The 57,482-nt window shown below is 53.8% G+C and carries 57 protein-coding genes and 1 tRNA gene (1 of these 58 running past the window's edge); 5 read left to right on the plus strand and 53 right to left on the minus strand.

Annotated features, from left to right (window positions below; genetic code table 11):
• Positions 1 to 365: 365 nt before the first annotated feature.
• The 13 genes from sufU to OCV58_RS06500 all read right to left on the minus strand — a co-directional run bounded on the left by sufU (position 366) and on the right by OCV58_RS06500 (position 11,825).
• Positions 366 to 806: a Fe-S cluster assembly sulfur transfer protein SufU gene (gene sufU / locus OCV58_RS06440; RefSeq protein ID WP_095630381.1), complete on the minus strand. Its 441-nt coding sequence runs from the start codon at positions 804 to 806 to the stop codon at positions 366 to 368.
• A 13-nt stretch (positions 807 to 819) separates the two neighbouring features.
• Positions 820 to 2,040, minus strand: a complete 1,221-nt coding sequence (locus OCV58_RS06445; RefSeq protein WP_154877317.1) for an aminotransferase class V-fold PLP-dependent enzyme — start codon at positions 2,038 to 2,040, stop codon at positions 820 to 822.
• Between the two features lie 13 nt (positions 2,041 to 2,053).
• Positions 2,054 to 3,064: a SufB/SufD family protein gene (locus OCV58_RS06450; RefSeq protein WP_233127993.1), complete on the minus strand. Its 1,011-nt coding sequence runs from the start codon at positions 3,062 to 3,064 to the stop codon at positions 2,054 to 2,056.
• Between the two features lie 96 nt (positions 3,065 to 3,160).
• Complete coding sequence (gene sufB, locus OCV58_RS06455; RefSeq protein ID WP_154877358.1) at positions 3,161 to 4,597, minus strand: Fe-S cluster assembly protein SufB; 1,437 nt, start codon at positions 4,595 to 4,597, stop codon at positions 3,161 to 3,163.
• A 31-nt stretch (positions 4,598 to 4,628) separates the two neighbouring features.
• Positions 4,629 to 5,363 carry a Fe-S cluster assembly ATPase SufC gene (sufC, locus tag OCV58_RS06460; RefSeq protein WP_087476976.1) on the minus strand — a complete coding sequence of 245 codons (735 nt, stop codon included), beginning with the start codon at positions 5,361 to 5,363 and terminating at the stop codon, positions 4,629 to 4,631.
• 243 nt (positions 5,364 to 5,606) lie between these two features.
• The gene (locus OCV58_RS06465; protein ID WP_154877318.1) at positions 5,607 to 5,798 is read right to left on the minus strand and encodes a hypothetical protein; all 192 of its coding nucleotides are present in this window, start codon (positions 5,796 to 5,798) and stop codon (positions 5,607 to 5,609) included.
• On the minus strand, positions 5,791 to 7,224 hold the full coding sequence (gene scfB / locus OCV58_RS06470) for a thioether cross-link-forming SCIFF peptide maturase (protein WP_154877319.1): 1,434 nt from the start codon (positions 7,222 to 7,224) through the stop codon (positions 5,791 to 5,793). The genes OCV58_RS06465 and scfB overlap by 8 nt, the downstream gene beginning before the upstream one ends.
• Positions 7,225 to 7,290: 66 nt before the next feature.
• Entirely contained in the window at positions 7,291 to 7,431 is a 141-nt protein-coding gene (gene scfA / locus OCV58_RS06475) for a six-cysteine ranthipeptide SCIFF (protein ID WP_087476973.1), read from the minus strand.
• Between the two features lie 64 nt (positions 7,432 to 7,495).
• Positions 7,496 to 7,891, minus strand: a complete 396-nt coding sequence (locus OCV58_RS06480; RefSeq protein ID WP_154877320.1) for a hypothetical protein — start codon at positions 7,889 to 7,891, stop codon at positions 7,496 to 7,498.
• Between the two features lie 55 nt (positions 7,892 to 7,946).
• Positions 7,947 to 8,600 carry an endonuclease III gene (gene nth, locus OCV58_RS06485; RefSeq protein WP_087476971.1) on the minus strand — a complete coding sequence of 218 codons (654 nt, stop codon included), beginning with the start codon at positions 8,598 to 8,600 and terminating at the stop codon, positions 7,947 to 7,949.
• The gene (gene larE / locus OCV58_RS06490; protein ID WP_154877321.1) at positions 8,601 to 9,431 is read right to left on the minus strand and encodes an ATP-dependent sacrificial sulfur transferase LarE; all 831 of its coding nucleotides are present in this window, start codon (positions 9,429 to 9,431) and stop codon (positions 8,601 to 8,603) included.
• Positions 9,432 to 9,442: 11 nt separating this feature from the next.
• Positions 9,443 to 10,237, minus strand: a complete 795-nt coding sequence (locus OCV58_RS06495) for an ADP-ribosylglycohydrolase family protein (protein ID WP_154877322.1) — start codon at positions 10,235 to 10,237, stop codon at positions 9,443 to 9,445.
• Between the two features lie 136 nt (positions 10,238 to 10,373).
• Positions 10,374 to 11,825: a nicotinate phosphoribosyltransferase gene (locus OCV58_RS06500; RefSeq protein ID WP_154877323.1), complete on the minus strand. Its 1,452-nt coding sequence runs from the start codon at positions 11,823 to 11,825 to the stop codon at positions 10,374 to 10,376.
• Between the two features lie 185 nt (positions 11,826 to 12,010).
• Between OCV58_RS06500 and OCV58_RS06505 the strand changes: the two genes are divergently transcribed.
• Entirely contained in the window at positions 12,011 to 12,913 is a 903-nt protein-coding gene (locus OCV58_RS06505; protein WP_154877324.1) for a DMT family transporter, read from the plus strand.
• 47 nt (positions 12,914 to 12,960) lie between these two features.
• Here the strand turns inward: OCV58_RS06505 and OCV58_RS06510 are convergent, their stop codons facing one another.
• The 19 genes from OCV58_RS06510 to OCV58_RS06600 all read right to left on the minus strand — a co-directional run bounded on the left by OCV58_RS06510 (position 12,961) and on the right by OCV58_RS06600 (position 30,131).
• Positions 12,961 to 13,896: a transketolase family protein gene (locus OCV58_RS06510; protein WP_087476967.1), complete on the minus strand. Its 936-nt coding sequence runs from the start codon at positions 13,894 to 13,896 to the stop codon at positions 12,961 to 12,963.
• Positions 13,896 to 14,714 (minus strand): transketolase, encoded by an 819-nt coding sequence (locus tag OCV58_RS06515; RefSeq protein ID WP_154877325.1) that lies wholly within the window; start codon positions 14,712 to 14,714, stop codon positions 13,896 to 13,898. Before OCV58_RS06515 ends, OCV58_RS06510 begins: the two co-directional genes overlap by 1 nt.
• A 354-nt stretch (positions 14,715 to 15,068) precedes the next feature.
• Positions 15,069 to 16,256: an aminotransferase-like domain-containing protein gene (locus tag OCV58_RS06520; RefSeq protein WP_087476965.1), complete on the minus strand. Its 1,188-nt coding sequence runs from the start codon at positions 16,254 to 16,256 to the stop codon at positions 15,069 to 15,071.
• 74 nt (positions 16,257 to 16,330) lie between these two features.
• The gene (locus OCV58_RS06525; protein ID WP_154877326.1) at positions 16,331 to 17,266 is read right to left on the minus strand and encodes a bifunctional riboflavin kinase/FAD synthetase; all 936 of its coding nucleotides are present in this window, start codon (positions 17,264 to 17,266) and stop codon (positions 16,331 to 16,333) included.
• A gap of 12 nt (positions 17,267 to 17,278) precedes the next feature.
• Positions 17,279 to 18,160 (minus strand): tRNA pseudouridine(55) synthase TruB, encoded by an 882-nt coding sequence (gene truB / locus OCV58_RS06530; protein ID WP_087476963.1) that lies wholly within the window; start codon positions 18,158 to 18,160, stop codon positions 17,279 to 17,281.
• Positions 18,157 to 19,101, minus strand: a complete 945-nt coding sequence (locus OCV58_RS06535) for a DHH family phosphoesterase (protein ID WP_154877327.1) — start codon at positions 19,099 to 19,101, stop codon at positions 18,157 to 18,159. The genes truB and OCV58_RS06535 overlap by 4 nt, the downstream gene beginning before the upstream one ends.
• A gap of 5 nt (positions 19,102 to 19,106) precedes the next feature.
• Positions 19,107 to 19,454: a 30S ribosome-binding factor RbfA gene (gene rbfA, locus OCV58_RS06540; protein WP_087476961.1), complete on the minus strand. Its 348-nt coding sequence runs from the start codon at positions 19,452 to 19,454 to the stop codon at positions 19,107 to 19,109.
• A gap of 18 nt (positions 19,455 to 19,472) precedes the next feature.
• Positions 19,473 to 21,965: a translation initiation factor IF-2 gene (gene infB, locus OCV58_RS06545; protein WP_107196648.1), complete on the minus strand. Its 2,493-nt coding sequence runs from the start codon at positions 21,963 to 21,965 to the stop codon at positions 19,473 to 19,475.
• Positions 21,962 to 22,291: a L7Ae/L30e/S12e/Gadd45 family ribosomal protein gene (locus OCV58_RS06550; RefSeq protein WP_154877328.1), complete on the minus strand. Its 330-nt coding sequence runs from the start codon at positions 22,289 to 22,291 to the stop codon at positions 21,962 to 21,964. The genes infB and OCV58_RS06550 overlap by 4 nt, the downstream gene beginning before the upstream one ends.
• On the minus strand, positions 22,288 to 22,548 hold the full coding sequence (gene rnpM / locus OCV58_RS06555; RefSeq protein WP_087476958.1) for an RNase P modulator RnpM: 261 nt from the start codon (positions 22,546 to 22,548) through the stop codon (positions 22,288 to 22,290). Before rnpM ends, OCV58_RS06550 begins: the two co-directional genes overlap by 4 nt.
• Positions 22,549 to 22,558: 10 nt before the next feature.
• The gene (gene nusA, locus OCV58_RS06560; protein ID WP_154877329.1) at positions 22,559 to 23,698 is read right to left on the minus strand and encodes a transcription termination factor NusA; all 1,140 of its coding nucleotides are present in this window, start codon (positions 23,696 to 23,698) and stop codon (positions 22,559 to 22,561) included.
• 14 nt (positions 23,699 to 23,712) lie between these two features.
• Positions 23,713 to 24,174: a ribosome maturation factor RimP gene (locus OCV58_RS06565; protein ID WP_087476998.1), complete on the minus strand. Its 462-nt coding sequence runs from the start codon at positions 24,172 to 24,174 to the stop codon at positions 23,713 to 23,715.
• Between the two features lie 138 nt (positions 24,175 to 24,312).
• Positions 24,313 to 24,912 (minus strand): hypothetical protein, encoded by a 600-nt coding sequence (locus OCV58_RS06570; protein WP_154877330.1) that lies wholly within the window; start codon positions 24,910 to 24,912, stop codon positions 24,313 to 24,315.
• Between the two features lie 92 nt (positions 24,913 to 25,004).
• Positions 25,005 to 25,090 (minus strand) — tRNA-Leu (locus OCV58_RS06575).
• An 8-nt stretch (positions 25,091 to 25,098) separates the two neighbouring features.
• A complete protein-coding gene (locus tag OCV58_RS06580) occupies positions 25,099 to 25,674 on the minus strand; it encodes a lytic transglycosylase domain-containing protein (protein WP_087476955.1) in 576 nt (191 codons plus the stop codon).
• 9 nt (positions 25,675 to 25,683) lie between these two features.
• Complete coding sequence (gene coaE, locus OCV58_RS06585; RefSeq protein WP_154877331.1) at positions 25,684 to 26,295, minus strand: dephospho-CoA kinase; 612 nt, start codon at positions 26,293 to 26,295, stop codon at positions 25,684 to 25,686.
• Positions 26,296 to 26,308: 13 nt separating this feature from the next.
• Positions 26,309 to 27,127 (minus strand): bifunctional DNA-formamidopyrimidine glycosylase/DNA-(apurinic or apyrimidinic site) lyase, encoded by an 819-nt coding sequence (mutM, locus tag OCV58_RS06590; protein WP_154877332.1) that lies wholly within the window; start codon positions 27,125 to 27,127, stop codon positions 26,309 to 26,311.
• Positions 27,128 to 27,137: 10 nt separating this feature from the next.
• Positions 27,138 to 29,714, minus strand: coding sequence for a DNA polymerase I (polA, locus tag OCV58_RS06595; RefSeq protein WP_154877333.1), 2,577 nt, complete (start codon positions 29,712 to 29,714; stop codon positions 27,138 to 27,140).
• Positions 29,715 to 29,726: 12 nt separating this feature from the next.
• Positions 29,727 to 30,131 (minus strand): signal peptidase complex subunit 2, encoded by a 405-nt coding sequence (locus OCV58_RS06600; protein ID WP_232818842.1) that lies wholly within the window; start codon positions 30,129 to 30,131, stop codon positions 29,727 to 29,729.
• A 193-nt stretch (positions 30,132 to 30,324) separates the two neighbouring features.
• Here OCV58_RS06600 and OCV58_RS06605 point away from each other — a divergent pair, with 193 nt between their 5' ends.
• Complete coding sequence (locus OCV58_RS06605) at positions 30,325 to 30,786, plus strand: nucleoside deaminase (RefSeq protein WP_267312824.1); 462 nt, start codon at positions 30,325 to 30,327, stop codon at positions 30,784 to 30,786.
• 75 nt (positions 30,787 to 30,861) lie between these two features.
• Here the strand turns inward: OCV58_RS06605 and OCV58_RS06610 are convergent, their stop codons facing one another.
• The 20 genes from OCV58_RS06610 to OCV58_RS06705 all read right to left on the minus strand — a co-directional run bounded on the left by OCV58_RS06610 (position 30,862) and on the right by OCV58_RS06705 (position 51,004).
• Complete coding sequence (locus OCV58_RS06610) at positions 30,862 to 31,992, minus strand: phosphonoacetaldehyde reductase (RefSeq protein ID WP_267312825.1); 1,131 nt, start codon at positions 31,990 to 31,992, stop codon at positions 30,862 to 30,864.
• 14 nt (positions 31,993 to 32,006) lie between these two features.
• The gene (locus OCV58_RS06615; RefSeq protein WP_267312826.1) at positions 32,007 to 32,846 is read right to left on the minus strand and encodes a PhnE/PtxC family ABC transporter permease; all 840 of its coding nucleotides are present in this window, start codon (positions 32,844 to 32,846) and stop codon (positions 32,007 to 32,009) included.
• Positions 32,843 to 33,616 carry a PhnE/PtxC family ABC transporter permease gene (locus OCV58_RS06620; protein WP_204246309.1) on the minus strand — a complete coding sequence of 258 codons (774 nt, stop codon included), beginning with the start codon at positions 33,614 to 33,616 and terminating at the stop codon, positions 32,843 to 32,845. The genes OCV58_RS06615 and OCV58_RS06620 overlap by 4 nt, the downstream gene beginning before the upstream one ends.
• Positions 33,613 to 34,407 (minus strand): phosphonate ABC transporter ATP-binding protein, encoded by a 795-nt coding sequence (gene phnC, locus OCV58_RS06625; RefSeq protein WP_154877337.1) that lies wholly within the window; start codon positions 34,405 to 34,407, stop codon positions 33,613 to 33,615. The genes OCV58_RS06620 and phnC overlap by 4 nt, the downstream gene beginning before the upstream one ends.
• A 14-nt stretch (positions 34,408 to 34,421) precedes the next feature.
• Entirely contained in the window at positions 34,422 to 35,348 is a 927-nt protein-coding gene (locus tag OCV58_RS06630) for a phosphate/phosphite/phosphonate ABC transporter substrate-binding protein (protein WP_267312827.1), read from the minus strand.
• Between the two features lie 244 nt (positions 35,349 to 35,592).
• Positions 35,593 to 36,060 carry an SsrA-binding protein SmpB gene (gene smpB, locus OCV58_RS06635; RefSeq protein ID WP_095629929.1) on the minus strand — a complete coding sequence of 156 codons (468 nt, stop codon included), beginning with the start codon at positions 36,058 to 36,060 and terminating at the stop codon, positions 35,593 to 35,595.
• Positions 36,061 to 36,072: 12 nt separating this feature from the next.
• On the minus strand, positions 36,073 to 38,397 hold the full coding sequence (gene rnr / locus OCV58_RS06640) for a ribonuclease R (RefSeq protein WP_154877338.1): 2,325 nt from the start codon (positions 38,395 to 38,397) through the stop codon (positions 36,073 to 36,075).
• 80 nt (positions 38,398 to 38,477) lie between these two features.
• Positions 38,478 to 38,714 (minus strand): preprotein translocase subunit SecG, encoded by a 237-nt coding sequence (gene secG / locus OCV58_RS06645; RefSeq protein ID WP_087476947.1) that lies wholly within the window; start codon positions 38,712 to 38,714, stop codon positions 38,478 to 38,480.
• 44 nt (positions 38,715 to 38,758) lie between these two features.
• On the minus strand, positions 38,759 to 39,448 hold the full coding sequence (gene sigH / locus OCV58_RS06650) for an RNA polymerase sporulation sigma factor SigH (protein WP_087476946.1): 690 nt from the start codon (positions 39,446 to 39,448) through the stop codon (positions 38,759 to 38,761).
• Between the two features lie 12 nt (positions 39,449 to 39,460).
• Positions 39,461 to 39,988, minus strand: coding sequence for an NYN domain-containing protein (locus OCV58_RS06655; protein ID WP_154877339.1), 528 nt, complete (start codon positions 39,986 to 39,988; stop codon positions 39,461 to 39,463).
• Positions 39,985 to 40,734 (minus strand): 23S rRNA (guanosine(2251)-2'-O)-methyltransferase RlmB, encoded by a 750-nt coding sequence (gene rlmB / locus OCV58_RS06660; RefSeq protein WP_154877340.1) that lies wholly within the window; start codon positions 40,732 to 40,734, stop codon positions 39,985 to 39,987. The genes OCV58_RS06655 and rlmB overlap by 4 nt, the downstream gene beginning before the upstream one ends.
• A gap of 2 nt (positions 40,735 to 40,736) precedes the next feature.
• Positions 40,737 to 41,222 (minus strand): Mini-ribonuclease 3, encoded by a 486-nt coding sequence (locus OCV58_RS06665; RefSeq protein ID WP_154877341.1) that lies wholly within the window; start codon positions 41,220 to 41,222, stop codon positions 40,737 to 40,739.
• Entirely contained in the window at positions 41,219 to 42,664 is a 1,446-nt protein-coding gene (cysS, locus tag OCV58_RS06670; RefSeq protein ID WP_087476943.1) for a cysteine--tRNA ligase, read from the minus strand. Before cysS ends, OCV58_RS06665 begins: the two co-directional genes overlap by 4 nt.
• Before the next feature lie 314 nt (positions 42,665 to 42,978).
• The gene (gltX, locus tag OCV58_RS06675; protein ID WP_154877342.1) at positions 42,979 to 44,442 is read right to left on the minus strand and encodes a glutamate--tRNA ligase; all 1,464 of its coding nucleotides are present in this window, start codon (positions 44,440 to 44,442) and stop codon (positions 42,979 to 42,981) included.
• 22 nt (positions 44,443 to 44,464) lie between these two features.
• Complete coding sequence (ispD, locus tag OCV58_RS06680) at positions 44,465 to 45,655, minus strand: 2-C-methyl-D-erythritol 4-phosphate cytidylyltransferase (protein WP_232818841.1); 1,191 nt, start codon at positions 45,653 to 45,655, stop codon at positions 44,465 to 44,467.
• Complete coding sequence (locus OCV58_RS06685) at positions 45,656 to 46,849, minus strand: PIN/TRAM domain-containing protein (RefSeq protein ID WP_154877343.1); 1,194 nt, start codon at positions 46,847 to 46,849, stop codon at positions 45,656 to 45,658.
• Between the two features lie 172 nt (positions 46,850 to 47,021).
• Positions 47,022 to 48,398 (minus strand): DNA repair protein RadA, encoded by a 1,377-nt coding sequence (radA, locus tag OCV58_RS06690; protein ID WP_154877344.1) that lies wholly within the window; start codon positions 48,396 to 48,398, stop codon positions 47,022 to 47,024.
• Between the two features lie 10 nt (positions 48,399 to 48,408).
• Complete coding sequence (locus tag OCV58_RS06695; RefSeq protein ID WP_107196636.1) at positions 48,409 to 49,098, minus strand: HAD family hydrolase; 690 nt, start codon at positions 49,096 to 49,098, stop codon at positions 48,409 to 48,411.
• A gap of 141 nt (positions 49,099 to 49,239) precedes the next feature.
• Positions 49,240 to 50,436 (minus strand): acetate/propionate family kinase, encoded by a 1,197-nt coding sequence (locus tag OCV58_RS06700; RefSeq protein ID WP_087476938.1) that lies wholly within the window; start codon positions 50,434 to 50,436, stop codon positions 49,240 to 49,242.
• 28 nt (positions 50,437 to 50,464) lie between these two features.
• Complete coding sequence (locus OCV58_RS06705; RefSeq protein WP_267312828.1) at positions 50,465 to 51,004, minus strand: hypothetical protein; 540 nt, start codon at positions 51,002 to 51,004, stop codon at positions 50,465 to 50,467.
• Between the two features lie 222 nt (positions 51,005 to 51,226).
• Here OCV58_RS06705 and OCV58_RS06710 point away from each other — a divergent pair, with 222 nt between their 5' ends.
• Both OCV58_RS06710 and gltS read left to right on the plus strand, forming a co-directional pair.
• Entirely contained in the window at positions 51,227 to 52,444 is a 1,218-nt protein-coding gene (locus tag OCV58_RS06710) for a tRNA(Met) cytidine acetate ligase (RefSeq protein WP_154877345.1), read from the plus strand.
• 137 nt (positions 52,445 to 52,581) lie between these two features.
• Positions 52,582 to 53,850 (plus strand): sodium/glutamate symporter, encoded by a 1,269-nt coding sequence (gltS, locus tag OCV58_RS06715; protein WP_239386275.1) that lies wholly within the window; start codon positions 52,582 to 52,584, stop codon positions 53,848 to 53,850.
• A 145-nt stretch (positions 53,851 to 53,995) separates the two neighbouring features.
• Here the strand turns inward: gltS and OCV58_RS06720 are convergent, their stop codons facing one another.
• Complete coding sequence (locus OCV58_RS06720) at positions 53,996 to 54,802, minus strand: tetratricopeptide repeat protein (RefSeq protein WP_154877346.1); 807 nt, start codon at positions 54,800 to 54,802, stop codon at positions 53,996 to 53,998.
• A 194-nt stretch (positions 54,803 to 54,996) separates the two neighbouring features.
• Here OCV58_RS06720 and clpB point away from each other — a divergent pair, with 194 nt between their 5' ends.
• Positions 54,997 to 57,482, plus strand: the 5' portion of a protein-coding gene (gene clpB, locus OCV58_RS06725; RefSeq protein WP_087476934.1) for an ATP-dependent chaperone ClpB. It continues 106 nt past the right edge of the window; the window shows 2,486 of its 2,592 coding nt (coding positions 1-2,486); the start codon lies at positions 54,997 to 54,999; the stop codon falls past the right edge of the window.

Below are 57,482 nucleotides of genomic sequence, written 5' to 3' on the forward strand. Positions count from 1 at the left end.
GAAGAGCTGATTGCTCGTTCTTACTTATTATTGGTATTACCTGTTTTGAAATCTTATTGCTAAGACCTCGCACTCTGGCGTATTGTTTCGTATCACACTGTTCAGTTTTCAAAGGCCATGCCGTCTCGCGACGACTTGTATATCTTACCAGACTCGTTCGGGCTTGTCAAGCACTTTTTTTGAAGTTCTTTTCAAGCAAACCGGCTATCCGGCCTGCCGCGGCGCCCTGCCGCAACAGCTTGTTTAGTATATCCTCTTTTCGTCCTGTTGTCAATACGTTTTTCAAAAAAAGTATGCCGCCTCCAATGCATTTTCTCATAACGCAATTGAAGGCGGCATGTATACTCAGTTTAAAAGGCCGGCAATTATTGTATCTCGCCGCGTTCGACGGCTTCTTTCAGCGTATGCCATGCTAAGACGGCGCATTTGACGCGGGCCGGCATATTAGAAATATTTTTAAGAGCTATGGCGTCTTCCAATTCCTCCAGCTGGTCTTCATCGGTAATATTCCGCTTAATCATTTCCAAGAATAAATCGACTAGGCGGAGAGCTTCCTTTACCGATTTCCCCTTGATGATATCTATCATAATATCTGCCGACGCCTGGCTGATAGCGCAGCCGTGGCCGGTGTAGGCCGCATCGACGATGACGCCGTCCCGGATATTGGCTTGCAGCGTAATGTCGTCGCCGCAGCTCGGGTTATGGCCTCGTTCTTCCATCGTATAGATCTTCAGCAAGCGCTTATTTTCCTGGTGCTGGTTATGTTCTAAAATAATATCAGAATATAACTCGTTCATTGCTTCCATATCGTCCGCCTCCTCAGTCCTTGTAGCCCATCTGCCTGCGCACTAAGGGCAGCGTTTCCAGGAAATAGTCTACTTCTTCTATCGTATTATAGATGTAGAAGCTGATGCGGTTCGACGCTTCCGCGCCGATATGAGCGCCGAAAGGCTGGGCGCAGTGATGGCCGGAACGGATAGCGATGCCGTAGCTGTCAAGAATTGTCGCCGCATCGTGGGGATGGACGCCGTCTATCATGAAGGCGATGACGCCGGTCTTTTCTTCCGGGTCCGTACTGCCGATAATGCGGATGTGCGGAATCTTCTTCATCCCCTCCAAAGCCCGGACGACTAAGGCATGTTCGTGTTCTTCAATAGCCTCCCAGCCCAAGCGTTCGAGATACTCAATGGCCGCATGGAGGGCCACGGCGCCTTCGACGTTTTCCGTGCCGGCTTCAAATTTAAAAGGCAATACGTTGAAGGTCGTCGTTTGTTCCTGTACATATTCGATCATGTCCCCGCCCAGCAGGAAGGGCTCCATGTCATTAAGAAGTTCTTTTTTGCCGTAGACGACGCCCGTACCGGCAGAGCCGAGCATCTTGTGTCCGGAAAAGACCATGAAATCACAGTCCAGCGCCTGTACGTCGACTTTCATATGCGGCACCGCCTGCGCGCCGTCATACACGACGACGGCTCCGACGGCGTGGGCTCGTTCAATGATTTTTTCAGCCGGCACCTTCATGCCCAACACATTGCTGACGCCGGCGAAGGCTACGATTTTAGCAGATCTATCAATCTTGGCCAAATCGTCTTCCGTAAAATGACCTGTTTCGTCGAGATACATGTATACCAGCTCTGCGCCGGTCACACGGCAGACCCGCTGCCATGTCACGAGGTTGGCATGGTGCTCTGAAATAGGGATGACAATTTTATCTCCCTTCTGCAAGTGCGTTTCGCCGTAGCTCCGAGCGATGAGATTCATCCCTTCCGTCGCATTGCGTACGAAAATGACTTCTTCGCCGCTGCGTGCGTTGATGAACCGGCGCACGGCCTCCCGCGCCTGATCATAGGCTTCCGACGCTTCGACGCTGAGGATATGAGCGCCGCGATGGGGGTTGCCGTTGTGGTTTTCTAAAAAATCGACGACGGCCTGAATGACCTGCCGCGGTTTCTGCGTCGTCGCCGCGTTGTCGAGATACACGAGCTGATGGCCGTTGTGCCGTTTCGTTAAAATGGGAAAATCATTGCGTACATTCAGCATAGCTATCACCTTTCTATCCTTGGGAATTCATCCGTTCTCGCACGGTTTGGAGCACCCGCTCCGCCAGCGCGCCGTCGCCTAAGGCGTCGACAACAGGACGGATATGGGACTCGACGATAATCGCCTGGGCGCCTTGATAGTCGAAGCCGCGGCTCATGAGATAAAACAGCGTGTCCTCGTCAATCTGCCCGGCGCTGGAAGCATGATTGCCGACGACGTCGTCCTCCTTGCACAGCAGTAGGGGCACGGAAATCGAATGGACTTTAGGACTCAGGAGAATGCACGTATCGGCTTCAGACCCGACGGCCTTTTTGCTTCCCCGCAGGAAATCGATAGTGCCGCGAAAAGCTTTTTTCGCTTCGTCCTGCAAAGCCCCCGCTATGGCGACGTCGGCTTTCGTCTTTTTGCCCTGCATGGGAATCCAGTAGGAAAAATCGACGATTTGCTTATCTTTGCCTAAATACAAGCTTTTGCTGTCAAAGGAGCTTTCATCGTACAGGAGATCCGTTTTGTAATATACGACGGCTTCCTTTGCCCCCAGCTCGGCGCTGACGTATTCGACGGAACTGCCTTCGGCAGTTTCGGCATACCGGTGCTCGATGTGGCGGACATTGCCTTCGTGAAGCTGTACCTTCACGATTTTGACATGAGCGCCTGCCTCTGCACGGATGTAATGCAGGAAGTTTACCTCGCCGCCAGCGGCGCCGCCTTCAAATACTAAATATACTGTTACGTCGCTGCCAGCTCCGGCCGTAATGCGAAGCTGCCGGTTCAACGTCGGATGGTCGTCGTTTACTTCATATACTAAGCGGGCCGTCCCCTTGGCTCCCGCTTCGGCTTCAATGGCGCATCCCTTATCGGCATGGCGCAGGGCCCGTTCCAGCGCTTCGGCATTGGCCCCTTGAAACTCTCCCAGGTCGGGCATGCCGTTTCCCTGATAAAAATATAGGGAAATGTCCCCTTCACGCTGATGCTGCGGCGTATATCTGCCCGATGGCCGTTCCGGCAGAGGTTCAAGCTCCAAGTTATTGACTTTTATTGTCCGAAATGTGGGCCGGGGAAGCTCATTATATAGTTGCATCACAGGTTTTGTCTTTACGTTCATGTATATCTCCCCTCCTTAGGTCAATGACCCTTTTAATTCGAGGTTAATCAGATTATTCATCTCTACGGCGTATTCCAGCGGAAGAGCTTTGGAAACAGGTTCTACGAAGCCCTTGACCAGCATCGCCCTAGCTTCATCTTCGCTGAGGCCGCGGCTCATGAGATAGAAAACGGCTTCGTCGGAAATGCGGCCGATAGACGCTTCATGGCCGAGATCGACGTTGTCGTTCTTGACGACAATGGCCGGAATCGTATCGGACTGCGACTGTTCATCCAGCATCAGCGATTCGCAGCTGACGTTGGCCTTCGCCCCCTCGGCGCGGGGATTGATGACGACGCTGCCGCGGTAAATGCAGACGCCGCCGTCCTTGCTGATGGACTTGGAATTGATATTGCTCGTCGTCTTCGGCGCGTTGTGGACTACCTTCGATCCCGTATCGAGATATTGCCCTTTCCCGGCAAAGGTAACGCCTGTAAATTCGCAGTGCGCTCCTTCTCCCTGCAGGATACTCATGGGGTACAGGCAGGATGTATGGGAACCAAAGGACCCTGTCACCCAGTTGATCGTGCCGTTTCGGCCGACAATCGCTCGTTTCGTATTTAAGTTATACATATTCTTCGACCAGTTTTCTATAGTCGAGTAGGTCAGCGACGCGCCATCGCCGACAAACAATTCGACGCAGCCGGCGTGGAGATTGGCTACGTTGTATTTCGGCGCTGAACAGCCTTCGATGAAATGCACCTTCGCGCCGTTTTCCACGATAATCAGCGTATGTTCAAACTGACCGGCTCCAGGCGCGTTCAGGCGGAAATAGCTCTGCAGCGGAATGGATACGTCTACGCCGGCCGGCACGTATACATAGGAACCGCCGGACCAGACGGCTCCGTGGAGAGCGGCAAACTTATGATCCGTCGGCGGCACGAGCTTCATAAAATGAGCCCGAATGATATCCTCATATTCCCGCAGTGCCGTTTCAAAGTCCGTGTAGATTACGCCCTGCTGCACCAGTTCTTCCTGAATGCTGTGATATACGACTTCCGAATCGTACTGGGCCCCTACGCCGGCCAGGGATGTTTTTTCCGCCTCGGGAATCCCCAGCCGGTCGAAGGTATCCTTGATGTCGTCAGGCACGTCGTCCCAGCTGGCTTTCATCTGCGTATTGGGCCGAACATAGGTAACGATGTCGTCCATATGGAGTTCGCTGATATCGGGACCCCAAACAGGATATTCCAGATGGTGAAAAATATCCAGCGATTTCAAACGGAAATCGAGCATCCATTTCGGTTCTTTTTTTTCTGCCGAAATAGTCCGGACGATGTCTTCCGTCAAGCCGGCCTGGGTTTTATAGGAATAGGTAAAGTCCTTTTTAAAGTTATATATATTGCTGAAATCAGAAAACGCTTCGATCGTCCTGCGTTCGTCTTTCCGCTTCTGTTCCGCCGCATTAGCCATAGTAGTCATGACATGGTACCTGCCTTTCTCTTTATCTAAAGCTGTCGTAGCCTTTTTCCTCGATGACTTGGATCAATTCCGGACCGCCGGACTTGACGATTTTTCCGTCGATAAGGACATGAACCACGTCCGGCTGAAGGCCCTGCAAAATTTCACTGTGATGCGTAATAACCATGAGAGCATTCCCCTCGTCGTGGTATTTCGCCACGGTCTGCGACACGACGCGGACGGCATCGACATCAAGACCCGAGTCGATTTCATCCAGCATGGCCAGCTTCGGTTCCAGCATGCACATTTGAAGGATTTCCGTCTTCTTTCGTTCGCCGCCGGAAAATCCGTCGTTGACGTAGCGGGAAGCATAAGAGCTGTCCATTTTCAGTTCTTCCATCTGCGCTTTCAGCTTTTTACGGAAAGGCATGATGCGCTGCGTTTCGCCGCTTATCGTGCTCTTAGCGCTGCGGGTAAAGTTCTCCACAGAAATTCCCTGCACGGCAATGGGCGCCTGGAAAGCCATGAAAATTCCCGCCTTAGCCCGTTCGTCTACGGGCATGCGCGTAATATCCTTTCCTTCGAAGAAAATACTGCCGCCTGTAACGGTATACTTCGGATGCCCCATGACGGCGTTGAACAACGTCGATTTCCCTGCGCCGTTCGTTCCCATGATGACGTGAACTTCGCCGGCACGAACGGTTAAATCCAATCCCTTTAAGATTTCCTTTCCTTCAACTTCTACTTTCAGCCCTTCTATGTTTAATAATTCTGCCATAATGCTTCACTCCTGCGCGTCTATAAATAATATACAATTACTCCAAATTAAAAGTACACCTTTACGATGCACTTTTGCTTACATCCATAGCATACTCCTGTTTTATCATAAAGTCAACAAAATCAGTAGACTTTTTTTATATTTTATTTTCTATATCCACTTTCAAGAAATGCGCCGTTCTTTCCGAATACAAAAACGCGCAGGAAAAATCGGCGTTCTTCCTGCGCGTCACATACGGACATCCTATGGTATGTTATCTTTTTGTTTTTCTTTCATTCGCCTGCGAAGGTCGCTCTTCATCCACCACTGCATGACAAAGACAAAAGCCAGCAGCAAGAGCAGTCCGACCAATTCCGTCGTCGGCCCCTCTTTCGCAATCGCATACAGGAGATAGAGAAATACGACGAACACCAGACCTCGTTTCAGATTATTCACAGGCGCCGCATCCTTCGCAGTCATCCCGGTCGTCGCCGAATAAGCGGGCCTTTTGGCCGCGCATGGCTAATACGGCCTGGATGTACATGGCGCATTCAATGCGCTTCTTCTGAATCTTGCAGCTCAGGGCATACGGCATTTTGATATCTCCGCCGTATTTGATATTGTTGGCATGGCAGCCGCCGCTGCAGAAGAATTTTGCCCAGCAGTCGCAGCAAATCGGCTTGTTGAGGACGTGCATATCGCGGAACAAGGGCGGCAGTTTTGTATCCGTAACGCCGTCATATACATTGCCGATGACGTACTCGTCCTGGCCTACGAACTGGTGGCAGGGATATATGTCGCCGTTCGGCACGACGCACATATACTCATGGCCGGCGCCGCAGCCTCGGAGACGCTTGGCAATACAGGGCCCGCGGTACAAGTCCATGATGAAGTGGTAGTAGATAAAAGGGCGGCCTTCATCCATGCGCTGCAAATATAAATCTGTCAGGCGATCGTATTCTTCATAAATGCGGGGCAAATCATCTTCCGTAATGGCATAGGACAAATCGTCGCCTACGACAGGTTCCATAGACAGGCCTTCAAAGCCTAAATCGGCCATGTGTTCCACGTCTTTGGCAAAGTCCAGGTTGTATTTCGTATAGGTGCCGCGGACGTAGTATTCTTCGCCGTCGCGGTGCTCCGCCGCGTAGACGAGATTTTTAGCGCACGAATCATAGGAGCCGCGGCCGCCGGCGTCGGGACGCATGCGGTTGTGCACTTCCGGACGGCCGTCGAGGCTCAGGATCAGGCTGATGTGATTTTCCGTCAGGTATTTGACCTTGGCCGGGTCTAGCAGCATGCCGTTCGTCGTCAGAGACAGCTTAAAGACTTTATCGTGGATTTTTTCCTGCTCGCGGATGTATTCGATCGTCTGCTTGACGACGTCGAAATTCATGAGCGGTTCTCCGCCGAAAAAGTCGATTTCACAGTGCTGCCGCTTCCCTTCGGTACTGCGGATAAGCAGGTCGACGGCCCGTTTCGCGACGTCGAAGCTCATGAGCTCCCGCTTATGCGTGTCGTAGTCGCCCTGCGACGCGAAGCAATATTTGCAGCGCAGGTTGCAGTCGTGAGCAATATTTAAGCACAGGGATTTCACGATAGGTTCCTCTTCGGCGACGACCTTGAAGTCTTCGGCCATAGGCGCAAAGAGCAGCTCCTTTTCGATGAGCTCGTCCAGCTCGCCCAGCGTTTCCTCTATGTCTTCTTTGGCATACGTGCCGGCGAAGGCCGCGTACACCGCATCTTTATTCGTTCCGTCGTATACGTCGAGAATATCATATGTCATCTTATCTATTACGTTGATAATGCCGCTGTTGACGTCCAGCAACATGTACGTGCCGTTTTGACAATACTTGTGAATCATCGGTTTTATCGTAGTCATTATTCCTCCATACAACAAGAATACCCTTTACCTGACGGTAAAGGGCGTCCTCATAAACAATGTTGATTATTTCGTGCAGACCTGATTGCCTACGGTGCAGGACGTTTTGCAAGCGGACTGACAAGAAGTCTGACATTCGCTGCAGCCAGCATGCTGCGTCGTTTTCTGAATCGATTCCGTATTAATCGTAATGATATGTTTTGCCATTATCTTTCACCTCACTGTCAAGACTGTTTTTATTGTATCACATCACTCGTATTTCGACAATATATTAAAGAAGCTTAACGCCTTTAAAGACGAAGTTTTTGCCCATAGAAACGACGATAGACCGTTCCTCAAAGACGTTGTGCGTATCGAAGAAGATATCAAAGCCGCCGTTATAAGTTACATATACAGAATTGATGCGCTGCAGGTAGCCGCAGATTTCTTCTGCCGACACTTCGGGCTCTCCGTCAGCCCGCCATTTTTTATTTTTAAAATTAGCGATGAGGGGCGCGTGGGCCATAACGCGGGAGCGGTGCGCCAAAATCCATTCCCATACGTGTTCGCCATAGCGGCGAGCTTCTTCGTCCCGGCCTTCTTCCAACCCTTCCAGCATGAACAAGACCGGCTTGCCTTCACACATGATTTCATCCATATAGCTGCCCTTTACGTATTTTAAATCCATATTGAATGAACCCTCCCCCATTATTAAAATGGCTGTAGCCTAAGCATGTTCTATCTTACCGAGTTTTAGCTTTTTTGTCAATTGACGAGGCAGGACACAGGTCGGCCAGGAAACAGTCGTCGCAGGCCGGCTTGCGGGCCTTACATACGCGGCGGCCATGCCAGATGAGCCAGTGATGAGCCCGGCTCCACCATTCTTCGGGAATAGCTTTCTGCAAGCCCTTTTCGACTTCCAGAGGCGTCTTTCCCTCGGCCAGCTGCAAGCGGTTGGACACACGGAATACGTGCGTGTCCACGGCGATGGCCGGCGTGTCGAATAAGATGCTGACCAGCACGTTCGCCGTCTTGCGACCTACGCCGGGCAGCTTGACCAGTTCGTCAAAGGTCTGAGGCACTTCGCCGCCGTACTGTTCGCACAAGATAGCGCAGTTGGCTAAGATGTTCTTGGCCTTGCTGTGATACAGGCCGCAGGTACGTATTTTTTCTTCCAGACCTTCCAGGCCCAGGGTCAGCATCTTTTCCGGCGTGTTATATTCCGGAAACATGCCGGCCGTGACGATGTTTACCCGTTCGTCCGTACACTGGGCCGATAAGATGACGGCTATCATGAGCTCGAAAGGCGTCGTATAATGCAGAGCCGGCTTCATGATGCCGTACTGATCCTGAAACCGCTGCAGCATTTCCTGCTTTATTTTCTTCGTAATTGCCATTTATGTTTCCTCCCTCGTCTCGATTCCTTCGTTTAAGCTTCCCATGGCATATCCGCCCAAATCGACGGTCACGTAAGTAAATCCATAGCCGCGCAGGGCCTGAACGATCTCAGCTCTATGCTGCAGCACGGCGGAGATTTCGCCTTGTCCTACTTCGATACGGGCGACGTCACCGTGGTGGCGCACGCGCAATGAACCCTTCACAAAGGGAGCGATGTACGCCTCGGCTTGGTCGACCTGGCGCAGACGCTGGGGCGATAAGGGCACGCCATAGGGAATCCGGCTGGCCAGGCAGGCCGCGCTCTGCTTGTTCCACGTCGGCAGTCCAAGCATTTTTGAAAGCTCCCGTATGTCCCCTTTCGTCAGCCCCGCCTCCACCATGGGACTGCGCACGACGGCGGACAATTCTTTCAGCGCCTTCATGCCGGGACGGTAATCGCCTAAATCGTCGACGTTGCTGCCGTCGGCGACCCACCGGTACTGGCGCTCCTTCGCCAAGGCCGCTAACGCAGTAAAACGTATTTTCTTGCAGATATAGCAGCGGTCCGGCTGATTCTTGACAAATTCCTCATTTTCAAACTCCTGCGACGGCATGACGACATGGGGGACTCCCATCTGCGCCGCCATCTGGCAGGCCGCGCGTTCCTCTCCTTCAGGCAAAGTCGGCGACACAGCCGTTACGGCCAAAACCTTATCGCCTAATACGTCCCAGGCGACAGAAGTCAAAAAGGTGCTGTCTACGCCGCCGGAAAAACCGACGACGACGCTTTCCATATCGGCGACGATAGAGCGCAGCCTTTCATATTTCGTTAACAGTTCTGTATTGTTCATGGTATCGATCCTTACTTCATATATTGCCCTTCAAAAGCTATGACGACAGACTGCATATCCTTCGGCAAGTAGGACCAGGCCTTCTGCCACAGCCGGTCGGGCACGCCGTAAAACGCCTCGGCAATGGATCCGGCTATAGCCGCCTGCGTATCCGTATCGCCTCCGAGGGATACGGCGTTGCTAATCGCCTCTTGCAGGCTGCCGCTTTCCAAAAACGCTTCTATTGCTTCCGGCACGCTGTCCGCCGTCCGGCAGGTAAAGGTATACCCGGGCCGTATTTCATCAAGAGAAGCCGTCAAGGGATAGAAATACTGCCGCATGTAGGCGCGGATATCGTCTTTACTGCTTCCAGTGCGGGCTAAATATATGGCAGACGCCACGGCGACGGCTCCCTGAACGGCTTCGGGATGGTCGTGCGTGACGAGGGCCGTAATTTCCGCCAGGGCCTGCACCTCGTCCAACGAACGGCCGACCCAAGCGGCAGGCGCTACGCGCATGGCCGCACCGTTGCCATAACTTCCGTACGGCGCGCTGTCGTCCGACGAAAACCAGCAGGCAAACTGCCGGCCAAATCCAGCGTTTGGGTATCGGCGGCACCAGTATTTCAGCTGCCGCCGCAGCGGCCCGATATACCCGCAGCGCGATTCCTTTCCTTCAGCTAAGGCCGCCGCGACGGCTACAGTCGTCACCGTATCGTCCGTAAACCGCGAACCCTCGGCAAACCAGACAAAATCCTTTGTCTTAACCGGACTTGCGCAAAATTCATAAGGCGAACCGACAATATCGCCCAAAATCGTCCCTTTCATTCGTCCACCTTCTTATTTCAACTACAAGAAACGCATATATGATGTATTATATCATAGTACGCAAGAGTCCGCCTATGCCATAAAAAAACACTGCACATCCCGTTGGCCGGAATATGCAGTGTCCTATTCATGCTGCTTAAAAGAAATGCAGCGATTCTTCTTTCAAAACCTTTTCCCGCAATGCCGAAACCTTAGCGCTGCGCTGTACCCACATTTCTTCCGGGTTGACGAGGCGCTGGTATTCAGGCCACAGGCTGTCCATCTGTTCGTCCGCATAGGCGATGATATCCGACAAGGACGGCAGGTCGTAGACCAGCTTCCCTTTCAGGAAAATCGGCCGGAGCATCGTCTTGACTTCAAAGGAATTGGCCGGAATCAGCCGCGACCGCCACGGCGCTTTGTCGCTGGTCAAATGCAGGTCCTGCGTCGGATCGATCGTTTCTCCTTCCAACGCGATGATGTCCGCCTTCATCTTGCCCGTCTTTTTATCGTAAATGCGCAGGACGTTTTTGATCCCTGGATTCGAAATTTTTTCGGCGTTGTCGCTCATCTTGATTTTCGGCACGAAGGCATCGCCGTCGTATTGGCCGACGAGCTTGAATACGCCGCCCAGGGACGGGCTGCCCTTCGCCGTAATCAGATTGGTGCCGACGCCCCACGAATTGATAGCGCAGCCCTGAATCTTCAATTCGGAAATAAGCGTTTCATCCAGGTCGTTCGACGCAGCGATCACGGCGTCGCCGAAACCGGCTTCCTCAAACATCCGGCGGGCTTCCTTCGACAAGTAGGCCAAGTCGCCGCTGTCCAAGCGGATGCCGTAAGACTTAGGCAGCGTACCGGCTTCCTTCATTTCCTGGAAAACCGTAATGGCGTCGGGCACGCCCTGCTTGAGAGTATTGTACGTATCGACCAGCAGGATGAGGTTGTTCGGATACTGCCGGGCGTAGGCGCGGAACGCTTCCAGCTCCGTCGGAAAGCTCATAACCCAGCTGTGGGCCATCGTCCCCAGAATAGGGATGTGGAACAATGCGCCGGCCAGCACGTTGCTCGTGCCGTTGAAGCCGCCGATCATTGCCGAACGGGCGCCGTACACGCCGGCCGATTCTCCCTGCGCCCGGCGCAGGCCGAATTCCATCAGCGCATCTTTGCCGGCGACGGTACGGACGCGGCGGGCCTTCGTGGCGATGAGGCTTTCATGGTTCATGATCATGGACATGCACGTTTCTAAGAGCAGGCATTCGTCTTTTTTGGCATGAACGCGCAGGAGTACTTCCTGCGGAAAAGCCACGGTGCCTTCCGGCATGGCGTAGATGTCACCGGTAAAGGACCAGGTCCGCAGATATTCGAGAAATTCATCGCAGAAAATCCCCGTCTGTTTCAAGTAGTCTATGTCGTCATCGCTGAAATGGATGCGGGAAACATAGTCGATCAAGTGTTCCAACCCGGCGACAACAGTATAGCCGCCGTTGAACGGATTGCTCCGGTAATACCGGTCAAACACGCAGTACTGCTCGTGTTTGCCTTCTAAAAACAGCCCCTGCATCATCGTCAGCTGATACAGGTCCGTCAGCAATGCATTAGTATACAATACACTCGCCTCCAAATTAATTCTACGTATATTATACATCATATGAATGAATAGGAGCAATGAAATTTTGCCATTCCGTTGCCCGGCCAGTTCTGCCGGCGCTGCGGCGGCCCCTGTATTCGCCGCAGGTTTCATGGTATAATAAATTCGTTCTGCATATTTTTATACGAAAGGAGCATCAGCACGTGAAATATCGACTTATGCTTTTACTCACAGCCCTCGTCTGGGGCTGCGCCTTCGTAGCCCAGCGCACGGGCATGGAAACGATCGGCCCCTTCGCCTTCAACGGACTTCGGTTCTGGCTGGGCGCGCTGTCCCTCTTTCCCGTACTGTATATGAATCGCCGCAAGGACAAGGAAACCTACGCGGCTCCGCCTAAGGGGCTGACCCTCGTAACGGCCAGCGCGATTCTGGGATTTTTCCTGTTTTCCGGCTCTTCCCTTCAGCAGGTTGGACTCATTTATACTACGGCCGGCAAAGCGGGATTTATCACGTCCCTGTATATCGTAGCCGTCCCCCTGATCGGCCTCTTGATGAAAAATACACTGCGCCTGGCCCATATCCTCGGCTGCCTCATTGCCGTGTCGGGACTATATCTGCTGGCTTTTCACGGCAGCGGCGATGCCGTCAACTTCGGCGACCTGCTGAATCTCATCGGCGTCGTCTTCTGGTCCCTGCACATTTTATTCATCGACCGGTTCGTACCGTATTTTTCCGGCATCAAGCTGGCTGTCGGCCAATTTATCGCCTGCGGCTGCTACAACTTTATCGCTATGCCCTTTTACGGAGAAACGCTGACCCTCGCCATGATCGTCGCCTCGGCGGTACCCATCCTCTACTGCGGCATTTTATCCAGCGGCGTCGGCTATACCCTGCAAATCGTCGCCCAGCGCAAGGTCCCGCCGACGGAGGCATCGCTCCTCTGCAGTTTCGAAATGATTTTCGGCGCGTTGGCCGGCGTGCTTCTGCTCGGCGAATGGATGAGCATGCGCGAGTTCATGGGCTGCGTCCTCATGACCATCGGCATCTTCTCCGCGCAAATCCCCAGCCGGGCGATTCTGCAGTTCAGAAAAAATCTATCCTATTAATAAAAAGCTGTCATGATGCAGAACCTCTCCTTCATGACAGCTTTTTTCTATTTTCGTTTCAATACAGCCCTGACAGCCTCTGCCACGTGGCTGGGACCTAAGCCGTAAGCTTCCAGCAATTCGTTTGGCCGGCCCGACTCGCCGAACCGGTCGCGAATGCCGACCAATTCGACAGGCACGCAGCAGCGCTGAGCCAGGCATTCGCATACAGCGCTTCCCAGCCCGCCGATGCGCTGGTGCTCTTCGCATACGACGACGGCTCCCGTCGCGGCGGCGCAGGATACGATGCCGTCTTCATCCAAGGGCTTGACCGTATGGACGTTGACGACTTGTACGGAAACGCCTTCACGGGCCAAGGCCTTCGCCGCTTCCAGGCTTTGATACACCATGATGCCATTGGCAAAAATTGTAACGTCCGTCCCCTTCCGGAATACAGAGACCTTTCCAATCGTAAAGGGCGTGTCGTCATCGGTGACGACGGGCACGGGATTACGGCTGAAGCGGATATACGAAGGCCCTGTCATATCGTATACGGCCATCGTCGCCTTATACGTTTCCTTATAATCGCAGGGAACGACGACCATAATATTGGGGATCGTCCGCATGAGCGCCACGTCTTCCAGGGCCTGATGGGTCCCGCCGTCGGGTCCTACGGAAATGCCGGCATGAGCGCCGCCCAATTTGACGTTCAGGCGATTATACCCGACCGTATTGCGGATCTGTTCCCACGCCCGGCCAGTCAGAAACACGCCGTACGTAGACACGAATGGGACGAACCCCGTCAGGGACATGCCGGCAGCCGTGCCGACTAAATCCTGTTCCGAAATGCCTACATTCAGATATTTTTGCGGATAGGCTGTACGCACCCAGTCGGTTCGCGTCGATTTTGCCACGTCGGCATCCATGACGATGACGTTATCGTGAAGGCGGCATAATTCCAGCAGCGCCTTTCCGTAACCGTCGCGCATAGGTATACACTCCATTACAGCACCTCCTGAGATAATTCCTTCATGGCGGCCGCATACTGCGCTTCATTCGGCGCCGTGCCATGCCAGTCGGCCTTGTTCTCCATGTATGACACGCCCTTTCCCTTTATAGTCTGGGCCAGGACGACAGTCGGACATCCTGTATGGGCCTTCGCTTCCGACAATACTTGATAGAGTTTATCTATATCATGTCCATCAACAGTCATGACATTCCAGCCAAAGCTCTTCCACTTGGCGTCAAAGGGCTGTAAATCCTTGATTGTTTTCAGCGAATCGACAAGCTGCATGCCGTTGCAATCTACGATAAGGCAGACATTATCCAGATGATGATGGGCCGCAAAGGCCGCCGCTTCCCAAATCTGCCCTTCCTGCTGTTCGCCGTCGCCGATAAGGCAGAACACATGAGGCGTTTCATGACGGTATTTCAAAGCCCAGGCAATGCCGTTGGCAATGGACAATCCCTGTCCCAAGGACCCGACGGCGCAATCGAGACAAGGCAGCTTGACCATATTCGGATGTCCCTGCAGCGGGCTGCCTAAAGAACGCAGCGTCGGCAGCCAGTCTAAGGGGAAAAATCCCTTATGGGCTAATACGCTGTAATATGCCGGAGCCGCATGGCCTTTCGATAAGATAAACCGATCTCTCCCCTCATATTTCGGCTGCTGCGGAATACACCGAAGCAAGTCGGTGAAATACAGCGTTACCAGAATCTCCACAGCCGACAGAGAGCTTCCGGGATGGCCGGAGCCGGCTAAATAAATAGCCTCGACGACGTCCTTTCGAACTTGTCTGCATAACTGCTGAAGCTGATCCATTATCAATAAGGCCTCCAAACTATACACGTAGTGTCGCCGTTGCACCGCAACGAGGCGATACTCGTCTTTCATATAAAAAACGCACCGTATCGCTTATTCAGCTCACTATGATACGAATGCGCCTGCAACAAAAAAATGCAGATTCAGCTTGAGCCAAATCAATATACGTGCATTATCATTTTACAATGATTATACAAACAAGTCAAACAAAATATGCGCATACCGTATACATGCCCACGTCCCATACTGCAAAACATCAAAAAGGCTTACAAGACCTGCATACGTGCAGGCCCTATAAGCCTTTTGTCAGTCTACACGCTTTCGTGACGCGTCGCGTTTCTTTCAGGGTGCAACTTATTTGCCCATTTCTTCTTTCAATACTGCGCCTAAGCGTTTAATGCCTTCTACAATGCGGTCTTCCGGCATATTGGAATAGTTGAGGCGGAAGTGGTTTGCATTGCCGCCGTTCGGATAGAACGGGCCGCCCGGAACGTACGCAACGTTCTTTTCCAATACCTTCGGCATAATTTCTTTTGCATCCATGTTTTCAGGCAAGGTTACCCAAGTGAATAAGCCACCTTCCGGATACGTAAAGGTAACGCCTTCGGGGAAATATTCCTTCATGGAATCATACATGAGGGTACGGCGTTTGCCATAGAGAGCTTTGATCTTTTCAACGTGAGCATCCAAATCGAACATATCGATGAAGTACGACGCCTGACGCTGTGCAAAGGACGAAGACTGGAGATCGACGGCCTGTTTCAATTTGACAACCTTGTCAATGATAACGGGATCGGCAACCATCCAGGCTACGCGCAGACCAGGCATGAAAATCTTCGAGAAGGAACCCAGGAAGATGATATTGCCTTTCGTATCCATGGATTTCAAGGATGGCACGACGTCGCCGTCATAACGGAGTTCGCCGTACGGATCGTCTTCAATGACGGGGAAATCGTACTTGTTGACGATATCCATAAAGGCTTTGCGGCGTTCCATCGGCCACGTAATGCCCGTCGGGTTCTGGAATTCAGGAATAACGTACATCAAGCGGACACGGTCGCCGTATTCGGCCAAAATCTTTTCCAATTCTTCCGGAATGATGCCTTTTTCATCCGTCGGAACTTCGACGAATTTCGGATCGCACAGCTTAAAGGCGTTGATAGCGCCTAAATACGTCGGGCTTTCTACTAAAATGACGTCGTCTTTATTGAGGAAAATCTGCGCCAATAAGGACAGGCCCTGCTGAGAACCTGAAGTAATGACGATTTCTTCGGGCGTGCAGTCGACTTGGAAAGCCTTTTTCATGCGAGCGGCAATTTTTTCGCGGAGAGGCAGGTAGCCTTCCGTCGTTCCGTACTGTACAGCCAGCTGGCCTTCTTTGCTCAAAATTTCTACGTCGACTTTCTTTAATTCTTCCAGCGGGAATAATTCCGGCGCAGGCAAGCCGCCGGCGAAGGAAATTACTTCCGGCATAGTCGTCAACTTAAGCAATTCACGGATTTCCGAAGCCTTTAAGCCCATAGCGAGGTCTGAAAATTTCATTACCAATCACTCCTTAATGATTAAATGTCCCCTGTTTCCCTATGTCATTATTATATCATTAATATGAGTTTCTTTCAATTATCGTTAGATGAGAAATAGATTAAAGTTTTACGTTTATCTTCTTCCATCTGCTCTATGAGCTCTTCTTTGCTGTCAAAGCGGATTTCCGGGCGCAGCCGCTTCCGGAAGCGAACGACGATGTCCTCGTCGTACATATCGCCGCTCCATTGCAGGATGTGCGTTTCTATGCGGCGGTATTGGTGGGCAAAGGTCGGATTGGCGCCGATATTCGTCATGGCCGGCAGCAGCTGGCCCTGCCATTCTACTTCCGTTATATATACGCCGTCAGGCGGCACGGCCATCTGCGGCGGTATCAGCATATTAGCCGTTGGAAACCCGATCAGCCGTCCCCGGCGGTCGCCCTGTACGACCTTCCCCTGCAGGGCGAAGGGATGCCCCAGCAGGGCTTCTGCCGTTTCCATGTGCCCCATCGTGACCAGGCGGCGGATGACCGTGCTGCTGATCGGCGTGGACCGGCCCGGCCGTTCCAGCAGCGTCAGGGCCATGACGGGAATATGATGTCCCGCCATGAACTCGCGCAGCGTCTGCGTATTCCCCGCGGCTTTTGCGCCGTACGTAAAGTTCTCCCCTACGACGATAGCCGCCGGGCAGAGATATTCCAGCAGCTGCCGGCAAAATTCCTCCGGCGTTTCGTCGAGAAGATGCCGGGTCATAGGCAGCAGCACCAGGGCGTCGATGCCGACTCCGGCAATATATTGGATTTTCTGCTCGACCGTAGCCAGCCGTATCGGCTCTTTTTCCGGGCACAACACGGAAAGAGGATGGGCTGCGAAGGTGACGACAACAGATTTGCCGCCCGTTTCCGCCGCCTTGTCGATAGCCGTACGCATGACCTTCTGATGGCCCAGATGCACGCCGTCAAAGGTCCCCAGCGCAACGACGGCGCCTTGGCAATTCGTTACTTCCTGAAAAGAATGGAATAGTTGCATCGTATAATTACCTCACAGTACGTCGGCAAACATCTTATGCGGACGTATGACATGATGTTCTTTATCGAAATGAGCAATGCCGGCCAATTTTCGTTCCGGCGTATAGACCCGCAGCACGTCGCCATGGGCGAGCCCCTTGCCGGCAAAGGGCACCGCGCGGCCCTGCAGGAGGCGGGCACACTTTTCCGCCGTACAAACCGCCTTAGGAAGGTCTTGAATCGCCATGTCGGCAGGCAGGATATAGGCCTGCGGATCGGCTTCCAATTCTTCCAGCGAAGCTGCCTGTGCAATATCAAAAACGCCGGCCCGGACGCGGACAAGATAAGTCATGCAGGCATAAGTCCCCAGCGCTTCGCCGACATCGCGGATGAGCGAGCGGATATAGGTCCCCTTAGAGCATGTCACGGCAATGACGCCCCGTCCGTTTTGATACGACAAAAGGCGGATCTCATATATCGTGACCCGCCTGCCCGGCAATGTAAAATCAGCGTTTTGTCTGGCCAGCTTATACGCTTTGACGCCATTAACATTGATGGCGGAATAACGGGACGGAGTCTGCTCGATATCGCCGCAGAACGACGCCAGCACGGAGGATATATCCTCAGCAGACAAATCGGGGACAGCAGCGCTGGCGACGACTTCGCCGGTGCTGTCCTCCGTATCCGTAGCAAAGCCTAAAGCAAACTCTGCATGATATGTCTTTATCCCGTTGTCTCCATATTCAATCAGCCGCGTCGCCTGACCCAGATACACGGGAAGCACGCCGGCAGCCAAAGGGTCCAGCGTTCCGGCGTGGCCAATCTTCTTCATCCCGTATATGCGGCGCATCTGGCCGATTACGTCATGGCTCGACATTCCTGTCGCTTTTAATACATTGACGATTCCATTTATCATTTTACTTTTAAAAGTTCCTTCACTATCATTTTTTTTGCTTCTTCCAGCGGCGCCGCCACGGTGCAGCCTGCTGCCCGCACGTGGCCGCCGCCGCCGAACATGGAAGCGACAGCGTTGACATCGGCTCGCTTAGACCGCAGGCTGACCCGCGTTTCTTCCGCCCCGACGTACTTTACCGTAAAAGCCACGTCGACGCCCTGAATCGTGCGGATGTAGTCAATATAGCTTCCCGTATGCTCGCCCGTATACTGCAGCAAGTCCGGCGTAAACGAAAGACAGGCAACCTGTCCCTCACCGAACAATTCAATATGGCGCAGCACCTCCGACAAGGCCTGAAGCTTTGCCAAAGACCGGGCTTCCAAATGCTCGGAAACGACGTTCGGCTGCGCACCGGCTTCGACCAGCAACGCCGCCATCCGCAAGGTATGGCCCGTCGTATTGCTGAATTTAAAGAACCCGCAGTCCGTCGCGATGGCCATGTACAAGGCGTTTGCCATAGACGGCGAAAATTCGGCCTGCCAGTCCGCCAACAGTTCGGTTAAAATCTCGCCCGTTGCAGCGCAGTCCGGCCGCACATATTCCCAATCGGCAAAATGGAGGTTGGAAATATGATGGTCAATATTCAGGACCTTCCCCTTCGCCAAGGCATCAGCCGCGCCGATGCGATCCATGCCGGTCGCATCGAGCACGACGGTCAGCCAGGAGGCGTCGGTCTGCACCTGGTCGGGACGCCGTATCTGTTCCGCCAGCGGCAGAAAGAAAAACTTGTCGTCTATGTCGTCGTCCACGGCCACGACAACCTCCTTGCCCAGGCCTTCCAGCCATTCCTGCATCGCCAGCAGGCTGCCTATAGCGTCGCCATCGGGGCTGACGTGAGCAGTCAGCACGATGCGGTCATGCTGTTCCAGAATACGGCGTACTTCCTGAGATGAACAATTCATGAAACTCAGTCCTTTTTTTCTATATCACGAAGTATTTTATCGATTTTCATGCCGTAATCGAGAGACGTATCTTCTTTAAATTCAATAGTCGGCGAATAGCGTATGCCCAAGCGGCGGCCCACTTCCGTGCGGATATAGCCCGTCGCGTTTTTCAGCGCTTTCAGGGTATTTTCTTTTTCCTCAGCCTTGCCAAAGAGGCTGACGTATACCGTCGCTTCGCGCAAATCGCCGGTAATCCGCGCGTCCGTCACAGTGACGAAGCCGAGGCGCGGATCTTTTAATTCTCGAAGCAGGATGTTGGAAACTTCCTGCTTGATGAATTCTTGTATTTTGCGGACTCGCAATTCTCCCATATGTATTTCCTCACTTTATTATTCCGGCGCGACTTCCACCATTTCATAGGCTTCGATTTCGTCGCCTTCCTTGATGTCGCGGTATTTTTCAAGGGTAATGCCGCATTCGTATCCGGAAGCCACTTCCTTGACGTCGTCTTTAAAGCGGCGCAGTCCGTCGATTTCGCCGTCATGAATGACGATGCCGTTGCGGATCAGGCGGATCTTAGCGTTGTTCGTAATCTTGCCTTCCTTGACGTAGGAACCGCCGACGATGACCTTCGGCGTCGTAATGACCTTGCGGACTTCGGCGCGGCCGATAATGTGTTCTTCATATTTCTTTTCCAGCATCCCTTTGATAGCCGCTTCCACGTCGTTGATGGCGTCGTAAATAACGCGGTACATGCGCATGTCGACGTTGTCGTGTTCCGCCGCCTTGCGGGCCGCCGCGTCCGGGCGGACGTTGAAGCCGATGATGATGGCGTTGGATGCCGAGGCCAGCATGATATCCGATTCGGAAATAGCGCCGACGCCGGCATGGACGATGGCGATGCGCACTTCGTCGCTCTTAATGTTGAGCAGGGACTGGCTCAGGGCTTCGACAGAACCCTGTACGTCCCCCTTAATGATGAGGGGCAGTTCTTTCAATTCGCCCTGCTGAATCTGGTTGAACAAATCGTCGAGAGTTACCTTCGCATTGACGTGGAGGGCCGACGAACGTTTCTTTTCCATTCGTTTTTCCGCTACGCTGCGGGCCGTCTTTTCATCGGTCACGTCGAGGATATCGCCGGCTTCGGGCACGTCGTTGAGGCCGAGGATTTCCACAGGGATAGACGGTTCGGCTTTCTTAACCCGTTCGCCCCGTTCGTTGTTCATGGCGCGGACCTTGCCGAAGCAGGGACCGACGATAATCGTGTCGCCGACGTGGAGCGTGCCCTTCTGGATCAGGACGGACGCGACGGGGCCGCGGCCCTTGTCGAGCTTCGCTTCGATGACGACGCCCTGGGCCGGACGGTTCGGGTTGGCCTTCAATTCGGAAACTTCCGCCAGGACGAGGATGTTTTCCAGCAAGTCGTCGAGGCCGATTTTCTTATGAGCCGACACGGGAACCATAATCGTGTCGCCGCCCCATTCTTCACTGATCAAGCCGTATTCCGTCAGCTGCTGCATGACGTGTTCCGGATTGGCGCTTTCCTTATCGATTTTGTTGATGGCGACGATGATGGGAACGCCGGCCGATTTGGCGTGGTTAATGGATTCGACCGTCTGCGGCATAACGCCGTCGTCCGCCGCGACGACGAGGACGGCGATATCCGTAACCTGGGCGCCGCGGGCGCGCATAGCCGTAAAGGCTTCGTGACCCGGCGTATCCATGAAGGTAATCTTCTTGCCGTTGTAGCGTACCTGGTAAGCACCGATATGCTGCGTAATGCCGCCAGCTTCGTGGCTCGTCACGTTCGTCTGGCGAATCGCGTCGAGGAGGCTCGTCTTGCCGTGGTCGACGTGGCCCATAATCGTAACGACAGGCGGACGGACCTTCAGCGTTTCCGGCGCGTCGACGATTTCTTCGATTTCCGTCGGATCTTCCGGAGGCGCTTCCTGCGTAACGGTTACGCCGAATTCGTCGGCAATCAAAGAAGCCGTTTCAAAGTCGATTTCCTGATTGATCGTCGCCATAATGCCGCCCATGAGCAGCTTTTTAATGACTTCGCCGACTTCGCGGCCCAGCTTTTCCGCGAAATCCTTGACGATAATCGTTTCCGGCAGCTCGATAGACGTGGGGTAATTCTTTTTCTTCGCCGGTTCGCCGCCGCCCATATCGTGATGGCCGCCCTGCTTCTTGTTGTTCTTGTTATTTTTATTTTTGCCTTTGTTCAACACGTTAGATAAAAGTGTGTGAGGTCTGTTGTTTTTGCCGTTGGGGTTATTGTTATTCTGGTTGCGCTTATTTTTCTTATTGTCGCTGCGGCCGGCATTCTGCCCTTCGTCGCCGTTTTGCGAAGAACGGCCGAAGAACTTCGTCCGCTTGCCGCCGTTGTTCTGCTGGTTCTGCTTATTTTGCTGATTCCCATTCTGACGGTTGTTCTGATTGCCGGACGACTTTGCGTTCTGCTGTCCGGCGTTTTTCTTGTTGTCCTGGCCGCGATTGTTCTGATGATTCTGGCCGGATGAACCGCTCTGCTGATTTTTATTGCCGTTCCGCGCCGGCTGAGCCTGCTTTTTGGCGTTGTTTCCCTGTTCAGGACGATTTTGCTTATGGGAATTTCCTTGTTTTTGTCCTTCCTGCGGTTTCGCTTGCTTAGCGCGGTTGTTATCGTTCACTTTGCGGCCAGTTCCTTCCATTCCTTTTTTTTGTTCTGCCGGCTTTTCAGCCTTCTTGGGTTCCTTAAAGGATTTATCTAATATGGCTCTCATCGAATCGTCGATGCCCGTAAAATTACCAGCTTTGATATTATGATCGCCTAACACTTTGATGACGTTTTTGGCGGATACGCCATATTCTTTTGCAACTTCGTATACACGTTTTGTCATCTAGTTACCCCCTTTTCAGTCGTTCTCAACACTTTATCTACAGCCTTGGCAAAACCGGCGTCCGTCAGCAGAACGACGACGTTCTGCATCTTTCCGACGGCCCTGCCCAGCTCTTCCTTCGTCAATATATCTACAACGGCAATCCCCTTGCGCGCTGCCAGGCGGCGGTACTTTTCCACGTTGTCGGCTCCGCCGTCTGCTGCCAAAAACAGCATGGGAACTGTATGGTTCTTCAAATGCTTCTCCGCCGCGAAATCGCCGCAAATCGTCTTGCGGGCCCGGCAGGCAAGGCCAAGCAGATTGCCGATCCGTTCCTGCGCGGTCATGACAATTCCTGCCGCAGGCTTTCATAAATTTCGTCGGACACCTTCGTCTTTAAAGACCGTTCCAGACGATGTTCTTTATACGCTTTTTCCAGGCAGGCCGAATTCTGACAGATATACACGCCCCGCCCGGATTTCTTGCCGGTCTTGTCGATTTCCACGGCGCCTTCCGGCGTGCGGACGACGCGGATCATTTCCTTCTTGCTCTTCTGTTCCTGACAGCCTGCACAGACTCGCAGAGGTATTTTTTTCTTTTTCATCTATACCTCCTCAGGCTTCGCCTTGTCCGTCTTCAGCCGCCGGCATATCCAATTCGCTCAGGATGTCTTCCTGTTCCACTTCTTCATCAGCCGAAGAAGATTCTTCGCTGGCAAGGGCAGCGGCCTGGCTTTCACTCTTAATATCGATTTTCCAATTCGTCAGCTTGGCCGCCAAGCGGGCGTTCTGGCCGGCCTTGCCGATGGCCAGGGACAGCTGATAATCGGGAACGACGACGCTCGACGCCTTTTCTCCTTCGTCGACGGTAACGGAAACGACCTGAGCCGGGCTCAGGGCATTGGCGATGTACACGGCCGGGTCTTCGTCCCATTTGACGATATCAATTTTTTCGTTCTGCAGTTCCGTCACGATATTCTGTACGCGGCTCCCTTTCGGGCCGACGCAGGCGCCGACGGAATCGACATTTTCATCGCGGGAATACACGGCGATCTTGGAACGGCGGCCTGGTTCGCGGGCTACGGATTTCAGTTCCACCACGCCTTCGTAAATTTCCGGCACTTCCAGCTCGAAGAGCCGCTTCAATAAGCCAGGATGGGTACGCGATACGAGGATCTGCGCGCCTTTCGTCGTCTTGCGCACTTCTACGACATAGCATTTGATGCGCTGGCCGACCGTGTAGGTTTCCGTCGGAATCTGTTCCGACGCCGGCAGAATCGCTTCGGCCTTGCCCAAGTCGACATAGACGTTCTTGTTTTCAATCCGCTGAATCAAGCCGGTAATGATGTCGTCCGTACGATTGTAAAATTCGTCGTAGACGATGCTCCGTTCCGCTTCGCGGAGGCGCTGGATCATGACCTGCTTGGCCGCCTGGGCGGCGATGCGGCCGAAGTTGGACGGCGTTACGTCGACGTTGACTACGTCTCCGACTTCGTATTCCGGGTTCAGCTTGCGGGCGTCTGCCAGGGAGATTTCCCCATGGTCGTTGACGACGTCTTCCACGACGGTTTTCGCCGCTACGATGCGGTAATCGCCCGTTTCCCGATTCAGCTCTACGTCGGCCAGGGGGTTGGCTTCCGGCTCCTTCTTATAGGCCGTAATCAGCACGGCTTCCAGGGAGTCGCAGATGACGTCTGTCGAAACCCCTTTTTCTTTAGACAAAAACGCAATAGCATTGAGCAATTCCTTATTCACGGTTACACCCTCCATTAAAAATCAATATGCAGACGAACCTGCGATATAGTTTTCATATCTAATATCTCTTCATTTCCATCGACCCGGACGGTCAGCTTGCCGTCTTCGCCTTTCCCTACCAAATCGGCTACCAGGTCTTTTTTGCCGTTGTAGGGCTGGAAAAAGTGAATATCCACGGTTCTGCCGGCGTAGCGGACAAAGTCCTTATCCTTTTTCAAGATGCGGTCCAGTCCCGGAGACGATACTTCCAGCAGATAATTTTCTTGTATAGGGTCCTTTTCATCGAGGACTTTGCTCAGCTTTTCGCTGACAGCCTGACAGTCCTCCAGATCGACGCCCCCTTCTTTGTCGATAAATACGCGGAGGTACCAGTTTTTTTCGCGGACATATTCGACGTCGACCAATTCCAAATCCGTGCCGCTGATAATCCGTTCTACTTCCTGAGAAATCATTGTTTCAATATGTTCACGCTTCATGCCATTCACCAGCTATCCTTCTAAAAATTCATACAGGTAAAAGTTAAGAGTGGGCTCGCACCCACTCTCACATAAAAGAATCTAAATTACGTTTAGTATACCACTTCAGCCGCCTTATGACAACGCCGCAAGGGCAAATCAGGATATATCGGCCGAAATAGAGTCCAGCACCGGCAGCAGACGCTGCTGCAGCGCCCGTTTCAGTCCCTCCAGGGACGAGCCGTCAAAATCATGAACCAAATTTGGAAAGTTATGAATCCGCCGCTCTGCAAAAAAATCGTCGCGGAGGACGTTGTACATGACGGACAAGCCGCTTCGCGACTCTTTCTGGTAATAGGAAAGAATCATGTAGGAGCCGTTAATAATCCGCACGGCCTGATTCGGCCGGATGAGGCAGCGGAATCCGCCGTATTCTGCCGGAAGGAACTCATCCCAGTCTACGTCGGGCAGGCCCTTGTTCTTCAGTATGACGCTGAAATTACGGCTCGGCTCTACATAGTAGTCGCGGATGATCCGGGCCAGCCGGTCTTCCACCATCGCCCGGAACATGGCGAAATCACTGGTAATAAACTCGATCAGGGCAAACTCCAGCATGCCGATGTCCGTGCGGACGGAAAACTCTTCCGAATCGGGATTGAATATCGCCCGTACAGACCAGTTATTGTCGACGTTGCAATAGGCAAACAGCAGGTACTCCTTATCGCCGCCGTTTTCCTGCACCATGCGATATTCCGTCAATAACTGAAAATCTCCCACCTGAAGTGGGAGAATAGATGCAATATTCCATTGTTTGAATGTTTCAATCAATGCTTCATCCATAAGAGAAAAAATGGTGCGGTTGGTGGGAGTTGAACCCACACAATCGAAAGATTACTGCCGCCTGAAGACAGCGCGTCTGCCATTCCGCCACAACCGCATAGTCAATTAAAACTTGTAAAGATGTTTGTATTGCTGTTCATTCAACAAAACTATCTTAACATACTCTCGCGTTTCTGTAAAGGGTATTTTTTCAATTTCTGAAAAATTTTTTTCCCAACCATATTCTTCCATCCAAGAGTCGACGTGTCCGCGGCCGGCGTTATACGCAGCCAGGGCCAATACCTTATTGCCGTCATACTCATGCAGAAGATAGGCCAGATACCACGTACCCATTTTAATATTTGTCTGCACATTTGTCAATTGGTCCGGCGTAAAATTTTCGATTCCCATTTCTCCGGCAATCCATTCGCCCGTTTCCGGCATGATCTGCATCAGCCCCGAAGCGCCGCGATGGGAAAAGGCGTCTTCGTTGAACTTGCTCTCCACGAGAATCACCGCCGCGACCAAGGCGGGGCTGACACCGTCTTCATACGAATACTGGCGCACCATGTAGTCGTATTGAAGAGGATAGACGAATTTCCGCAGCACGTCGTCTTTCCACGAGCAGAAATAGGTCGCTGAAAAACACGCCAGCACTACTGCTATGATAATTTTATCTTTTGTCTGGGTCTTCCGTCTCAACGCCGTCTCCTATCCTCTTTGAATTCTATCCATCAGCAGCGCCCACTGCGCCCGCACCTGTTCTTCCGTTTGAGCTAAGGCGCCGTTGTTGTCGATAACGACCTGCGACAGGGCGCGTTTTTTCTCGGCAGGCATCTGCGCACGAATGCGGGCCTCCGCTTCTTCCCGTGAAAAATGATTCCGGGCCATGAGCCGTTCCAGCTGCGTCGGCCCGTCTACGCATACGAGCCATACTTCATCGACATACGCTTGATATTCTATCTCAAATAATAAGGGCATGTCAAGAAAAACGAAGGATTTCTTCTCCCCTTCATCTATGCGCCGGAGTTCTTCGTCGATTCGCTCGTAAATCAAGGGAAATAAAATGCCTTCCAGTTCCGCCTTGCGTTCAGCGTCGTTGAACACGACGCCGCCGATATAGGCCCGGTCCATCGTCCCGTCTTCTCCTATCGCTTTCGGGCCGAAGGCCGCCGCTACGGCAGCCAGCCCCTTCGTGCCGGGCCGCACGACATCGCGCGCCAGGACGTCGCAGTCCACGACGGACGCGCCGAGCTCCCTCAGCATCGATACGACCGTACTTTTTCCCGACGCAATCCCGCCGGTCAATCCAATGCGATACATGACAAGTTCCTCCTTACACCTGGCAGTGAGGGCAATAATGCGTTCCCCTGCCGGCAAACTTCGTATAGATAATCGTATGGCCGCAGCGCGGGCACGGCGTCCCTTCTTTGCCGTATACCTGCAAAAAGGCCTGGTTCGACCCTTCCTGGCCATTGCCGCTGATAAAGTCGCGTATCGTCGTGCCGCCATGGGCCAATCCCTGCCGCAGCACGACCCCAATGGCCTCGTGGAGTCTGCGGCATTCGTCGGGGCTTATATCACAGCAGCGGCGCTGGGGCCTGACGCCGGCAAGGAACAGCGCCTCGTCGGCGTAAATATTGCCCAAGCCGGCTACGCAGGTCTGATCGAGCAAAAAGGATTTGACGGAACGCTTCGACGATTGGAGGGACTCCTGCAAATAGGAAAGAGTAAATTCGTTGCTGTTGCCGTCAGGTCCCAGCGAATCGTAGCCGGAAATACCCGTCGGCCCCTCCGGCGGCACGAGCCACAGGCACCCGAGGGTGCGGACGTCGCGATACAGGATATATCCTTCATTTAATGCGAAAATAATGCGCTGCCCTCGTATTTCTTCGTACTCCTCCTGATAGATGAGGCTGCCGGTCATGCGCAAGTGCACGAGCAGAGACGGACCGCCGCTGCAGCGAAGGAGCAAATATTTTCCCTTACGGCTGACAGCTGATATCGTCTGTCCCGTCAATAGGCGGCAAAATTCTTCAGGCGTCGTGTTTTTCACCAGGCGCGGCAGCAAGAGCCGTACGTCTTCAATCCGTTTTCCCACTGCGTGCGCTTCAATATAGGCGCGCACCGATTCTACTTCCGGCAATTCAGGCATATAACTCCTCCTATTTTGCTTCTTCCCAGTTCCGGCCGCAGTGAATATCGACGACCAGGGGCACCGACAAGGTCACGATGTGTTCCATCGTATCCTTCAGCAGCGTTTCCACTTCTTCCCGCTCGTCAGCCGGCACTTCCAGGACGAGCTCGTCGTGAACCTGCACGAGAAGGCGGCTTCGCAAGCTGCGGCGTTCCAATTCGTCCTGAACGGCGTTCATGGCCAGCTTGATGATATCGGCGGCGCTGCCCTGGATAGGCGTGTTCATCGCCGTCCGCTCGGCAAAGGAACGGCGCGTAAAGTTCTTGCTGTTAATATCTGTCAGCGTGCGGATGCGTCCGAACATGGTCTTGGCCATCCCCGTTTCGCGGGCTTCCGCCACGAGCTTGTCCATGTAAGCGTGAATCGTGCTGTAGCGGGCGAAATAGGAATCGATGTATTCCTTAGCCTGCTGACGGGAAATCGAAATATTGCGGGCCAGTCCGAAGTCGCTGATGCCATAAATAATGCCGAAATTGACGGCTTTGGCATGGGAGCGCTGCTCCGGCGTGACCTCGTCCCAGGGAATGCCGAAGACTTCCGACGCCGTCCGGCGATGGATGTCCTGATTTTTCTTGAAGCCGTCGATCATCGTCGGGTCCTGAGACAAATGAGCCAGAAGGCGCAGCTCGATCTGCGAGTAGTCGCCGGATACGATGTAGTCGTATCCTTCGCCCGGCACGAATAAGGAGCGGATTTTGCGTCCCTGCTCGGTTCGGATAGGAATGTTCTGCAAGTTCGGGTCCGAGCTGCTCAGGCGGCCCGTCGCCGTAACCATCTGGTTAAAGGACGTGTAAATGCGGCCCGTTTCCCGGGAAATCAAGGGTTCCAAGCCGTCCAGATAGGTGGAAATCAGCTTTTTCAAAGCCCGGAACTGCAGTATTTTCGGGATCATAGGATGCTGGTCCATGAGGGCTTCCAATACGGCCGAATCTGTCGAATAGCCTGTCTTCGTCTTCTTGATAACCGGCAATCCCAGCTTTTCAAATAAGATGACGCCGAGCTGCTTCGTCGAATTGATGTTGAAGGTCTCGCCGGCATCGTCGTAAATTTCCTCTTCCAGCTTGTCCGCTTCCAGCGACAACTCCCGTTCCATATCCATGAGCCGTTCCGTATCGACGGTAAAGCCGTTCATTTCCATGACGGCCAGCGTATGAATCAAGGGAATTTCAATCGTATCGTACAAGGTCGTCAAGCCAGCCAGCTCCAGGGCTTCTGCCGCCTTGGGCCAGACGTCGAAGGAAAATTGCGCGTCGCCGGCCAGGCGCAGGGCTTCGTCGCCGCCTTCCTGCAGCGGCACGGCAAATTTTTCCGATAAATACGCCAGGCCATAGGCGGTCCGCGTCGGATCCAGCAAATACGCCGCCAGTATGATATCCGCCAAGGGCAGGCGCTTGTCCGTATAGGGCGACGCCGCCTTGACGAGCTGCTTGCCCTGCGACGTGACGACTAAGGCCGCATCTGCCAAAGCACAGAGATACTCTCCTTCCCGTCCTGCCGGCACGATGAAGACGCCCTGATTTCCCGCAATGGCTAAGGCCTTCAGCACAGGCAGGGGCGCGGCCGGTTCATACACGCCTTCTACGGCGACGACCTGGCCGGCCAAGTCCTGGGGCTGCAAGTCGTCCAGCAGCTGCAGGGATACGTCCTGTGCCGGTTCCTCATCAGCTAAGGATGCAAAGCGGTCGAAGGCAGCGAACCGGGACAGCATGTTTTTAAAGCCCAGGCTGCGGAACAAGGCGGATACGTCTTCCTTGCGCGGCTGCGGCAGGAACATATCCAGACTATACTCGACGGGCACGCTGCAGCAGATCGTCGCCAGTTCCTTGGACAAAAAAGCTTTGTCCTTGTTGTCGGCCAGCTTTTCCTGCAGTTTCTTGCCCTTCACTTCGCCGATACGGTCGTACAGTGTCTCTACATGCTGAAATTGAGCGATGAGCTTCGCCGCCGTCTTTTCTCCGACGCCGGGAACGCCGGGAATATTGTCGGCCGTATCACCCATGAGGGCCTTCATGTCGACGACCTGGGACGGCGCGTAGCCGTATTCCGCCGCCATGACGTCAGGCGTAACGGCCAGCATATTCGTAATACCCTTTTTCGTCAAATGGACCGTGACGTTTTCATCGACGAGCTGCAGCGCGTCGCGGTCTCCCGTCACGATGTCGATATGAAAATCCTTCGCTTCCATCTGCCGGGCAACGGTGCCGATAATGTCGTCGCCTTCATAGCCTTCCAGCTCCAGGACATGAATGCCCAGGCATTCCAGTACTTCCCGTATCAAGGGGAACTGGGGCCGCAGATCGTCGGGCGCCGGCTTGCGCGTCGCCTTATAGCCGTCGTACAAGTCGTTTCGGAAGGTATGCTTGTCCTTGTCAAAGGCTACGGCTACGTAATGGGGCTCCAGCTGCTCGTACAATTTAAGCAGCATGTTTAAAAAGCCGTACACGGCGTTCGTCGGCCGGCCCTGGCTGTCCGTCAGGGAAGGGATGGCGTAAAAGGCCCGGTATAACAGGCTGCTTCCATCTATAATCAACAATGTTTCCTTCATGTCAGCCTCCTCTTACCGATGCAGAAACGCCTTGACGATGTTATATACAAAATAAATGACCAGCGCGCCCAGCAAATAGGGCATCGCCATGATGATAAAGCCAAGGGCGCTGATGATGACGGCGACGATGCAGAATACGATAAAGCCCAGGGCCAGCTTGACGCGCCAGGACAATCCCGACGTGATGATGCGCACGCCTGAACGGCGGCGCTGCTGTTCGCGCATCTGTTCCTCATAGGCTTTCTGTTCGTCCCGTACCGTACCATCTTCCTCAATCGTCTGCCCGCGGAAGCTGTCCCGTTCGTGATCCGACATAACCTTGGCTTCGGCCTGCTCGTACTGCTGGTACAAGCGATGGCACGATTCGCACATGCCGTCGTCATAGACGGCTTCTCTATCGCAATAGCGGCACTTCATAGTAGTCCTCCTAAATTTCTGTAGCACACATAATACAAAATATCTCTCTTATTATATCATTTATCGTTTTGATTATCTATTCATTCATACAAAACAAGGCCGGCAGCCCAAACCATTTCGTTTTCCCGCCTGCCTATGGTATAATATGCGAGGCGTAAAAAGAAATCTGCAAATCACGGAGGAATGATATACGATGAATTTCATGGACGAAGCCATTAGCGAATCGGCAAAAAACTTAGAAACAGGCCACGGCGGACCTTTCGGCACCGTCGTCGTCAAGGACGGTGTCATCGTCGGACGCGGCCATAACGAAGTATTGAAAAACAACGACCCGACCTGTCACGGCGAAATACAGGCCATCCGCGACGCCTGCCGCAATCTCGGCACGTACGACTTATCGGGCTGCGAGCTCTACACGTCGGCCGAACCCTGCCCCATGTGCCTTTCGGCCATCATCTGGGCGAATATTAAAACAGTGTATTACGGCAACAGCGCCAAAGACGCCGCCGCCATCGGCTTCCGCGACGACTTCATTTACGATTTCATCAAGCGGGGCTGCGCCGACGAAGATACGCTGGCCTTGCGGCAGATGGGCCGCGAAGAGGCCATCAAGATCTTTGAACAGTACAAAGAAAAGAATATGACCATATATTAATCGCTGCAAACGAAAAAGCTTGAAACATGGGACTCTAAAAAGTCCCTTTGTTTCAAGCTTTTTTCATCGTCACGATTAAAAAATACGTTCCAGTACAGCCTGCACATCTTCGGGCTGTACGGCGACGGGATTGTTGTCCGCCCGGCCCTTGGTGAAAGCGTGACCGACGATGTAAGGAATATCGCCGCTGCCGATGCCGTAGTCCCGCAGGCGAAGGGCAAAGCCGCCGAGAGATAGCATATGGAATACCCAGTCTTTGACCTCTGCCGCCGAAGCGCATTGGTATGCTTCCAACAGCTCAGCATAGCGAGGAATCGCCGCCTTATTGAAATCCATGAAATCGCCCAGCGTCAAAGCCGCCGCCGTGCCATGAGGCACGCCGAACTTTTCCGTCATGGGGTACGATACGGAATGGCAGACTGTCGTCTTCGTATTGCTGAAAGCTAGTCCGGCATATAAGCTGGCCTTACCGATGAGCAGGCGCAGCGCCGCGTCGTCCGGATGAGCCGCCAAGTCCTCTAAATGGCGGCGAATGAGGCCGATAGACAATAAGGCAAAGGTCTGGGATACTTCATTCGACCGACGGGCCCAGAAGGACTCCGTACTGTGGCACAAGGCGTCCAGCGCCGATGATATCGTCAGCGCTGCGGGACATGTCGCCGTGCATACGGGGTCGACGACGGCCAGGGCCGCAAAGTTATGACTATAGCTGCAGGACATCTTGCATTCCCGTTCCCGGTCCCATACTGTCGCCCACGGCGTCACTTCCGAGCCCGTGCCGGACGTCGTCGGCACGCCGATCCAGGGAATAGGCTGCACCGCTTCATACGCCTCTGCGGCGATAAAAGCCCGCAGCCCTTCGGTCCCCCGAATGCCAGCAGGAATCGCCAGGGCCAGGGTCTTCGCCGTATCCATGACGCTGCCGCCGCCGACGGCGAGGATGAGGCCGTACGGTTCGCCGCCAACCCGTTCCAGCATCGCGGCCATATCGGCCACGTCGGGATTGGAAAGAGTCAGCTCCTCTTCCCGGACATCGCGCCCCGCTAAGGCCTTCCGCAAAGCCTGTCCGGCAGGACTTTGAGAGAAATCCATGCCGCGGGTCAGCAGGAGAATCTTCTTCTCCCGGCTCGTTTCCTCCAAGTAAAGAGCCAGCTTTTCCAAGCCGTCATGTCCGGCAAGGATGCGTACAGGATTATAAAATTCCAACGTTACCACTCCTTTTACTGCATGGACCGCTTGACGAGCAAAAAGCCGCGTTCTAAGCAAAAAGCGAAGGCGAATACCAGAAAAACGGCGAGTCCCGCTTGTCCATACTGATAGTTTTGTATGCTCGTAGAAATAGCGAAGCTGATGCCGCCGGCTCCCACCATCCCCAGAATCGCGCATTCGGCAAAATTGATTTCAAACCGCAGGGCAATCCAGGCGACGAGCTGCGTGACGGCACTGGGCAGCAGGCCGCAGCAGATAATCTGCCAGCGCGTCGCGCCTAAAGCCGCCAAGCCGTCTATCGTATCCTGCGGCACGTCTTCGAAGGCCTGGGAAAAGGCCCGCGTAAAAAAAGCCACCGTGTGAATCGACAAACCCGTAACGCCTGCTACGGGGCCGAATCCAAAGCAGACCAGCATCAGCAGAACCCATACGGGCGTCGGCACAGCCCGCAGAAAGGTAAAGAAGGCCTTGACCGCCCCGGCGGCAATCCTGCTGCCGACGACGTTTTCCGCAGCCAGCAGTCCGAAGACGAGGCCGAGGAATATGCTGTACACCGTAGCCAGCACCATAATGGAAAAGGTATCGGCGAAGGAAAGAAGGGTAAAGTCGACGCTGTCCGTCGTCATATGAGCCATTTTCCAAAAAATTTCAACGATGCCGGAGGAACGTTCCGCCAGCTGCAGCCAGTCAATGTGCAGCATGTACAGAGACGCCGCGGCGGCTGCCGCCGTACCGGCCAGGAACAAGGCGATGAAATGATCTCCCCCGCGGACGCCGACATCTATCTTTTTCTTCCCATTCTTCTCGGGCCTCACGGCCGAATCTACAGCCGTAACTTCTTCTATATTCATGGATTCATCACTCTCTTTCGCAAGCATCCCGTCATGATATCTACCAAGATGACAATAGCCGCAATCATCAAGATGATGCCGGCGGCCTGCGGATATTTAAAGGCTTTCAGATACGACAGCAGGACCATGCCGCTGCCGCCACCTCCCACCATGCCGACGATGGTCGAGGCGCGGATATTGACTTCCAGACAATAGAGAAACCATGAAATAAAGCCGGCTATGCAGCAGGGAATCACGCACTGGAACATGCGCTGCCAGAAATCAGCACCTACGGCTTCCATACATTCTAACGTGTCCTGAGGAATTTCGTCAATAACCTCGATAAACGTGCGGGTCATAAAGGCGAAGCTGGTAATGACCAGGGCGATAAACCCTACGCTCGTGCCGACGCCCAGGGAGGAAAAGAGGATAAAGGCCCAGACAAGGGTCGGAATGTTGCGCAGGAAGGTAGCTGCGCCGCGGATGACGCCGGCAACGTACCGGGACGGCGACGTCTTTTCACTGCCGAATACGGCGGCCACGACGGCCAGCACTGCCGCGACAAAGGCTGACGATATGGCCAGGGAAATCGTCACGGCAATACATTCCATGACGGCTTCGCTGAACGATACCTGCGGCGGCAGAAAGTCTTCCGTAAAGAACTTCCATCCTTCGCCCAGCTGCGGTATGATTTCTGCCGGGTTAAAGCCGGTATAGGCCGTGGCGGCGATAAAGGCCGCCGCCATGAGCCCGGTCATCGTATAGATTACATGAGATTCGTTCTGTTTCATAGGTTTCGTTCCTTTATCGCAAGTTCGTCGGCCGATACGCCGTAAATAGCCTGAATCACGTCGTCACCCATATCGCCCGGCGGGCCGTCAAAGACGATTCTTCCCTTCCGCAGACCGATGACGCGGGTCGCATAGGCCTTAGCCACGTCGATCTGATGCAGGTTGACCAGACAGGCGATGCGGCGGCGCGAGGCCATGGAATAAATCATATCCATGATGATTTTAGCGCTCGACGGATCCAGGGAAGCAATGGGTTCGTCGCAGAGAAGAATCTGCGGCTCCTGCATAAACGCCCGGGCAATGCCGACGCGCTGCTTCTGGCCGCCCGACAGGTCGGCGGCCCGCGTATTGAGGAAATCGCCCATGTCGATTTCTTTCAGTAATTCTACGGCCTTTTCCTTATCTTCTTCCCGGTACCGTCCTATCATCCCCTGCAAGGAGCCCATGTAGCCCAGACGGCCGTGGAGCACGTTCTGCAGTACCGACAAACGGTACACCAGGTTGTAATTCTGAAAAATCATGCCGATTTGCCGCCGCAGCGTCCGCAAATGGCTGCCCCGGGCTTGGGAAATATCCTCGCCGCCGATGAGTATGCGCCCTTCCGTCACGTCGTGGAGCTTGTTGACGGAGCGGAGGAGCGTCGACTTTCCGGCGCCGGATGGGCCGATGACGGCAATAAATTCTCCCGGATATACGGAAAAGCTGACATCGTTTAATCCCAGCGTTCCGTTTCCATACCGCTTGCCTACATGTTCAAATACGACGACTGGCTGCTCTTCTGTCCAATTCATGCGAGCCGGCCTCCTTACTTGCTGAGGAGCTGATTCAGCTCGATAATGGGCTGGTAATCGGCTTTAGAAGCTTCTACAAAGCGAGCGCCTTTTACTTTAATAACCTTTGTGAAATAATCTTCGTTGTTATACTGCAGGAGAAAATCCGTCAGTGTCTTGCGCAGATTTTGATCCATATCAGCACGAATGATCATGCCTTCTGAAGGAATCGGATCTGAAGTGGCAATGACCTTGATGTCTCCAGCCTGAACATTGCCGCTGTTAATTTCAGCCTGCAAAATCTGATCTGACACAGCAGCCACATCTACGTCACCTTTAGCAACGGCCTGAATGCTGGCTTGATGCTTACCGGAGAACATAGCCGACGAGAAAAACTTTTCGTTCATGTGTAGCGTTTCGCTGTCGAGATTTTCATTGGCAAAGGCCTTCATGAGCATGCTCGTCGGAATGAGATTGCCCGACGTGGAGCCCGGGTCGACAAAGGCCATCTTCTTGCCCTTTACGTCCTGAAGGGAATTGATATCCGAACGGTCTGCCCTCGTAATGAAGACGGAATGATACAGGGCCTTCGCCTTGTCTCCGTCAGGGGCCTTCATGACGATGACGTCTACATTACCGTCTAAGCGCTGGTTTGCCAGAGAGATGCCCTCTGCTCCCAAATAAGCCATGTCGGCCTTTTTCGTCCGCAAGGCTTCAATGATGCCGTTGTAGTCGGACGCGCTGATTTCCTTTACTTCCCGTCCCAATGCTTTGCCTAAATCTGCCGATAAGGCACTGCGGGCATCGGCGCTCTGCTCCGTCGATTCGTTCGGCGCGTAGGCGATCGTAAAGGGCTGCTGCCCGCTGCCGCCTCCGGCGCTTCCGCAGCCGCCGAAGCTTGCGGCTGCAGCTACCAGCATTAAAGATACGCTTATGCCTTTCATCCACCGTTTCATATTCATGTCCATTTCCTCCTGTGTGTACGACAATATGATGCTTTCCATATAATGTCTTGCTATACCTATATCCTACGGCATCTATATGTAGTTCTAGAAAATATATTGCAAATTCTCTGTAAATAATTGCATTTAGCAGCATTTATTTGCATGTTTTAGAAACACATAGCTGAAATCGTAAACCTAAAAAGAAATGGAAAAACCTCTGAACGGCATCCATTGCCATTCAGAGGTTTCGTTTGATTTCATATCAGCGGCGTTCTTTCATACGCCGTTCAATATCCCGCTTCGCTTCCTTTTCGGCCAGAGCCTGCCGTTTGTCATACAGCTTCTTCCCTGTCGTCAAGGCGATCGTCGCTTTGACCTTGCCCTTTTTGAAATATAAGTTCAGGGGAATCAAGGTATATCCCTTTTCTTTAATACGCCCTAACAGCTTGAGTATTTCATACTTATGAAGCAGGAGCTTCCGCGTCCGCAGCGGGTCGTGGTTGAAGCGGTTTCCCTGGTCGTAGGGGCTGATGTGCATGCCGACCAGAAACACCTCGCCGTTTTCAATGCGGCAGAAGCTGTCCTTCAGGTTGACCTTCCCCTGCCGCAGGGATTTCACTTCCGTCCCCGTCAAGGCGATTCCCGCTTCGTAGGTTTCATGAATAAAATAATCGTGGCGTGCTTTGCGGTTGTCCGTAATATATTTTACGCCACTCGGTGATTGTGCCACTGGCAGTTCCTCCTATTTTTTCCTGGACTTCTTGCCCTTGCGTTTTTTATCCTTCTTGTCTTTTTTCTTGCCTTTTTTGTCCTTCTTCTTTTTCTTCCCTTTCTGGGAATCTGCAGCGTCGGCAAACCAGTTTCGCTTCGTCACTTCCTGCTTGCCGCTCCGGCTGCCGTTCTTCCTGTGCCGCCGTTCGGCGCCGGCCGCCATGAGCTGCCGCAAATCCTCCAGCGATTCTACCTTGCCGGGAACAAAATCGATTTCACATTTTTCGACGTTGACCTTCGCCAGCGTCACTTCCATCATGTCGCCCAGATGATATACGCGCCCGCCGCGCTGTCCCCGCATCGTATACGTCCCTTCGTCGAACTCGTAAATATCGTCGGTCAGCAGGGAAATGTGAACCAATCCTTCAATGCCGTTTTCCAGACCGACGAACAGGCCGAAGGACGTAATCCCCGTAATATGAGCCTCATAGGGCTGGCCGATAAAGGGAACCATGTACTGGGCCTTCTTTAAATCGTCCGTTTCCCGTTCGGCCTCGACGGCAATGCGTTCGCGGGAGCTGGCCTGATCGGCGGCGATCGTATGGTACGCCAGGGACTGCTGGGCCTCTTCCTGAGTCAGCTTGCCCCTTTGCTTATTCTGCCGGATCAAACGATGCACCATCAAGTCGGGATAGCGGCGGATAGGCGACGTAAAATGGGTGTAGCACTCCGAAGCCAAGCCGAAGTGGCCGGCGTTATTCGTCGAATACCGGGCCTGCTGCATGGAGCGCAGGGCGATGGTCTGCACGACGAGTTCGGCGCTCGTCCCCTTAGACTGCTTCAGCAGCTTCTGGAAATCGGCGGGCTTGACGTCGTCGCCCGACGGCACAGGCAAATCAAAGCTGGCCAGCACGGTGCGCATCATCTCCAGCCGTTCCGGCTCGGGCGTTTCGTGCACCCGGTATACGGCCGGATTTTCGCTGTCTCTCAAATAGGCGGCGACGGTCTCGTTGGCGATGAGCATACACTCTTCTACGATTTGCTCGGCAATCGTCCGCTCTCTCTTTTCCAGCCGCAAGGGCTTGCCTTCTTCGTCGAGGATAATTTTATATTCAGGAAAATCGAAATCAATAGCGCCGCGGCGCAGCCGCATCTGCTTCAAAATCTGCGCCACGTCCTGCAGGTCCCGCAGCATAGGCATAAAGGGCTGCAGGTCGTCGGGGATAATATCGTCGACCAGGGCCTTTTTGACTTCTTTATAGTTGCAGCGCCGTTTGACGCGGATGACGGCCGGTCCGATGTCGGCCTTTACGACCTTGCCTTCCTTGTCGATTTCCATTACGCAGGTCATGGAATAGCGGTCCTGGCCGGCATTGAGGCTGCACATATCGTTGGAAAGAACCGTCGGCAGCATCGGAATGACCCTGTCGACGAGGTATACGCTCGTGCCGCGTTCGTACGCTTCGGCGTCGAGCAGCGTGCGGGGCCGTACGTAATAGCTCACGTCGGCGATGTATACGCCTAAGCGGTAATTACCGTTGGACAGGCGTTCCACGTCGATGGCGTCGTCCAAATCCTTGGCGTCTTCGCCGTCAATCGTAATGAGCTGGCGATGACGGTAATCGCGGCGGCCGTCTTCCAATACGACAGTCCGGTCGATGGAGTCGGCCTCCTTCAATACGTCGTCGGGAAAGGCAAAGGGCAGGCCGTGACGGGCCATGATGACTTTTATATCCAAGTCCTTGTCGCCATCATACCCCAGTATTTCCGTCACTTCGCCTTCGGCCTTGCGGCCCTCTTCGGGCCATTTCGTAATGGTCACGAGGACGCGGGCGCTGCTGCGGGCGTCAGCCGTCTTATCCAGGGGAATATAGATATCCTCCCGAATCCGTTCGTCGTCGGGACGAACGAAGCCCCATTGCTTTTCCCGCTCGAAGGTCCCGACCAGGGTCTTATTCGCCCGCTCGACAATGCGGATGATTTCCCCTTCCGTTTTATGGCGGCCGCTGCCGCTCTGAATAATGCGCACAGCTACCTTGTCGTTATTCATAGCCGTGTGCCGGTACTGCTCGGCAATATAAATGTCGTCCTGCATATTCTCGCAGAGGACAAATCCAAAGGTAGGCGTATATCCCTTGTATATGCCTACGATTTCCTGAGCCCGCGTAGACGCTCCGTAGCGTTCTTCGGATATTCTCACGAGACTTCCCCTCCTTATCATCTCTTCAAAGGTTTCAAACAATTCGGACAGCTCCCCGCCGGCCAGACGCAGCCGCTCGGCGCAGTCTTCTACGGTAACGCCGTCCGGTTCCATATTACATATATCCATTATATCATGGGACAACTTCAAATTCATACTCTTTATACATACCCTTTCTTTGTCGTTCGTCTGCATATGAAAAAAGCCTGCGACGACGCCGCAGGCCATAACGTTCATTAAAATGTATTCAGCAATCTGCCTAAAATCAATGTCACGATTGCAAAGGCAATAGATACGACGATAGTTACTTTAGACAGCAATGCGTCCATACCGCGGGCTCTGCTGCCAAACAGGTCTTCCGCGCCTCCGCCGAAGCCGGCGCCCATGCCTTGAGTCTTGCTTTTTTGGGCTACGACAACGCCGATAAGAATCAGAGACAAGATGACAACTAAGATTTCCAATACAGTAATCACGCTAATCCTCCTTACAACACATGCTTAACGATACTATTGTACACTCATTTGCCTTTTCTATCAATAGGTTCCGATTTATTTTCTCCATCCCGGTTTTCCAAATAACGTTCCAGCTTGCGCTTGACGCGCTGCAGGGCGTTGTCGATGGATTTTACGTGGCGATGCAGTTCTTTGGACATCTCGTTGTAGGACTTCCCTTCCAGATAGGCCGTCAGCACCTGCCATTCCAGGTCGCTCAGGATTTCGTTCATCTTCAGCTCGATGTCGGCAAATTCCTCCCTGCTGATGACGAGCTCTTCCGGGTCGCTGACGCGAATTCCCGACAGAATATCCTGCAGCGTCCGATCCGATTCATCTTCATAAATCGGCTTATTCAAGGATACGTACGAGTTGAGGGGAATATGCTTCTGCCTCGTCGCCGTCTTGATAGCCGTAATGATCTGCCGCGTAACGCACAGCTCGGCAAAGGCCCGGAACGAGGCCAGCTTGTCGCCGCGAAAGTCCCTCGTCGCTTTATACAGGCCTATCATGCCTTCCTGAATGATGTCGTCGCGGTCGGCGCCGACGAGAAAATAGGCCCGCGCTTTGGATTTCACAAAGTTGCGGTACTTATTGACGATGTAATCCATCGCCTCGCCGTCCTGTTCCTGCTGCGCCAGTTGAACGATTTCTTCGTCGCTCATCCCTTCAAATCTGTCCGACCGGGGAAATTCCTCTCGCATTTCTGCCTGCATATTATACCTCTACTATTTCGATCTGCGAATTTTTTCTAATTTTCTCAGCACGTCTTCGTCCTGCACGCGGTACACGACTTCGTTGCGCTGGCCGCCATGCTTCAATACGTTGCGGTGGTCGTAGGCCGCCGTTTCCTTCCGCGTCCGCTCTACGTCCTCGGCAAGCTCTCTCGCCGGCATGCGGTACGCGCCGGTGCCCAGCACCTGCGTCTGTTCCGAGCCGTCGGACGTAGCGACGTAAATGATGCGCTTGTCGTTGCGGTGCTCGTAGACCAGCCGTTCGATGCGGCTGTCCGCCGTTTCCTCTTTATCCGTAAAGATGACTTCGCAGTCCCTGCCGATTTTCATGCTTTTTTCCGCCTCGTCCGTGTACATCGCATCAAAGACGAGGACCAATTTATATCCCTTAGCCTTGCCGTAGCTCACAAGGGTATCCGTCAGCTTCTCCCGCGCGTGGTCCAGCGATTGGGCTGCCAGCTTTTTCAGCTCGTCCCAGGCAAAAATGATATTGTACCCGTCGACGATCAGCAAATCCTTCATTTCGCCACCGCCTGCCGCTGGCGCACGGCTTCATACATCAAAAGGGCCGCCGCCACGGAAGCATTGAGGGAATTAACTTGGCCGAACATGGGAATCTGCACGAGAACGTCGCATGTTTCCTTTACCAAATGGGATATGCCCCGGCCTTCGCTGCCGATGACCAGGACGATAGGCTCGGTCAGAGAGCTGTGAAAATAATCGACGCTGCCGTCCATATCGGCGCCGATAACCCAAAAGCCCCGCTTCTGCAATTTCTTCAAGGTCTGCGTCGTGTTGCCGATCTGTACGATAGGCATATACTCGACGGCGCCGGCAGACGTCTTGCCGACAGTTTCGTTAATCGGCGCGCTGCGCCGCTTCGGCAGGAGGACGGCGTCGACGCCGGCGCATTCGGCAGTGCGGATAATAGCGCCTACGTTGTGCACGTCTTCAATACCGTCCAGCAGCACCAGAAACGGCGTTCGTCCCGCCGCTTCCACGTCGGCCAATACGTCGGTCAAATCGGCATAGGCCACGGGAGCGGCGAAGGCGACGACGCCCTGATGGCGGCTCCCCGGCGCCAGATGATTCAAAATCTTGGCCGGCGCGCGTTCTATGAGAATATCCTTCTCGCGGGCCAGCTCCTGGATACGCAGCAGCGGCGGCGCGTCATTTCCGGCAGCTATATATAGTTTTGTAATGGACCGGCCGGCACGCAGCGCTTCCGTCACGCTGTTGCGTCCGACAATGATGCTTTCGTCGCTCATGGTTACACCTTTTCTCCATGTTTTATTGCACAATATTCTTTCGTAAACCTGTATATTTCATCCATAAGCCCATCGAGGCGGACGGACTTTTCCGCCATAATCAAGTATCCCACCAGGGCTTCCAGCGCCGTGCTGTCGTGATACTCGGCGACGGACGCGCTCTTCGGCGCCTGTGAATAGGCATTGCGGGCCCGCTGGCAGACAGAAGCTTCCGTCTCATCCAGCGTCTCCTTGATATGACGGTACACATAAGCCTGGGCCTTAGCCGAAACGAATTCCGAAGCCAGCAGGTGCAGGACCTGCACGTTGGGAATGCCGGTCTGCACCAAACGCCGCCGCAGATACAGGGCGTAATACGCATCGCCGACAAAGGCCAGGGAAATCGGGTCGAGCCGCGAGGCATCCTGTTCAGGCACCTCCAGCCGCTCGCCTTTGGCAAAGGCCGCATAGGCTCGTCCTTTTAAGGCTTGAAGCTGTTTAAATTTCACTTTTTCCAACGCGCTCCCTGAGGAGAATCTTCAATCGTAATACCCAAGGCTGCCAGCTTATCGCGGATGGCGTCGGCCAAAGCATACTGCTTCTGCGCCCGGCATTCCTGGCGGATTTCCAGGATTGCGTCCATCAGGTCGTTGTAATCCTTGCTGCTGGCGCTGCCTTTCTGGCCGCTCCACCGTTCTTCCAAAATGCCGAGGATGTCGGTCATCGTCTTGAAAATGCGCTTTACTTCCGATACGACGGACGAATCGACGGGCACGCCGTTGTTGACGACGGCGTCTTTATAGATGTTGACCTTCTTCGCCAAATCGAACATTGCCGCGCTGGCCAGAGCCGTGTTGAAATCGTCGCACATCGCTTCTTCAAAGGCTTCTTCGTTGGCCTTGGCGTCAGCCATGAGCTGCGCCGCTTCTTCCGACTTCGCGCCGGCCGGCATGTCGAGCAGTTCCAGCACGTTGTCAATCGACGTGCCGAGGCGTTCCAGGCTGCGGGTCATTTCTTCGAGCCGTTCGTCGCTGAAGTCGAGGGGGCTGCGGTAATGGTTGGAAATGAGGAAGAACCGCAGGGCGTCCGGATTATAATGTTCCAGTACATCCTTGACCAGGAAGAAGTTATTCAGGGATTTGCTCATTTTTTCCGAATTGATCGTAATGAAGCCGTTGTGGAGCCAGTAACGGACCATAGGCTTCTTGCCCGTATACGCTTCGGACTGGGCGATTTCATTTTCATGGTGCGGGAAAATCAAATCGCTGCCGCCGCCGTGGAAATCAAAGGTATCGCCGAGATACTTATTGCTCATAGCCGAGCATTCGATATGCCAGCCCGGACGGCCCGGTCCCCAGGGGCTTTCCCAAGACGGTTCGCCCGGCTTAGCGCCTTTCCACAAAGCGAAGTCCATAGGATTGTGCTTGCGGTCGTCTACTTCGATGCGGGCGCCGGCCATCATGTCGTCGAGGCTGCGGCCGCTCAGTTTGCCGTAGCCGGCAAATTTTTCCACGCTGTAATATACGTCGTTGTCGATGACGTATGCGAAACCCTTTTCAATGAGCACTTCAATCATGTGGATGATTTCTTCCATATGCTCCGATACGCGGGGGTATTTGTCGGCCCGGCGGACATGGAGCTTGTCCATGACGTCGAAGTACGACGCAATATAACGGTTGGAAATCGTATCCCACGTTACGCCTTCGCCGTTAGCCGCATTGATGATCTTATCGTCTACGTCGGTAAAGTTCTGAATATGCGTTACTTCATAGCCCAGGTGTTCCAGGTAGCGCTTGATGACGTCCCAGGTGACGAAGGGACGGGCGTTGCCCATATGGGAATGATTGTACGGCGTGATGCCGCAGACGTACATCTTGACCTGTCCCGGCGTGACGGGCGTAAACGTTTCTTTTTTACGAGTCAGCGTATTATATACTTTTAATTCTCTCATGGTAAACCTCCTTGATAATACAAAAAGGCCGCCATCCCTTTACAGAGACGGTGGCCCGTGGTTCCACTCTGTTTTTATGGCATCGCCATAATCTCAAAGCACATAACGGGTGCATCCGGACCAGATTACTAGCTTCACCTGATCTGCTCGCAAAGGCATCTTTGCAGCTTCTGCCATCTAAACAGGTTCTCAGCCCAGGCCCGTTCTCTCTGTAGCGCTCGTCTGCAAATCATTTTGGTCATTGCATTTAGATATACATTATTTATTACTATGTGCTACTTATATTAGCGAATATTCCCTAATCTGTCAAGCCCTTATTGGTTCAGCAAACCGCTCTGCTCCAACCGGCTCAGCACTTTATCGCGGCCCATGAGGGCGACGATGACGTTGAGGTCCGGGCCGTGCATCACGCCGGTAATGGCGACGCGGATAGGCATGTATACGAATTTGCCCTTGACCTTCAGGCCCTTTTGAATCTTCTTGAACAAGGGCTGTACCGTGTCGGCCGTTACTTCGTCCAGAGCCGCCAGCTCATCGCGGAACATAGTCAGCACGGCCAGAGCCGTTTCTTCCTTCAATACGGCCGCCGTTTCTTCATTTTCCGGAGCATAGTCTTCCGTAAAGAATACCTGGACGGCATCGACGATCTGCGCGCCGTACTGGACGTGCTCGCGCATCGCCCAAACGACGTCCTTCAGCCAGGACAGCTCAGCGGCGTCCGGTTCCTGCGAGGCATAGCCGGCCTGCTGGAGATGGGGCAGGCAGAGGGCCAGCAGCTGATCGGCGGTGAGCTGCTTCATATAATGGAAATTAATCCAATTCAGCTTTTCGATGTCGAATACGGCCGGATTCTTCGCTACGCGGTCTAAGGAGAACTGCTGATTCAGTTCTTCACGGCTGAAGATTTCCTGATCGCTGTCCGGCGTCCAGCCGAGAAGGGCCAGGAAATTGACCAGCGCGTCAGGCAGATAGCCCATATCGCGGTACTGCTGCACCGACGTAGCGCCGTGGCGTTTGCTCATCTTTTTCTTGTCGGCACCTAAAATCAACGATACGTGGGCAAAGGTCGGCACGGGGAATCCCAGGGCATGGTACAGGACGAGCTGGCGCGGCGTATTAGACAAATGTTCTTCCGCCCGGACGACGTGGGTAATCCGCATGAGGGCGTCATCGATGACGACGCAGTAATTGTAGACGGGAATACCGTCGGACTTGACGATGACGAAATCGCCGACCTTATTGGAATCAAAGGCCACGTGGCCGCGGACGAGGTCGTCGAATTCCAGCGTTTCATCCTTCGGCGTCACGACGCGGATGACGTAGGGACGGCCTTCTTTTAAATACTGCTCTACCGTTTCCTTCGGCAGATTGCGGCATTTTCCGCTGTATACAGGCGTTTCGCCGTGGTTCATCTGTTCCTGCTTTTCCGCTTCCAATTCTTCAGGCGTGCAGAAGCAATAGTAGGCCTTTCCTTCGGCCAGCAGTTTTTCCGTATATTTCTGATAAATCGGCAGGCGGTCCGTCTGACGGTACGGTCCGTCCGGGCCGCCGACGTCGATGCCTTCATCCCACGTAATGCCCAGCCATTTCAAGGCTTCCTTGATATTTTCTTCCGACTCGCTGGTCGAACGCTTTCTGTCTGTATCTTCAATGCGTACTACGAATTTGCCGTTCGTATGCTTAGCCATCAAATAGTTGAACAGCGCCGAACGAGCACCGCCGATATGGAACGGGCCTGTCGGGCTCGGCGCAAAACGAACGCGAACTTCTTGTGTCATGAACAATTCCTCCCATAAAATGCTATTTATTTCTATATTTCAGGACCATCGCCGCAGCCTGGGCGGCCATGCCCTCTTCCTTGCCGACAAAGCCGAGCCGTTCCGTCGTCGTCGCCTTGACCGACACGGCAGCTTCGTCTATCTGAAGAGCTCCGGCAATATTTTCAATCATGCGCGGCACGTAATCTTTGATCTTTGGCCGCTGCGCCATCAGCGTCACGTCGACGTTGATAACCCGGCAGCTGTTTTCAATCAGGATTTGCCGCACTTTTTCCAGCAGCAGCAGGCTGGATATATTCTTAAACTTTGCGTCTGAATCGGGAAAATACGTGCCAATATCCTTCAGTCCTGCCGCTCCGAGCAAGGCGTCCATCACGGCATGAACGAGCACGTCGGCGTCGGAATGGCCGGCCAGTCCCCGTTCAAAGGGGATTTCTACGCCGCCCAATACGAGCTTCCGCCCTTCCGCCAGGGGATGGACGTCGTAGCCGCTGCCGACGCGGTGTTCCGTCGGGCCGTTCATATAAAATTCCAGAATAGGCACGTCATCCATCGTCGTAACCTTGTGATTCCGCTCGTCGCCCTGCAAAATAAAGAGCTTTTCTCCCAAAGCTTCCACTAAAGACGCGTCGTCTGTTCCGCTGATATGGTGCTCTTTAGCGTACTCGTGAGCCTGTATCAATACGTCGCGGTGAAATATCTGCGGCGTCTGCACAGCAATAAGCCGGCTCCGGTCCAGGGTCCGCACCGTCTGCAGCCCCTGTCCGCCGGCAATTTCCCGTTCCTTTACCGTATCCTTGACGGGAATGGCGTAAACGGCAGCCTTGGCTTTGGCCATAACCCCGACGGCGTTGTCGTACCATTCCGGCCCGGCAAAAGGACGCGAGCCGTCGTGAACCATGACGACATCGGCGTCGCGGCTCGTCGCCATTAACCCATTGTACACGGAATCTTCCCTCTCCGCTCCGCCTAAGGCATACCGCACCGGCATGGATGGGTGGAGAGACTCGACGATGGATACGATATCCTCATGATCCCGTTCGGCATTGACGATAACGACCTCGTCGACGGACGAAGCCGAAAAAACGTGCATCAGCGTATGCGCCAGCACCGGTTTGCCGCATAATGGATAAAAGAGCTTATTCCGCTCATATCCAAAACGCCGGCCTGAACCGGCGGCTACGACGATAACAGATACTTTCAAAAAATTCACCTACTCATCCGTAATTTTTACAAAAATCATCCGGCCTGCCGACGTCTGCAGCACCGACGTCACTGTGACAGGAACGTTTTTGCCGATATATTTATGGCCATTTTCAACGACGATCATCGTGCCGTCGTCCAGGTATGCTACGCCCTGATTTTCTTCCTTCCCGGCCTTTACGATATAGACTTCCATCTGCTCTCCGGGAATACGGGCCGGTTTCAGCGCGTTGGCCAAATCGTTGATATTCAGGACGACGACGCCCTGCAGGGCAGCTACCTTATTGAGATTGTAATCGTTCGTCACGACCTTGGCGTTGATCTGACGGCCCAGCCGCACGAGCTTGGAGTCAACGCCTTGGACATCGCTGAAATCATCGTTGATAACCCTGACTTCGACGTAATTGTCTTCCTGCATCTGCTTCAAAATATCCAGGCCCCGGCGTCCTTTATTCCGCTTGAGCAAATCCGACGAATCGGCAATAAGCTGAAGCTCTTCCAGGACGAAGACCGGAACCAGCAGCGGCCCTTCCAGAAATCCGGTGCTGCAGATTTCCGCAATGCGGCCGTCGATAATCGAGCTGGTATCGAGAAGCTTTCCGGAAAACTCATTGTGCTGGCGCTTGACGTTCGGTTCTTTATTCTGTTTTCCCAGGCGGATAGAACCGACTAGCCCCAAAATATCAGCCCGCTTGCGGATAGCAATGCTCATGCCGGCATATCCGAACACGATGCTGAACACGATAGGACCGTAAGCGCCGATAATAGGCAGTCGGGCAAACGCCAGCCCAATTAAATTAGCAATAATAAGTCCAAAAAGCAAACCCAGCGTTCCGACTATCAGGTCCTGGCTTTCGAAATCGCTCATTCCCGATTCGATACGGTGAATGATCTTCCAAATCAAATGAAGGACAAAGGGAGAAATGAGATAGCCAATCGCTATCCCCAGGACGACGCCTATGATATAAGCGATAACGGTAAGCAGCGTAATGCCGAAAACGCTGCCGTGAAAAAATCTCACTTCAATTTCCGCGCTGAAGTAAGGCGTCGCGATAATTTGATCGGAAATCATGACGCAGACCACGGCCATGATCAGCATGATAACGCCTCTCATGATATTATCGGTAATCTTGCCGCCGTTAAATTTCTTTGTACGCCGTTCCTTTCCCTTTTCGTTCGTACCAGTCGTACGTTCCACATCCATTGTGCCGCACCTCCTTTTTCACCGTGTATGATTTACGATAACTACATAACTATATCACACTTTTTAATAATAAACCACAAAAATAACAGGGACATCACAATTTTTTTACAAAAGGATAAACTTTTCCCGACGAAGCCCCTCTCCTGGCCCAGCGAATGGGGTATGCAGGCTTCTACGTCGCTGCAAACGCCGCCTGTATCGCGTCGCGCAGCGTCGCCGCCCCGATAATCCGGCATTGCGGGAAAGCCCCTTCCTTGATTTCATCCAGATTTCCTTTGGGAATGATAAAAGTCTGGAACCCCATCTTCGCGCCTTCCTTGATGCGCCGCAGGGCATGGGGCACGCGCCGTATGTCGCCGGTCAGGCCTACTTCACCCATGACGACGGTTCGGCTGTCCATCGGCACGTCGCGCAGGCTGGAAAAAACGGCCAGCACGACGGCTAAATCGGCGGCAGTTTCCGTGACGCGCAGGCCGCCGACGCTGTTGATATACACGTCCTGCGTGCCCAAAGACAGGCCGACGCGCTTTTCCAGCACGGCCAGCAGAATAATCAGCCGGTTATAGTCCATGCCCGACGCCGTGCGGCGCGGGACGGCAAAAACGGAATGCGTTGTCAGGGCTTGAATCTCCCCTAAAAGGGGCCGCATGCCGTCCATGACGGCGGCGACAGCCGAGCCGGCTTGATTTGCCGACCGCTCGGCCAGGAGCATTTGCGACGGATTAGTCAATTCGGACAACCCCGTTTCTTCCATCGTAAACAATCCCGTTTCGTTCGTCGACCCAAAGCGATTTTTGATTCCCCGCAACACGCGGAACTGATAATTCCGCTCGCCTTCAAAATACAGGACGACGTCTACCATGTGTTCCATCATGCGCGGTCCGGCAATCGCCCCTTCCTTCGTGACATGGCCTATGACGATGACCGAAATGGACTCCGTCTTGGCAAATTCCATGAGACGCCGCGTGCTTTCCCGTATCTGAGTCATGCTGCCCGGCATGCCGTCGGCGTCGCTGCTGTACATCGTCTGGATAGAATCGATGATCAGCAGCACCGGACGGCGTCGCTTTGCTTCCTGCAGTACGGCGTCGAGAGACGTATCGGCCTGTATGATGAGATTGGAAGCCGTAATTCCCAATCGTTCCGCCCGCACCTTAATCTGTCCGGCCGATTCTTCGCCGGAGCCGTACAGCACCGCGCCGGCATGGCGGCACACGGCATCGGCAATCTGCAGCACCAAGGTCGATTTGCCGATACCGGGGTCGCCGCTCAGCAAGATCAGCGCTCCCGGCACGATGCCGCCGCCCAGCACGCGGTCCAATTCGCCGATGCCCGTCCGGACGCGGCTCATCTGTTCCATGGCGATATCCTGCAGCAAGGCCGGCTTCGCCCCCTTGCCCTGCCGCGCGCCGACGCCTTTAGGCGGTTCAGGCACAGCCTGCTCTTCCATCATCGTATTCCATTCTCCGCACTGGGGGCACCGGCCCAGCCAGCGGCTGGACACGCTGCCGCAGTTAGCGCATACGTATCGGATCTTCGTTTTAGCCATCAGCGTCCTCCTATTCCGATTCGAGAAGGTCTAAAAACTCTTCCGGCCCTGGAAGCGTCTGCAAGAGCTTCCACGGTTCATGATGAGCCAGCTGTTCACAGGAATAATGGCCTGTCGCGACGGATATAGTCTTCGCGCCGATGGCCTTGCCGCACTGGATATCATAGGGCGTGTCGCCGATGACATACATTTCTTCCACCGCGTCGCCCCAGGCGTCCTTAGCCAGCCCATAGGCGTGGCGCGCTAAATCGTCGCGATAGTAAAAATTGCAGGCAAAGCCGGAATGGTCGAAATCAAAATAGGACGACAAGCCGAAAAAATCCAGCTTCATGCGCGCGCCGTGGACGCTGTTTCCCGTAAGAAGCAGCTGCTTAAAGGGCGGCCGGTCGGCAAAAAAAGCCAAAATATCGCGGACGGGCTCAAAGATCACGCTTTCTTCCCGCTTGACTTTAAGCCATTTCATCAGCTTCTTTTCATATTCCCGGCAAAACCAGCTCACTTCTTCATCTGTCGGCATGCGGCCCGTCGCTTTATACAGCAGCTGCTGGCAGATGTAATTGTCCGTCCGGCCGCCGGCAGAAATAGGCGGCACCGCCGCGTCTTCGCCCTGCATGGTATGGAAGACTTCTTCTATAGCGTATAATCCGGCCCTGCCCGTATTCAGCAGCGTGCCGTCTATGTCCCAGTATAACAGCTTCATCGTGTCACCTCATTAAAAATAGGGGCTGGAGCAGCATAGGGGAATCTAACTCCCTCTACCCTGCTCCCAGCCCCTGTTTTACGTTGCGTTAAAAACTACATGCAGCAGACGCGCCTTCCGGCCGACGCCAGATATGCCCTATTAGAGGTTCGATACGATGTCTTTCGTATCGCGGGCAATCATGATTTCTTCGTTCGTCGGGATGACGTACATCTTGACAGTAGAATCGTCCGTGCTGATCAGCGTATCTTTGCCGCGGACATTGTTCCGTTCGGGATCCAATTTAGCGCCCAGGAATTCCAAGCCCTGGCAGATAGCGGCGCGGTCTTCAATGCCATTTTCGCCTACGCCAGCCGTAAAGGTAATGACGTCGACGCCTTCCATGGCAACAGCCAACGCGCCGATCAATTTACGAACCTGATAGTGGAACATGTCGAGCGCCAGCTGAGCCCGTTCGTTGCCCTGGGACGCTGCGTCGCCGAGATCGCGGAAGTCGCTGGAAACGCCGGAAATGCCGAGAACGCCGGATTTTTTGTTCATGAGAGCGTCCATTTCCTTCGTGGACAAGTTGTGCTTATCCATGACGTTGAGGACGATAGCCGGGTCGATATCGCCGCAGCGCGTGCCCATGAGTACGCCTGCCAGGGGAGTAAAGCCCATCGTCGTGTCGACGCATTTGCCGTATTTGATAGCTGCCAGGGAAGAGCCGTTGCCCAAGTGGCAGTTGATGATGCGCAGTTTTTCGACAGGTACGCCCATTACTTTCGCAACCTGGCCGGCTACATAGCGATGGCTCGTGCCGTGGAAGCCATAGCGGCGGATGCCGTCTTCTTTGTATAATTCATACGGGAGGCCATACATGAAAGCTTTCGCCGGCATCGTCTGATGGAAGGCCGTATCGAATACGCCGACCTGAGGAACGTTCGGCATAATCGCTTTGCAGGCGTTGATGCCGATGATGTTGGGCGGATTGTGGAGCGGAGCCATAGCGGAGCATTTTTCCAGGGCTTTCATGACTTCGTCCGTAATCAGCGTCGAGCAGGCGAATTCTTCGCCGCCGTGAACGACGCGGTGGCCTACGGCATCAATTTCATCCATCGATTTGATGACGCCGCATTCTGCGTCTGTCAAAATATCCAATACGAGCTTAACAGCAACTTGGTGATCCGGAATAGACTGCTGGATTTCTTTTTTCTGGCCATTCCATTTATGGGTCAGCAAAGAATCGGACAAGCCGATTTTTTCGACAACCCCTTTTGCCATGACTTCTTCATTGTCCATGTTTACCAACTGGTATTTCAAGGACGAGCTTCCGCAGTTTACAACCAATACGATCATGCAATTTACCCTCTTTCATTTTCTGTAATTATTTTATTTGGCCAAAAATATACTCGGTCACTTCCTGTCCCATGCCGTCGCCTTGACGGTACATGTACATGACGTGCCAAATTTGACCGTTATCTTCAAAGAAGAGACTCTGTACGACGAGATCGGATACTTGGCCGTTCAGGGGTTCGCGGTACGTATACTCCCCTTTCACGGCCGGTCTTCCGCCGGCTGTCGTCGGAGTGATCTTCGTTTGCAGATCCGAAATATCCGGCGTCTGTTCCAGCATGGCCACGTCGCGCTCGGCTGCCATCTGCGGCGTCATTTCACCGGCAGGCTCCGACATCACGATCAGATTCAGGTGCTTGTCGTTGTTGACATACATCATGGCGCCGCTGCCCTGCCGTCTGACATGGGCTAAATCAAAGGGACTCAGGAGATATACTTCCGAATCGCCGGCCTTCAGCTGGGCGTATCCAAAGCTGTATTCCTCCATCATCGTAGCGCCGCCGCAGCTGGCCAGAAGCATTGCCGCCGCCGTCATCGCCGCAACAGATAAGGTTTTCCATCGTTTCATCATACAACCACCTAATTTTATGCTTTCTCCAGACTACGTTCATTATAGCATATTCCGCTTTTGATAAAAAGGGAAATATGAGGACAATCATGAATTCCTGTCATGCCTTTTATACAAGCATATTAGCCATATTATTCTACTCTATTTTTTATTTCAATCGCCCTTCATCGTAGTATATAATAAACAATACATTAGAAACTCAAACGTCAGATAAAGGAGACTATTATGAACCGCATTGCCGTCATTGCAGAATACAATCCCTTTCACAACGGCCATCACTATATGCTTCGCACCCTGCGCAGCCGTTTCGGCAGCAGCGCGCCGATCGTCGTCGTCATGAGCGGCTCTTTCGTCCAGCGCGGCGAGCCGGCCTTATTCGATAAATGGACCCGGGCGTCCTGGGCATTGGACGGCGGCGCCGACTGCGTTGTCGAGCTGCCGGCCCTCTACGCCTTGTCCAGCGCCGAAGGCTTTGCCGCCGGTGCCGTCCGGCTGGCGGCCCGCCTCGGCTGTACCCATCTGTCCTGCGGCGTAGAAGACGGTACGGCCGACGATTTTCATCGCCTCGCCCAGGCGTCCCTTGCAGTCCTCGACGATTTCCGCCCCGGCCAAACAGGGCTGACCTACGGCCAGTACGTCAGCCAGGCCACGGCCAGTCAGACTACGCCGGAAACGGCGGCGCTCCTCGGCGAGCCGAACGCCCTGCTGGCCCTGGAATACGTCAAGGCGATTCATCGCTACGCGCCGTCTTTCGAATTCGTCCCCATTCTCCGGCAAGGAAAACATGACGGAGCAGACTTAACCGGCCCCTTTGCCAGCGCCTCGGCGATTCGCCGCGAGCTGCAGGCCGGCCGCCTTGAAGATGCCGCGCCGTATCTTCCAGCAAAGGAGCTGGCCGACATAGGCCGTCTCCTTTCTCAGGGCCAATACGCCGACTACAGCCGCTACGGCGACTGCATCCTGTACCGCAGCCGCCTCCTCTCGCCGCAGGAACTCCTCGCCTTGCCGGCCTTTTCGGAGGGCCTGGAAAACCGCTGGCAACGCTGCCTTCTGCAATCGACGTCCTGGCCGGAAGCGCTCGACGCCTTGAAGACGAAGCGCTACGCCTACAGCCGCCTGCGCCGCATGGGAGCCTATACGGCCCTTGCCGTAAGCCGCGCCGATATGGAAAAAGCCTACCTCGAAGGGCCCCAATACGGCCGTGTATTGGCCTTGTCGCCCCTCGGCGCGTCCGTCTTAAAGGAAGCGAAAAAAGAAATCCCCATCATTACGAGGCTGCGGACAGGCCTGAACCGCCTTTCGCCCTTCGGGCAGCGAATGATCCAGTACGATATGCGGAGCACCGATATACAATCCCTGTGCTTCCGCTCGCCGTCCGGCCGCAGCGGCCTGAAAGATTATTACGCCTCGCCTTCCATGAAAAAGTCCATATTTCGCCAGTAATCTTTTTTCTTCCCATGCAGTCCGCATTAATATTTGTATATTCTGCAAAACTTTGCTATGATGTACTATGTTATCGTTTTTATTTCATATCCCAAAATCAAATTTTATAATCAGGGAATTGGAAGGGGTTTTATAGCATGGGGATATCGTTAAATCTAAATATTTATCAAACCTTGGCGGCCGCCATCATCGTATATTACGTCGGCGTGTTTCTGCGCGTCAAGCTGGGCTTTCTCCGAAAGTATTGTATTCCGGCTCCGGTAGTCGGCGGCATCTTATTTGCAATCCTCAACTGCGTCTTGTACACGAACGGAATCTGGACGTATGAGCAGGACACGACGATGCAGAATATCTGCATGATGCTTTTCTTTACGAGCGTCGGCTACACGGCCAGCCTAAGCCTGATCAAGCGAGGCGGCGTCCTCGTATTCAAGATGGCCGTAATCACGACAGTTTTGATTCTCTGCCAAAATATCATCGGCGTAGGATTGACCAGCGTCTTCGATTTGAATCCCCTCATGGGGCTTGCGACAGGTTCGATTCCCCTCGTCGGCGGCCACGCTACGTCGGCGGCCTTCGGCCCGGTTCTGGAAAAAATAGGCCTTGAAAACGGCACGACTATTTCCGTCGCCGCAGCTACCTTCGGTCTCGTCGCCGGCGGCATCATCGGCGGCCCAGTCGGCGAACGCCTCGTCCATAAATTCGACCTGCACAGCAGCGCCGCTGCAGAACGCCTCGACCCGGCCGCGGCGCAGCCGGAAGTAGAAAAGCTGGAAGCCGCCGCAGCTGATAAAGAAAAAGCCCATGAAGCCATCGAGCAGGAACAAAAATCAGGCCAGACGATTAACAATCACCGCTTCATGAACGCCATGGCCCACCTCTTTTTAGCTATGGGCCTGGGCACGTTAGTCAGCAATTTCTTCGTCAGCGTCGGCCTCGTCTTCCCGGCCTACATCGGCTCTATGCTCGTCGCCGCCGTCATCCGGAATATTGCCGACTTCACCCACGTCTATCCCGTATACCAGCGGGAAAGCGAGGTACTCGGCAACTTAGGGCTGACCATTTTCCTGACCTGCGTCCTCATGAGCCTGAAACTATGGCAGCTCGGCGCGCTGGCCCTTCCGATGATCGTCCTCCTGCTGACGCAGACCGTCTTCATGGCCCTGTTCGCCTACTTCATCGTCTACCGCACTATGGGCCGGAACTATGAAGCGGCCGTCATGTCGTCAGGCGTCTGCGGCTTTGGCCTCGGCGCAACGCCGAACGCCATCGCCAATATGACGGCTATGACGGAGCTCTTCGGTCCGGCGCCGACGGCATTCTTCGTCATCCCCCTCATCGGTTCGCTCATCATCGACCCGGTCAACGCGTCGATTCTCATGATATTCATCAACATCTTAATTTAATATAATGACAAACAGGCTGATGCAGCATCCATAGATTCTCTGCATCAGCCTGTTATTATTTTATATTTATTTTCCTTAACACTGCCGTAGGCATGATTCTCTTAATAGCGGCATTGTATAGTTTAAATTCAGCACAGACCGCTTACTATTTTTCTAAATCATGGAGCATACTCTGCCAATAGGCGGCCTGTTGCGTATCCTGCCGCACTCCTTCGCCATGCTCTAGGGCATATATGTAATTCTTGATTCCCTCCGTATAGCCATTAGCAGCCGATACGGCAAACCAATAAGCGGCCTGCTGCAAATCCTGGGCGACGCCGCGGCCGTCGCGGTACAGCTGGCCTAAATTATTCTGCGCCGGCCCGTCGCCGGCAAAGGCTGCCTGCTCGTACAGAGCTGCTGCCCTCGCCTCGTCCTTTTCAACGCCCTTTCCCATTTCATACAAATATCCTAAATTATTTTGGGCAATAAAATTTCCCTGAGCTGCGCCCTGGGCATACCAATAGGCTGCCTGCTCATAATCGGCTTCGCCGGTATAGCCAAATTGATACATGATGCCAGCGTTGCACTGCCCGTCGGCGTCGCCGCTCCGTCCGGCCTGTTCGTACCAAAACAGGGCCTCCCTATAATCTTGGGGCACGCCGCAGCCGATTTCATATAAATGTCCCAAATTATTGGCCGCCGGCCCATGTCCCTGCAGAGCCGCCTTCTTATACCAGCTGCCGGCCCGTTCGTAGTCCTGCGGCACGCCCAATCCCTGTTCGTATTGATAGGCCAGGTTATACTGTCCTTCGGCCCAGCCGCGGCGGGCCGCCATGCCGTACCAATAGAAAGAGCGAGCTAAATCGTCTTCATCGCCGTCAAAAAAATATACGTCGCCAAGGCGGCACTGCGCTTCCGCATCGCCCTGAAAGGCCTGCTTTTCCAAGGCCAAGAGATTTTCTTCTTTCATATACTACCCCTTCTCTCTCATCCTATTGGCATTGTACGGAAGGGATTTTTTATTGTCAAGATAGATCCTCTTCGTTTTTATCTTTTGTTCTATTGACTTTTTGACTTTTATAGGTATAATGATACTTGAGCATATACAAATACTCGCACACCATATTACGTTATGAATCGCCTGTAATATAAGGAGGTCTTATTATGGGAAATGAAAAATACACGCAGAAAGTAATCGACGCGTTTCAGTCAGCCCAGCAAATCGCCGCGCTGCACTATAATCAGGAAATTTCTTCCGTCCACATGCTCATGGGGCTCGTAAAGGAACCGGAAGGTCTTCTCTCCACGATTTTCTCCGAATGCCATACGGATTTGCCCATGCTGCAGGCCCGTTTGGAACAAATGCTGAAAAAGATTCCCTCTGTCAAAGGACAAAGCCAAATGTCCATGTCGACGGAAATGGTCCGGGTCATCGGCAAAGCCCAGCAGCTGGCGGAATCCATGCACGACGACTATATCAGCACGGAACATCTCCTCATGGGCATCGTCGAAGAAAGCAGCGACGATATGCAATCCTTGTGCCGCGAATTCGGCCTGACGAAAAACAACATTATGACCGCCGTGAAGGCCAACCGCAAGAGCAACGTCAATACGGACAACCCGGAAGGCAATTATAAGGCCCTGGAAAAATACGGCCGCGATTTGACGGCCGCCGCACGCCAGAATAAGCTGGACCCGGTCATCGGCCGCGACGACGAAATCCGCCGTACTGTCGAAATCTTGTCGCGCCGCCGCAAAAACAACCCTGTCCTCATCGGCGAACCGGGCGTCGGCAAAACGGCTATTGTCGAAGGGCTGGCCCGCCGCATCGTCAGCGGCGACGTACCGGAATCGCTGAAAAATAAGACGCTTTACTCCCTCGACATGGGTTCTCTGATCGCCGGAGCTAAATACCGCGGCGAATTCGAAGAACGGCTCAAATCGGTCTTAAACGAAATCGCCAAATCGGACGGCCAGATTCTCCTGTTCATCGATGAAATCCATACGGTCGTAGGAGCCGGCGCGTCTGAAGGCTCCATGGACGCCGGCAACATCCTGAAACCGATGCTGGCCCGCGGCGACCTGCGCTGCATCGGCGCGACGACGCTGAACGAATACCAGAAGTATATCGAAAAGGACGCTGCCCTGGAACGGCGCTTCCAGCCCGTCATGGTCGACCAACCAAACGTAGAAGACACGATTACCATCCTCCGCGGCCTGAAAGAACGGTATGAAATCCATCACGGCGTCCGCATCCGCGACAAGGCCCTCGTAGCCGCCGCCGTACTGTCGGACCGCTACATTTCCGACCGTTTCCTCCCCGATAAGGCCATCGACTTAGTCGACGAAGCCGCCGCCAAGCTGCGCACGGAAATCGAATCGATGCCGACGCCTATCGACGAACTGCGCCATAAGATCATGCAGCTGGAAATTGAAGAACAATCGCTCACAAAAGAAACGGACGAAGCTTCAAAAGAACGGCTGGCCAAAATCGTCGAAACAAAAGACGAACTGAAAGAAAAAGAAAGCCAGCTCAAAGCCCAGTGGGATGAAGAAAAGCAGTCCATCCTCCGCACGCAGGCCATCAAAAAGGAAATCGATTCCGTCAGAGGCCAGATGGAACAAGCGGAACACAACTACGATTACGCCAAGGCGTCGGAATTAAAATACGGCAAGCTGCCTGAACTGGAACAAAAGCTGAAGGACCAGGAAGCCTATTTGGCAGAACATCAGGATTCGCAGCTCTTAAAAGAAGAGGTTGGTGAAGAAGACATCGCCCAGGTCGTCAGCCGCTGGACAGGCATCCCCGTCACCAAGATGCTCACCGGCGAACGGGAAAAACTGCTCCACCTCGACGAAACCCTTCATAAACGAGTCGTCGGCCAGGATGCGGCCGTCCAGGTCGTCAGCGACGCCATCATGCGGGCCCGCGCCGGCATCAAGGACCCGAACCGCCCCATCGGCTCGTTCATCTTCCTCGGCCCGACAGGCGTCGGCAAGACCGAACTTGCCAAAACCCTGGCCGAAGCCCTCTTTGACGACGAACGGAACATCATCCGCATCGATATGTCCGAATATATGGAAAAACATACTGTATCCCGCCTCATCGGGGCGCCTCCGGGATACGTCGGCTACGATGAAGGCGGCCAGCTGACCGAAGCCGTCCGCCGCCGTCCCTACAGCGTCATCCTCCTCGACGAAATCGAAAAGGCCCATCCGGACATCTTCAACGTCCTCCTGCAGATTCTCGACGACGGCCGGCTGACTGACGGCAAGGGCCGGGTCGTCAACTTCAAGAACACCATTATCATCATGACCAGCAACTTAGGCTCTCATGAAATCCTCGAATCGCAGAATTTTGAAGAAGCCGACAAAAAGGTCCGCGACTTGCTGAAGCAGTATTTCCGTCCCGAATTTCTCAACCGTGTCGACGACATCGTCGTCTTCAAGGCCCTGCAGAAAGAACAGGTCAAAGATATCGCCTCCATCCTGCTGGAACGTTTGGGCGAACGGCTGGAAAAGCAGGTTAAGATTCACCTTACATGGAGCGACGAAGCGCTGCAGGCCCTGGGCGATCAGGGATTCAACCCGCAGTTCGGCGCCCGTCCTCTCCGCCGCCTCATTACCCATACGGTAGAAACGGCGCTGAG

Origin of the sequence: Megasphaera stantonii (assembly GCF_025567065.1) — a bacterium.
GTDB classification, from domain to species: domain Bacteria; phylum Bacillota; class Negativicutes; order Veillonellales; family Megasphaeraceae; genus Megasphaera; species Megasphaera stantonii.

What these genes read in the sequence shown, in the direction of transcription:
- sufU (WP_095630381.1), bottom strand. Translation starts at nt 806, where the DNA reads ATGGAAGCAATGAACGAGTTATATTCTGATATTATTTTAGAACATAAC.
- OCV58_RS06445 (WP_154877317.1), bottom strand. Translation starts at nt 2,040, where the DNA reads ATGCTGAATGTACGCAATGATTTTCCCATTTTAACGAAACGGCACAAC.
- sufB (WP_154877358.1), bottom strand. Translation starts at nt 4,597, where the DNA reads ATGGCTAATGCGGCGGAACAGAAGCGGAAAGACGAACGCAGGACGATC.
- sufC (WP_087476976.1), bottom strand. Translation starts at nt 5,363, where the DNA reads ATGGCAGAATTATTAAACATAGAAGGGCTGAAAGTAGAAGTTGAAGGA.
- scfB (WP_154877319.1), bottom strand. Translation starts at nt 7,224, where the DNA reads ATGACTACGATAAAACCGATGATTCACAAGTATTGTCAAAACGGCACG.
- scfA (WP_087476973.1), bottom strand. Translation starts at nt 7,431, where the DNA reads ATGGCAAAACATATCATTACGATTAATACGGAATCGATTCAGAAAACG.
- OCV58_RS06480 (WP_154877320.1), bottom strand. Translation starts at nt 7,891, where the DNA reads ATGGATTTAAAATACGTAAAGGGCAGCTATATGGATGAAATCATGTGT.
- nth (WP_087476971.1), bottom strand. Translation starts at nt 8,600, where the DNA reads ATGGCAATTACGAAGAAAATAAAGCAGGAAATGCTGCAGCGGTTTCAG.
- larE (WP_154877321.1), bottom strand. Translation starts at nt 9,431, where the DNA reads ATGAACAATACAGAACTGTTAACGAAATATGAAAGGCTGCGCTCTATC.
- OCV58_RS06495 (WP_154877322.1), bottom strand. Translation starts at nt 10,237, where the DNA reads ATGAAAGGGACGATTTTGGGCGATATTGTCGGTTCGCCTTATGAATTT.
- OCV58_RS06510 (WP_087476967.1), bottom strand. Translation starts at nt 13,896, where the DNA reads ATGGAGTGTATACCTATGCGCGACGGTTACGGAAAGGCGCTGCTGGAA.
- OCV58_RS06515 (WP_154877325.1), bottom strand. Translation starts at nt 14,714, where the DNA reads ATGGATCAGCTTCAGCAGTTATGCAGACAAGTTCGAAAGGACGTCGTC.
- OCV58_RS06520 (WP_087476965.1), bottom strand. Translation starts at nt 16,256, where the DNA reads ATGAAATTTTCAGACCTCGCTATGGGCTTAAAGGCTTCGGAAATCCGT.
- OCV58_RS06525 (WP_154877326.1), bottom strand. Translation starts at nt 17,266, where the DNA reads ATGCAACTATTCCATTCTTTTCAGGAAGTAACGAATTGCCAAGGCGCC.
- truB (WP_087476963.1), bottom strand. Translation starts at nt 18,160, where the DNA reads ATGATAAATGGAATCGTCAATGTATTAAAAGCGACAGGAATGTCGAGC.
- OCV58_RS06535 (WP_154877327.1), bottom strand. Translation starts at nt 19,101, where the DNA reads ATGAATTGTTCATCTCAGGAAGTACGCCGTATTCTGGAACAGCATGAC.
- rbfA (WP_087476961.1), bottom strand. Translation starts at nt 19,454, where the DNA reads ATGGGAGAATTGCGAGTCCGCAAAATACAAGAATTCATCAAGCAGGAA.
- infB (WP_107196648.1), bottom strand. Translation starts at nt 21,965, where the DNA reads ATGACAAAACGTGTATACGAAGTTGCAAAAGAATATGGCGTATCCGCC.
- OCV58_RS06550 (WP_154877328.1), bottom strand. Translation starts at nt 22,291, where the DNA reads ATGACCGCGCAGGAACGGATCGGCAATCTGCTTGGCCTTGCCTGCCGG.
- rnpM (WP_087476958.1), bottom strand. Translation starts at nt 22,548, where the DNA reads ATGAAAAAGAAAAAAATACCTCTGCGAGTCTGTGCAGGCTGTCAGGAA.
- OCV58_RS06565 (WP_087476998.1), bottom strand. Translation starts at nt 24,174, where the DNA reads ATGAAGCGTGAACATATTGAAACAATGATTTCTCAGGAAGTAGAACGG.
- coaE (WP_154877331.1), bottom strand. Translation starts at nt 26,295, where the DNA reads ATGTATCGCATTGGATTGACCGGCGGGATTGCGTCGGGAAAAAGTACG.
- mutM (WP_154877332.1), bottom strand. Translation starts at nt 27,127, where the DNA reads ATGCCTGAATTGCCGGAAGTAGAATCGGTGCGCGCCTATATTGAAGCG.
- polA (WP_154877333.1), bottom strand. Translation starts at nt 29,714, where the DNA reads ATGAAGGAAACATTGTTGATTATAGATGGAAGCAGCCTGTTATACCGG.
- OCV58_RS06600 (WP_232818842.1), bottom strand. Translation starts at nt 30,131, where the DNA reads ATGAAGTGCCGCTATTGCGATAGAGAAGCCGTCTATGACGACGGCATG.
- OCV58_RS06605 (WP_267312824.1), top strand. Translation starts at nt 30,325, where the DNA reads ATGAATTTCATGGACGAAGCCATTAGCGAATCGGCAAAAAACTTAGAA.
- OCV58_RS06615 (WP_267312826.1), bottom strand. Translation starts at nt 32,846, where the DNA reads ATGAATATAGAAGAAGTTACGGCTGTAGATTCGGCCGTGAGGCCCGAG.
- OCV58_RS06620 (WP_204246309.1), bottom strand. Translation starts at nt 33,616, where the DNA reads ATGAAACAGAACGAATCTCATGTAATCTATACGATGACCGGGCTCATG.
- phnC (WP_154877337.1), bottom strand. Translation starts at nt 34,407, where the DNA reads ATGAATTGGACAGAAGAGCAGCCAGTCGTCGTATTTGAACATGTAGGC.
- OCV58_RS06630 (WP_267312827.1), bottom strand. Translation starts at nt 35,348, where the DNA reads ATGAATATGAAACGGTGGATGAAAGGCATAAGCGTATCTTTAATGCTG.
- rnr (WP_154877338.1), bottom strand. Translation starts at nt 38,397, where the DNA reads ATGAATTTGAAGTTGTCCCATGATATAATGGATATATGTAATATGGAA.
- sigH (WP_087476946.1), bottom strand. Translation starts at nt 39,448, where the DNA reads ATGCAGGCAGAAATGCGAGAGGAATTTCCCCGGTCGGACAGATTTGAA.
- OCV58_RS06655 (WP_154877339.1), bottom strand. Translation starts at nt 39,988, where the DNA reads ATGAAGGATTTGCTGATCGTCGACGGGTACAATATCATTTTTGCCTGG.
- rlmB (WP_154877340.1), bottom strand. Translation starts at nt 40,734, where the DNA reads ATGAGCGACGAAAGCATCATTGTCGGACGCAACAGCGTGACGGAAGCG.
- cysS (WP_087476943.1), bottom strand. Translation starts at nt 42,664, where the DNA reads ATGAGAGAATTAAAAGTATATAATACGCTGACTCGTAAAAAAGAAACG.
- gltX (WP_154877342.1), bottom strand. Translation starts at nt 44,442, where the DNA reads ATGACACAAGAAGTTCGCGTTCGTTTTGCGCCGAGCCCGACAGGCCCG.
- OCV58_RS06685 (WP_154877343.1), bottom strand. Translation starts at nt 46,849, where the DNA reads ATGGATGTGGAACGTACGACTGGTACGAACGAAAAGGGAAAGGAACGG.
- radA (WP_154877344.1), bottom strand. Translation starts at nt 48,398, where the DNA reads ATGGCTAAAACGAAGATCCGATACGTATGCGCTAACTGCGGCAGCGTG.
- OCV58_RS06695 (WP_107196636.1), bottom strand. Translation starts at nt 49,098, where the DNA reads ATGAAGCTGTTATACTGGGACATAGACGGCACGCTGCTGAATACGGGC.
- OCV58_RS06700 (WP_087476938.1), bottom strand. Translation starts at nt 50,436, where the DNA reads ATGATCGTATTGGTTGTAAACTGCGGAAGCTCGTCCTTGAAATACCAG.
- OCV58_RS06705 (WP_267312828.1), bottom strand. Translation starts at nt 51,004, where the DNA reads ATGATGAAACGATGGAAAACCTTATCTGTTGCGGCGATGACGGCGGCG.
- OCV58_RS06710 (WP_154877345.1), top strand. Translation starts at nt 51,227, where the DNA reads ATGAACCGCATTGCCGTCATTGCAGAATACAATCCCTTTCACAACGGC.
- gltS (WP_239386275.1), top strand. Translation starts at nt 52,582, where the DNA reads ATGGGGATATCGTTAAATCTAAATATTTATCAAACCTTGGCGGCCGCC.
- OCV58_RS06720 (WP_154877346.1), bottom strand. Translation starts at nt 54,802, where the DNA reads ATGAAAGAAGAAAATCTCTTGGCCTTGGAAAAGCAGGCCTTTCAGGGC.